The organism is Paenirhodobacter enshiensis (assembly GCF_000740785.1).
In the GTDB taxonomy this organism is placed as follows: Bacteria; Pseudomonadota; Alphaproteobacteria; order Rhodobacterales; family Rhodobacteraceae; genus Rhodobacter; species Rhodobacter enshiensis.
The window spans coordinates 1-56629 of the sequence record NZ_JFZB01000010.1 but is presented as its reverse complement, the minus strand read 5'-3'; the positions used below and the strand labels follow the sequence as shown (position 1 = coordinate 56629).

At 66.2% G+C, this 56629-nt stretch carries 53 protein-coding genes and 1 tRNA gene (1 of these 54 cut by a window edge); 26 read left to right on the top strand and 28 right to left on the bottom strand.

Translation table 11 applies throughout. The features are described 5' to 3' along the window. Positions 1 to 1905: the 5' portion of a penicillin acylase family protein gene (locus tag CG50_RS07845; RefSeq protein ID WP_036636822.1), read on the bottom strand. The gene continues 555 nt to the left of window position 1, outside the view; the window shows 1905 of its 2460 coding nt (coding positions 1-1905); the start codon lies at positions 1903 to 1905; the stop codon falls past the left edge of the window. 107 nt (positions 1906 to 2012) lie between these two features. Here CG50_RS07845 and CG50_RS07840 point away from each other — a divergent pair, with 107 nt between their 5' ends. Further along, complete coding sequence (locus CG50_RS07840; RefSeq protein WP_036636820.1) at positions 2013 to 2897, top strand: NAD(P)-dependent oxidoreductase; 885 nt, start codon at positions 2013 to 2015, stop codon at positions 2895 to 2897. A gap of 57 nt (positions 2898 to 2954) precedes the next feature. Here CG50_RS07840 and CG50_RS07835 read toward each other — a convergent pair whose 3' ends face one another. The 4 genes from CG50_RS07835 to hpxO form a co-directional block, all read right to left on the bottom strand. After that, positions 2955 to 3992 (bottom strand): zinc-dependent alcohol dehydrogenase family protein, encoded by a 1038-nt coding sequence (locus CG50_RS07835; RefSeq protein WP_036636818.1) that lies wholly within the window; start codon positions 3990 to 3992, stop codon positions 2955 to 2957. A gap of 128 nt (positions 3993 to 4120) precedes the next feature. Continuing rightward, on the bottom strand, positions 4121 to 5983 hold the full coding sequence (locus CG50_RS07830) for a sigma-54-dependent Fis family transcriptional regulator (protein ID WP_161785393.1): 1863 nt from the start codon (positions 5981 to 5983) through the stop codon (positions 4121 to 4123). Positions 5984 to 6581: 598 nt separating this feature from the next. Continuing rightward, positions 6582 to 6656 (bottom strand) — tRNA-Thr (locus CG50_RS07825). A 113-nt stretch (positions 6657 to 6769) separates the two neighbouring features. Beyond that, the gene (gene hpxO, locus CG50_RS07820) at positions 6770 to 7927 is read right to left on the bottom strand and encodes an FAD-dependent urate hydroxylase HpxO (RefSeq protein ID WP_036636816.1); all 1158 of its coding nucleotides are present in this window, start codon (positions 7925 to 7927) and stop codon (positions 6770 to 6772) included. A gap of 211 nt (positions 7928 to 8138) precedes the next feature. Between hpxO and CG50_RS07815 the strand changes: the two genes are divergently transcribed. From CG50_RS07815 to CG50_RS07780, 8 genes are all read left to right on the top strand, one after another. Beyond that, positions 8139 to 9203: a lipoyl protein ligase domain-containing protein gene (locus CG50_RS07815; RefSeq protein WP_036636813.1), complete on the top strand. Its 1065-nt coding sequence runs from the start codon at positions 8139 to 8141 to the stop codon at positions 9201 to 9203. Positions 9204 to 9425: 222 nt separating this feature from the next. Further along, the gene (mprF, locus tag CG50_RS07810; protein ID WP_036636811.1) at positions 9426 to 12023 is read left to right on the top strand and encodes a bifunctional lysylphosphatidylglycerol flippase/synthetase MprF; all 2598 of its coding nucleotides are present in this window, start codon (positions 9426 to 9428) and stop codon (positions 12021 to 12023) included. Then, a complete protein-coding gene (locus CG50_RS07805; RefSeq protein ID WP_152559466.1) occupies positions 12020 to 13537 on the top strand; it encodes an AcvB/VirJ family lysyl-phosphatidylglycerol hydrolase in 1518 nt (505 codons plus the stop codon). The genes mprF and CG50_RS07805 overlap by 4 nt, the downstream gene beginning before the upstream one ends. Positions 13538 to 13735: 198 nt before the next feature. Next, positions 13736 to 14740 (top strand): class 1 fructose-bisphosphatase, encoded by a 1005-nt coding sequence (locus tag CG50_RS07800; RefSeq protein ID WP_051909710.1) that lies wholly within the window; start codon positions 13736 to 13738, stop codon positions 14738 to 14740. A gap of 2 nt (positions 14741 to 14742) precedes the next feature. After that, a complete protein-coding gene (gene rpe / locus CG50_RS07795; RefSeq protein WP_036636809.1) occupies positions 14743 to 15432 on the top strand; it encodes a ribulose-phosphate 3-epimerase in 690 nt (229 codons plus the stop codon). Further along, positions 15433 to 16104: a phosphoglycolate phosphatase gene (gene gph, locus CG50_RS07790; RefSeq protein ID WP_036636807.1), complete on the top strand. Its 672-nt coding sequence runs from the start codon at positions 15433 to 15435 to the stop codon at positions 16102 to 16104. A gap of 79 nt (positions 16105 to 16183) precedes the next feature. Next, positions 16184 to 16621 (top strand): TIGR01244 family sulfur transferase, encoded by a 438-nt coding sequence (locus CG50_RS07785; protein WP_036636806.1) that lies wholly within the window; start codon positions 16184 to 16186, stop codon positions 16619 to 16621. A 92-nt stretch (positions 16622 to 16713) separates the two neighbouring features. Next, entirely contained in the window at positions 16714 to 17505 is a 792-nt protein-coding gene (locus CG50_RS07780; RefSeq protein ID WP_051909709.1) for a helix-turn-helix transcriptional regulator, read from the top strand. A gap of 416 nt (positions 17506 to 17921) precedes the next feature. On the opposite strand, the gene tsf is transcribed toward CG50_RS07780, so the two are convergent. After that, on the bottom strand, positions 17922 to 18827 hold the full coding sequence (gene tsf, locus CG50_RS07775) for a translation elongation factor Ts (protein ID WP_036636805.1): 906 nt from the start codon (positions 18825 to 18827) through the stop codon (positions 17922 to 17924). A 108-nt stretch (positions 18828 to 18935) separates the two neighbouring features. Further along, positions 18936 to 19691 carry a 30S ribosomal protein S2 gene (gene rpsB, locus CG50_RS07770; RefSeq protein ID WP_036636803.1) on the bottom strand — a complete coding sequence of 252 codons (756 nt, stop codon included), beginning with the start codon at positions 19689 to 19691 and terminating at the stop codon, positions 18936 to 18938. A gap of 435 nt (positions 19692 to 20126) precedes the next feature. Between rpsB and CG50_RS07765 the strand changes: the two genes are divergently transcribed. From CG50_RS07765 to CG50_RS16530, 4 genes are all read left to right on the top strand, one after another. Continuing rightward, the gene (locus tag CG50_RS07765; RefSeq protein ID WP_036636801.1) at positions 20127 to 21026 is read left to right on the top strand and encodes a PfkB family carbohydrate kinase; all 900 of its coding nucleotides are present in this window, start codon (positions 20127 to 20129) and stop codon (positions 21024 to 21026) included. Continuing rightward, positions 21023 to 21940 carry a pseudouridine-5'-phosphate glycosidase gene (locus CG50_RS07760; protein ID WP_036636800.1) on the top strand — a complete coding sequence of 306 codons (918 nt, stop codon included), beginning with the start codon at positions 21023 to 21025 and terminating at the stop codon, positions 21938 to 21940. Before CG50_RS07765 ends, CG50_RS07760 begins: the two co-directional genes overlap by 4 nt. A gap of 291 nt (positions 21941 to 22231) precedes the next feature. Continuing rightward, positions 22232 to 24076 carry an extracellular solute-binding protein gene (locus tag CG50_RS07755; protein ID WP_081880341.1) on the top strand — a complete coding sequence of 615 codons (1845 nt, stop codon included), beginning with the start codon at positions 22232 to 22234 and terminating at the stop codon, positions 24074 to 24076. After that, on the top strand, positions 24073 to 24189 hold the full coding sequence (locus CG50_RS16530) for a lipoprotein (protein ID WP_081880340.1): 117 nt from the start codon (positions 24073 to 24075) through the stop codon (positions 24187 to 24189). Before CG50_RS07755 ends, CG50_RS16530 begins: the two co-directional genes overlap by 4 nt. An 83-nt stretch (positions 24190 to 24272) precedes the next feature. Here CG50_RS16530 and aroB read toward each other — a convergent pair whose 3' ends face one another. Next, the gene (aroB, locus tag CG50_RS07750; protein WP_036636876.1) at positions 24273 to 25385 is read right to left on the bottom strand and encodes a 3-dehydroquinate synthase; all 1113 of its coding nucleotides are present in this window, start codon (positions 25383 to 25385) and stop codon (positions 24273 to 24275) included. A gap of 1 nt (position 25386) precedes the next feature. Continuing rightward, on the bottom strand, positions 25387 to 26031 hold the full coding sequence (locus tag CG50_RS07745; protein WP_081880339.1) for a shikimate kinase: 645 nt from the start codon (positions 26029 to 26031) through the stop codon (positions 25387 to 25389). A 209-nt stretch (positions 26032 to 26240) separates the two neighbouring features. Between CG50_RS07745 and CG50_RS17225 the strand changes: the two genes are divergently transcribed. From CG50_RS17225 to CG50_RS07690, 12 genes are all read left to right on the top strand, one after another. Next, entirely contained in the window at positions 26241 to 26390 is a 150-nt protein-coding gene (locus tag CG50_RS17225; protein ID WP_169743349.1) for a hypothetical protein, read from the top strand. A gap of 157 nt (positions 26391 to 26547) precedes the next feature. Continuing rightward, the gene (locus tag CG50_RS07740; RefSeq protein ID WP_051909708.1) at positions 26548 to 28092 is read left to right on the top strand and encodes a hypothetical protein; all 1545 of its coding nucleotides are present in this window, start codon (positions 26548 to 26550) and stop codon (positions 28090 to 28092) included. Beyond that, positions 28089 to 29144, top strand: a complete 1056-nt coding sequence (locus CG50_RS07735; protein ID WP_081880338.1) for a site-specific tyrosine recombinase XerD — start codon at positions 28089 to 28091, stop codon at positions 29142 to 29144. The genes CG50_RS07740 and CG50_RS07735 overlap by 4 nt, the downstream gene beginning before the upstream one ends. 63 nt (positions 29145 to 29207) lie before the next feature. Then, positions 29208 to 30542, top strand: a complete 1335-nt coding sequence (locus CG50_RS07730; RefSeq protein WP_036636870.1) for an HlyC/CorC family transporter — start codon at positions 29208 to 29210, stop codon at positions 30540 to 30542. A gap of 20 nt (positions 30543 to 30562) precedes the next feature. Beyond that, a complete protein-coding gene (locus CG50_RS07725; protein WP_036636796.1) occupies positions 30563 to 31567 on the top strand; it encodes a glucokinase in 1005 nt (334 codons plus the stop codon). Positions 31568 to 31615: 48 nt separating this feature from the next. After that, positions 31616 to 31972, top strand: a complete 357-nt coding sequence (locus CG50_RS07720) for an STAS domain-containing protein (RefSeq protein ID WP_081880337.1) — start codon at positions 31616 to 31618, stop codon at positions 31970 to 31972. Next, the gene (locus CG50_RS07715) at positions 31969 to 32346 is read left to right on the top strand and encodes a response regulator (protein ID WP_036636792.1); all 378 of its coding nucleotides are present in this window, start codon (positions 31969 to 31971) and stop codon (positions 32344 to 32346) included. Before CG50_RS07720 ends, CG50_RS07715 begins: the two co-directional genes overlap by 4 nt. Then, a complete protein-coding gene (locus tag CG50_RS07710) occupies positions 32343 to 34484 on the top strand; it encodes a chemotaxis protein CheA (protein ID WP_036636791.1) in 2142 nt (713 codons plus the stop codon). The genes CG50_RS07715 and CG50_RS07710 overlap by 4 nt, the downstream gene beginning before the upstream one ends. A gap of 11 nt (positions 34485 to 34495) precedes the next feature. Continuing rightward, positions 34496 to 34969: a chemotaxis protein CheW gene (locus tag CG50_RS07705; protein WP_036636790.1), complete on the top strand. Its 474-nt coding sequence runs from the start codon at positions 34496 to 34498 to the stop codon at positions 34967 to 34969. Further along, positions 34966 to 35832 carry a CheR family methyltransferase gene (locus tag CG50_RS07700; protein WP_051909707.1) on the top strand — a complete coding sequence of 289 codons (867 nt, stop codon included), beginning with the start codon at positions 34966 to 34968 and terminating at the stop codon, positions 35830 to 35832. The genes CG50_RS07705 and CG50_RS07700 overlap by 4 nt, the downstream gene beginning before the upstream one ends. Continuing rightward, on the top strand, positions 35832 to 36218 hold the full coding sequence (locus tag CG50_RS07695) for a response regulator (protein ID WP_036636789.1): 387 nt from the start codon (positions 35832 to 35834) through the stop codon (positions 36216 to 36218). Before CG50_RS07700 ends, CG50_RS07695 begins: the two co-directional genes overlap by 1 nt. After that, positions 36218 to 36574 carry a hypothetical protein gene (locus CG50_RS07690; RefSeq protein ID WP_036636788.1) on the top strand — a complete coding sequence of 119 codons (357 nt, stop codon included), beginning with the start codon at positions 36218 to 36220 and terminating at the stop codon, positions 36572 to 36574. The genes CG50_RS07695 and CG50_RS07690 overlap by 1 nt, the downstream gene beginning before the upstream one ends. A gap of 263 nt (positions 36575 to 36837) precedes the next feature. Here CG50_RS07690 and CG50_RS07685 read toward each other — a convergent pair whose 3' ends face one another. From CG50_RS07685 to CG50_RS07595, 19 genes are all read right to left on the bottom strand, one after another. Continuing rightward, positions 36838 to 38463 (bottom strand): ribonuclease J, encoded by a 1626-nt coding sequence (locus CG50_RS07685; RefSeq protein WP_081880344.1) that lies wholly within the window; start codon positions 38461 to 38463, stop codon positions 36838 to 36840. Between the two features lie 47 nt (positions 38464 to 38510). Further along, entirely contained in the window at positions 38511 to 39287 is a 777-nt protein-coding gene (locus tag CG50_RS07680; protein WP_036636784.1) for a type III pantothenate kinase, read from the bottom strand. A gap of 9 nt (positions 39288 to 39296) precedes the next feature. Next, positions 39297 to 40058 carry a biotin--[acetyl-CoA-carboxylase] ligase gene (locus CG50_RS07675; protein WP_036636782.1) on the bottom strand — a complete coding sequence of 254 codons (762 nt, stop codon included), beginning with the start codon at positions 40056 to 40058 and terminating at the stop codon, positions 39297 to 39299. Beyond that, the gene (gene nuoN / locus CG50_RS07670) at positions 40048 to 41487 is read right to left on the bottom strand and encodes an NADH-quinone oxidoreductase subunit NuoN (RefSeq protein WP_036636774.1); all 1440 of its coding nucleotides are present in this window, start codon (positions 41485 to 41487) and stop codon (positions 40048 to 40050) included. Before nuoN ends, CG50_RS07675 begins: the two co-directional genes overlap by 11 nt. A 13-nt stretch (positions 41488 to 41500) precedes the next feature. Next, positions 41501 to 43024, bottom strand: a complete 1524-nt coding sequence (locus CG50_RS07665) for an NADH-quinone oxidoreductase subunit M (RefSeq protein WP_036636772.1) — start codon at positions 43022 to 43024, stop codon at positions 41501 to 41503. Further along, positions 43024 to 45003, bottom strand: a complete 1980-nt coding sequence (nuoL, locus tag CG50_RS07660) for an NADH-quinone oxidoreductase subunit L (protein ID WP_036636770.1) — start codon at positions 45001 to 45003, stop codon at positions 43024 to 43026. The genes CG50_RS07665 and nuoL overlap by 1 nt, the downstream gene beginning before the upstream one ends. A 6-nt stretch (positions 45004 to 45009) precedes the next feature. Continuing rightward, positions 45010 to 45315, bottom strand: coding sequence for an NADH-quinone oxidoreductase subunit NuoK (nuoK, locus tag CG50_RS07655; protein ID WP_036636769.1), 306 nt, complete (start codon positions 45313 to 45315; stop codon positions 45010 to 45012). A 46-nt stretch (positions 45316 to 45361) separates the two neighbouring features. Continuing rightward, entirely contained in the window at positions 45362 to 45964 is a 603-nt protein-coding gene (locus CG50_RS07650) for an NADH-quinone oxidoreductase subunit J (RefSeq protein WP_036636767.1), read from the bottom strand. A 64-nt stretch (positions 45965 to 46028) separates the two neighbouring features. Beyond that, the gene (nuoI, locus tag CG50_RS07645; protein WP_036636765.1) at positions 46029 to 46520 is read right to left on the bottom strand and encodes an NADH-quinone oxidoreductase subunit NuoI; all 492 of its coding nucleotides are present in this window, start codon (positions 46518 to 46520) and stop codon (positions 46029 to 46031) included. A gap of 17 nt (positions 46521 to 46537) precedes the next feature. Beyond that, a complete protein-coding gene (gene nuoH / locus CG50_RS07640) occupies positions 46538 to 47575 on the bottom strand; it encodes an NADH-quinone oxidoreductase subunit NuoH (protein WP_036636763.1) in 1038 nt (345 codons plus the stop codon). 78 nt (positions 47576 to 47653) lie between these two features. Then, the gene (locus CG50_RS07635; protein ID WP_051909703.1) at positions 47654 to 48073 is read right to left on the bottom strand and encodes a hypothetical protein; all 420 of its coding nucleotides are present in this window, start codon (positions 48071 to 48073) and stop codon (positions 47654 to 47656) included. A 4-nt stretch (positions 48074 to 48077) separates the two neighbouring features. Then, positions 48078 to 50102 (bottom strand): NADH-quinone oxidoreductase subunit NuoG, encoded by a 2025-nt coding sequence (nuoG, locus tag CG50_RS07630; protein WP_036636761.1) that lies wholly within the window; start codon positions 50100 to 50102, stop codon positions 48078 to 48080. Between the two features lie 47 nt (positions 50103 to 50149). Further along, a complete protein-coding gene (locus tag CG50_RS07625; protein WP_152559465.1) occupies positions 50150 to 50446 on the bottom strand; it encodes a hypothetical protein in 297 nt (98 codons plus the stop codon). Beyond that, complete coding sequence (gene nuoF / locus CG50_RS07620) at positions 50443 to 51738, bottom strand: NADH-quinone oxidoreductase subunit NuoF (RefSeq protein ID WP_036636757.1); 1296 nt, start codon at positions 51736 to 51738, stop codon at positions 50443 to 50445. Before nuoF ends, CG50_RS07625 begins: the two co-directional genes overlap by 4 nt. A gap of 54 nt (positions 51739 to 51792) precedes the next feature. Beyond that, positions 51793 to 52662, bottom strand: coding sequence for an NADH-quinone oxidoreductase subunit NuoE (gene nuoE / locus CG50_RS07615; protein ID WP_081880336.1), 870 nt, complete (start codon positions 52660 to 52662; stop codon positions 51793 to 51795). After that, positions 52662 to 53897, bottom strand: coding sequence for an NADH-quinone oxidoreductase subunit D (locus tag CG50_RS07610; RefSeq protein ID WP_036636755.1), 1236 nt, complete (start codon positions 53895 to 53897; stop codon positions 52662 to 52664). The genes nuoE and CG50_RS07610 overlap by 1 nt, the downstream gene beginning before the upstream one ends. Positions 53898 to 53951: 54 nt before the next feature. Continuing rightward, positions 53952 to 54551, bottom strand: a complete 600-nt coding sequence (locus tag CG50_RS07605) for an NADH-quinone oxidoreductase subunit C (RefSeq protein WP_036636753.1) — start codon at positions 54549 to 54551, stop codon at positions 53952 to 53954. Positions 54552 to 54563: 12 nt separating this feature from the next. After that, entirely contained in the window at positions 54564 to 55097 is a 534-nt protein-coding gene (locus CG50_RS07600; RefSeq protein WP_211248582.1) for a NuoB/complex I 20 kDa subunit family protein, read from the bottom strand. Next, positions 55088 to 55453 carry an NADH-quinone oxidoreductase subunit A gene (locus CG50_RS07595; protein WP_036636751.1) on the bottom strand — a complete coding sequence of 122 codons (366 nt, stop codon included), beginning with the start codon at positions 55451 to 55453 and terminating at the stop codon, positions 55088 to 55090. Before CG50_RS07595 ends, CG50_RS07600 begins: the two co-directional genes overlap by 10 nt. 460 nt (positions 55454 to 55913) lie before the next feature. Here CG50_RS07595 and CG50_RS07590 point away from each other — a divergent pair, with 460 nt between their 5' ends. Next, positions 55914 to 56525 carry an OmpW/AlkL family protein gene (locus tag CG50_RS07590; RefSeq protein ID WP_036636749.1) on the top strand — a complete coding sequence of 204 codons (612 nt, stop codon included), beginning with the start codon at positions 55914 to 55916 and terminating at the stop codon, positions 56523 to 56525. Positions 56526 to 56629: the final 104 nt, after the last annotated feature.

The window sequence follows — 56629 nt, the reverse complement described above, 5'->3', positions numbered from 1 at the left end:
GAACTCGGAAGCGAGCGGGCCCAGCTCATCGCGGATGATGCGGTTTTGCAGAGCCTTCATCCAGGCGGCGTAGATCAGCGGCTCGGGCAGATGCTCGTTCATGTCGCCGTCCCAGGCCGCCAGCAGCCCGAGCGCCTGCTGACGCATTCTTTCGGGCGTGCCCTCGGGCGCCGGGGCGCCGGTATACCACAGATCCTTGCCCACCAGCGGCAACAGGCTGCGTGCGGCCTGGCTGACCGTATCGAGCTGGATCGACATGAAACTTTCGCGCGAATGCACCTCGCGCTCGCCCATCAGGCGCGACAGGCGCTGGATGCGCTGACTGTCGCCCCAGTCATAGCTGACATGGCCCGGGAAGCTGCGGTTGACCGTCATCGCGTCGGTCGCCATCGCCACGCCGTCTTGCGGCGACAGATCGCGCGGCGTGTCGTCATAGGGCAGGGTGCCCTGCCAGCGGTCCTCGGGCAGCCAGCCGGGCGAGGGCATCCGCCCGAAGGTCACGTTGCGCGGATCGCGGCGCGGGATCGCGCCCATGGTGACGCGCCCGACACTCTTCTGATCGCCGAGCACCACATCCATCGCCGGCGCGACCCAGCCCGCGCCCGCCTTCACCGCGGCGTCGATGCTGCCCGCCTGCATCAGCGCCCGCATCGCGCTGAGCGTGGTGTCGCTCTCCGACAGTGCTGTCCAGCTGAGCGACATCACCGCCCCCGGAGGCGTCACCGCCGCCAGGTTGAAATGGCTCGGCGGCAGGACGGGGCCGTTGTCGCTCCAGCGCAGGGTGATGGTGACGGGCTGGGCATCCTTGACCTCGATGATGGTGCGGCGGGTCTCGAACGGCTTCCAGCCGCCCGGCGTGCGGTATTGCGTCGGGTCCGAGGGGTTCAGCTCCTCGACATGCAGATCCTGATCGTCGACATAAGCGGGCGCGATGCCCCAGCCGAAAGTCTCGCTCCGGCCGGTGAGGATGAAGGGAATGCCCGGGATGGTGGCACCGATCACGCCGCCCGATTTCAGCTGCAGCCGCGCCAGATACCACCACGACGGCGTGGTGAACCCCATCTGCGGATCGTTCGCCAGAAGCGTGCCCCCGGCGGCCGAGCGACGGGCGGCGGCGGCAAAGGCATTCGCCCGGGCGGTCAGAGCCGGCGACGGAAAGGGGGACATCGGGGCCTCGGTATCCTCGATGGTCATCTGCTTCGGCACGGTCGGGAAGATCGCGCCATACTCGGGCCCCTTCGGCACGCTCTGGCCGGGCATGTCGGGCAGAATGTCATTCACCCAGCCCTGACCGAGCAGCGAGATTCGCGCGCGCAGCACCTCGTTTTGCAGCGCCGGAGAGCTTTCGGCGGCCAGGAGCTTCTGGATCGCGATCGAATCCGCCGGCGTCCAGTAAGCGATGGGAGCATCGAACACGAAGAACTCGGGCGCACCGCGGCCAAGAGCCTTGCTGTTCACCTGCTCGATCCAGGCATTGACGCCGCGGGCATAGGCCTCGAGAGCGGCGCGGGTGGGCGCGTCCTGTGCCGCCACCGATTTCACGGCCGCACCGTAAAGATCGAGGCGGCGCATCAGCTCGTCGGTGCGCAGCGTGCTCGCGCCGAACACCTCGCTCAGCCGGCCCTGCACGGTGCGGCGCAGCACCGTCATCTGCCACAGCCGGTCCTGCGCATGGGCAAGGCCGAGGGCGAAATAGGCGTCCTCGTCATTCGCGCCGAAGATATGCGGCACATCCTCGGTCGAGCGCACGATCTCGACCGGGGCAGAGATACCGCCGACGCTATAGGTGGCGTTGTAATCGGGCAGCGAGCGGGCCGCGAAATACCAGATCGCCACTCCGGCGAGCACGATCAGCGCGAGAAGACCGGCGATCAGGCGAACCAGCCATCGAAACAGGGTGAACATGCGGGATCGGTCTCGGCTGCGGTTGACGGAACGGGCAGGGGCGTTAGTAAGTCAGCCGGGACAGATGATCAACGCGCGTTTTCCGGCGCGCCATCAGGAGAACGTGCATGGCGAAGGTGGCTTTTCTGGGATTGGGCGTGATGGGGTTTCCGATGGCGGGCCATCTGGCGGGGGCGGGCCATGCGGTGACGGTCTACAACCGCAACCCGGCGAAGGCCGCCGCCTGGGTCGGGAAATTCGGCCCCCGGTTCGGCGCGACCAGCGCCCCCACCCCCGCCGAAGCCGCTGCGGGATGCGATTTCGTGATGGCCTGCGTCGGCAATGACGACGATCTGCGCGCCGTCTGCACCGGCCCCGGCGGCGCCTTTTCCGGCATGGCACCGGGCGCGGTCTTCGTCGATCACACCACCGTCTCGGCCCGGGTCTCGCGCGAGCTGGCCGGTGTGGCCGCGGCGCAGGGGCTCGGCTATGTCGACGCACCGGTCTCGGGCGGTCAGGCCGGGGCGGAGAGCGGCGCGCTCAGCGTGATGTGCGGCGGCTCCGAAGCCGATTACGCCCGCGCCGAGCCGGTGATCGCCGCCTATGCCAAGGCCTGCCGTCGGATGGGCGATGTCGGCGCCGGCCAGCTGACCAAGATGTGCAACCAGATCGCCATCGCCGGCGTGGTTCAGGGGCTGGCCGAGTCGCTGCATTTCGCCGAGAAGGCCGGGCTCGCGATTCCCGAGGTCGTGGCCGCGATCAGCCAGGGCGCGGCGGGCTCGTGGCAGATGTCGAACCGTGCCGGGACGATGGCGGAGGGGAAATACGATTTCGGCTTCGCGGTCGACTGGATGCGCAAGGATCTGGGGATCTGTCTGGCAACGGCCGACGACACCGGCGCGAGCCTGCCGCTGACCGCGCTGGTCGATCAGTTCTACAAGGAAGTCCAGGCGATGGGCGGGCACCGCTGGGATACCTCGGCGCTGATCGCGCGGTTGCGCAAGCTGGGCTGAGGGGAAGGGATACCCCGGCCGAGATCCGGCCGGGGCTGTTGTGTGCGGGTGCCGGGCTCAGGCGCTCAGGATCACTTTCATCGCCTTCTCGCGCGCGGCGTTGCCGAACACCTCATAGGCGGCAAGCATCTCGTTCAGCCCGAAGCGGTGGGTGACCAGCTTCGAGGGGTCGACCTTGCCGGTGCCCAGAGTTTTCAGCAGCATCGGCGTGGTATTGGTATTCACCAGCCCCATCGAAATGTTGATGTTCTTGATCCAGAGCTCTTCGATATGCAGCTCCACCGGCTTGCCGTGCACGCCGACATTGGCGATGCTGCCGCCGGCCGAGACGATCTTCTGGCAGGTATCGAAGGTCGCGGGCACGCCCACCGCCTCGATCGCCACATCGACGCCGAGGCCGCCGGTCATCTCCATGACCTTCGCCACGACATCCTCGGAGCCGACCTGAATCGTGTCGGTCGCGCCGAACTGCCGGGCCAGCGCGAGGCGCGCCGGGTCCATGTCGATCATCACGATGCGCGCGGGCGAATAGAACTGCGCGGTCAGCAGCACCGACATGCCCACCGGTCCCGCGCCCACGATCGCCACGGTGTCGCCCGGCTTGACACGGCCGTATTGCACCCCGATCTCGAAGCCGGTCGGCATGATGTCCGACAGCATCACCAGCGCCTCTTCATCGGCGCCCTCCGGGATCGGGTAGAGCGAGTTGTCGCCATGCGGGATGCGCACGTATTCGGCCTGCGTGCCGTCGATCAGATGGCCGAGGATCCAGCCGCCATCGTCGCAATGCGAGTAGAGCCCGCGCTTGCAGTTGGCGCATTTGCCGCAGGAGGTGACGCAGGAGATCAGCACCGCGTCGCCGGGCTTGAAGTTGGCAACTGCAGCGCCGACCTCTTCGACGATGCCCACGCCTTCGTGACCGAGCGTGCGCCCCGGGGTCACCGCCGGAACGTCGCCCTTGAGGATATGCAGATCGGTGCCGCAGATCGTGGTCTTGGTGATTTTCACGATCACGTCGGTGGGTTTCAGGATCGTCGGCTTGTCCTTCTCGATCCAGTCTTTCTGACCCGGACCTTGGTAAACCAGAGCTTTCATCGGAGCCTCCTCACTCGATTGAGACATGCAGTGTCGAACCACAGGATAGGGGCGGTCGGGGGCACTCGGGAAGGGCCGCGGCAGGGCGAAACCGTCCGATTTTCGGACAGCTCCCGCCCGTGCGCGGATCAGCGCCGCAGCCCATACTGACCGAGTTTCAGATACAGCGTCGAGCGCGCGATCCCGAGGGCGCGCGCCGCCCGGCTGAGATTTCCCTGCGCCTCCGCGACCGCCGCCAGAACCGCGGCTTTCTCATGCTCGTGCAGGCGGCTGCTGCCCGGCGCGGCAGCGGCACAGATCCGGGCGGGCAGGTCGGGCAGCTCGACGAGGCGGGCGGGGCCATCTGTCGTCTCCGGGGGCACCGCATCGAGCGCGCGGACCAGATCGCGCATTTCCCACAGATTTCCGGGCCAGTCATGCGCACAGAGCGCGCGCAGCGCCGCGGCGGAAAACCGCAGCGGTCTGGCCGGAGGTGGGGCGATCTGCCGGGCGAAGTGCCCCAGCAGCGCACCGATCTCGCCGCGTCGTTCGGCCAGACCGGGCAGACGGATCACCGCTCCCGCGCAACGCAGCTGCAATTCGCGCAGCAGCCGGCCCTGAGCTACGGCCTCGGCCAGCGGCACGGTGCTGAGCGCGATCAGCCGCACCGGCACGCTGCCGCCACGGGTCAGCCGCTCGAGCAGCTGAGCGAGCATCGGCTGGGCCTCCGCCGGGGTGCGGGCGGGCTCGGACAGGCACAGGGTTCCGCCCCGGTTCAGCAGGTGCAGCCCCTCCGGCGCGTCGCCGGCCGTGCCGTTCAATGCCTGGCGCAGCGTGTCGGAGTCCAGCGTGGCGCAATCGAGACGCACGAACGGGCGCAGCGCGCCGCTGACCCCGGCATGAAGCGCGCGGGCGAGGGTGGTCTTGCCGGTGCCCGCCGCGCCCTCCAGACACAGCGCGATCCCCCGGTCATGGAATTTCCGCGCCGTGGCGCACAATGGTGCCAGAACCGGGCTGGCCGCAGCGATCTGCCCGAGGGAAAGCGTTTCGTCTTCGGATTTTTGACCTTTTGACACGGCGGCTGTCAGAGCCGGGGCGGCCGGTCGTCTGTCGGTTTGCCTGACGGTCGCACCGGCGGCGGGCAGGGTCAGCACCAGCCCCGCCGGCTCTCCGGTCGCCGAGGTCAGCAGGTCGACATCGGCCCCGGGCAAAGCTGCCCGCAGACGTCCGGCCAGCACATCGCTGCGGCCGTCGCGCTGCTCGGCAAGCCGTGTCAGAGCGTCCTCTGACAGCTTCGAAGCCTGAAGGGTCCCCGCAAGCCCGGGGCTCGCCCAGACCCGATGGCCGAAACGGTCAAGCAGAACGCGCGCATCCTGTGCAGCGCAGGCCGGCAGGGACAGCGCCAGCTCGATCAGGGTCCGGTGCCGGTTGTGATCGGCCTCGCGCAATGTCGCCTCGATCTGCCAGCCCAAAGTCGTCGCCAGAGCGCCGGCCCCGCCGAAGGCCGCTCCGGGACGGCCCGAAATATCGACGACCCCGAGAAGCGCGCCGTCGGCCGGATCGCGCAATGGCACGGCCGCACAGGCCCAGTGCCGGATCGCCGGGCAGAAATGCTCATCCTGCAAGATGGTGACCGGCTGGCGCAGATGCAAAGCTGTCCCGATCGCATTGGTTCCAATGGAATTTTCATTCCAGCAACCGCCGGGCTGAAGATTGTTGCGCTCAGCCCGGCGCAGGACCGGAGCGGCGCCACCAGCCTCGATGACCACGCCCTCGGGATCGCAGATCAGAACCATGGCATCGCCGCCGTCGAACAGGCCGGCGGCGCGCTGCATCATGGCGCGCGCGGCGTGACGCAACCGGCCGGCACGATCAAGCGCCAGACTGAAGGCCTCGCGGCTGAGCTCCGGGGCCTGGGTGCGCAGATCGAGCCCGCCGGACGCCTGCGAGCGCAGCCACGACTGGCGCAGCATCTCCGGCCGGAAGCCGGAAGACTGGACATGGGAACCCAAGGCTGAACATCCGCACATGGGGGGTCTCCGCCGCTGAGGGATCGCGCTGCCGCCGGTCCGTCCGGCGCCGGTGCAGTGTTCCGGACAGGACCGGGATCTGTCAAGCCGAAGGCTGGCATCAGCCGGTTCGCCAGTGTGAGTTTGGGCGAACACCGGGCCTCGGGTCCGGAATATTATGACGATCCGGTAAAGGTGGCGCTCGGTTTGGTTACATAATACGCATTAACGGATAATCGTGGCAACCATCTGACTGGTGTCAGGAGACTGATAAAGTTGCCAGTCCAGGCCAGGAAGTTGCCATCGGAAGCACGATAATCCGCCATCGCGCTGCAAGCCCTGGTTTTCGCTTGATCTGCATTTCGGGCTGCCGCCGATCCTGCTCGGTGGAACGCGCGCGCCGGTCGCGACATTCGGCGATCTCTTTCGCCACTTGTCATTCAGTTTTCGGATCGTCGCCATCTTTACGCATGCGGCGAAATTCATGCGTAAACAGATGCGCATTTCTGACCGATACGCACGCGCGAAAGCCCCCAACGGGTGACACAAGTATTTGTATTTACGGGAATACACGCCAGCCGCAGACAGGGCTTTTCAAAGCTGGTGCCGGCGGAGGGATTTGAACCCCCGACCCTCGACTTACAAGATCGCCGCTCTACCACTGAGCTACGCCGGCAAGAGCCCCGCGAACGGGGCCTTCGTCTCGATACAGGGCACGGGGCAGCGGCGCAAGCCTCCGGAAGACCCGGGCACCCTGCCCCCCCGCACCCCCGGCCCCGGGACTCCGGCTCAGTCGAGGACATTGCCCTCGATCGAGGACAAAATGCCGTGCATGATGCGGCTGCCGTCCTCGTGGCGCAGTTCGTCATACCAGGCGGCGGTCGCGGCCGGATCGAGGGCGTGGGTAACCTCGCAACGCCGGCGCGCCTTCAGAACCAGACCCGCCGCACGCGTCGTGCGCTTCTTCTCGTAGCGTTTCAGCGCGTCCTCGATACCGAGGGTGTTGGTCTGCAAAGCAATCGCCAGCGCCACCGAATCCTCGAACGCCGCGCAGCCGCCCTGCCCGATGTCGGGCGTGGTGTTATGCGCCGCATCGCCCAGAAGCGCCACCCGGCCGCGGGTCCAGGTATGGAACGGCTCGATATCGAAGATCTCGACGCGGTTGGTGCGCTCGGGCTCGATCAGGTCAATCAGCCGCTGCACCGGATCGGCCCAGCCGGCGAAGGCCGCGCGCAGGGTCTCGCGCGTCGCGGCACGGTCGGCCGCAAGGCCCTCGGGCAGCGGCACGTCGAAGAAGAAGTAGAACCGCCCCCCCGCGACCGGCATCATCGAGACGCGCTTGCCTTCGCCCACGAAGGTCGTCCATTGCCGCGCGGGCGCAATGCTTTCGTCGATCGCGACGAGGCCGTTCCAGTTGACGTAACCCGCGTAACGGCGTGTGCTCTCGTGGCCGAGGACATAGGGGCGCACCACCGAATGCGCGCCATCCGCCCCGATCAGCAGATCGGCGGTGTCGCTCGATCCGTCCTCGAAATGCGCGGTGACCGTGGTGCCGTCATCCTCGAGCCCGACCAGCTTCGCGCCCAGGGTGACATCCTCGCGGCCGAACTCGACCATCAGCATGTCCTGAAGCTCGGCGCGGGCGACCGGATAGGGGCGCTGACCGGCCTGTTTCACCAGCGGGTCGAGCGAGAACTGACACATCGTCTCGCCGCTCAGCCCGTCGATATAGGCCATGTCCTCCATCATCCCGCCAAGCGCCGCCACCTGCCGTTCGAGGCCGAGATAGTTAAGGCATTTCACCCCGTTCGACCACACCGAGATCGCCGCGCCGACCGGGCGGATCTCGCGCACCTTCTCATAGACCCTGACCTCCCAGCCGATGCGCCTGAGCGCGATCCCCGCGCTCAGACCGCCCATGCCGGCACCGATGATGATGGCTTTCATGCCGCTTCCCCCGTCTGTCGTTCTTTTGGTTGCGCCGCGCTCCGGCCTGTGCGCGAAGCCGTGGCGATATCTGCACCTTCCGCCCAAGCCCGCTCAAAGTCCAGCCTGCCCGGCCCGACCGGCCATCATGCCGCGGGCTCCCCGCTCAAAGCTGTTGCCGCGCGCCCGCGGCACGGCTAGCACTCGCATCGAAGGACAGCGGAGGCGGGCGATGCACGGCGAATACAAGGTCCACGGTGGCAAGCTGGTGGTGGCGGATCTGGAGGTCCGCGACGGGCGACTGAGCGATGTGCGGATCTCGGGCGATTTCTTTCTCGAACCGCCCGAAGCGCTCGACGATCTGCGGGCCGCGCTGGAGGGGATGGACGCCGCGCTCGCGACCGCGCCCACCGGGGCCGAGGCGATGGTCGGCGCGATGCGCACCGCCCTGCGCCCCGGGGCGGCGCTGATCGGCTTCGGCGTCGAATCCGTCGCCATCGCGGTGCGCCGCGCGCTTGGCGTGGCGAAGGGCTGGCGCGATTTCGAATGGGAGATCCTGCCCGGCACTCCCGTCGCGCCGGCGATGCACCTCGCACTCGATGACGTTCTGGCGCGCGAGGTGGCCGCCGGCCTGCGCGCGCCGACGCTGCGGTTCTGGGAATGGGAGCGCCCGGCGATCATCATCGGCAATTTCCAGTCGCTGAAGAACGAGGTCGACATGGAAGCGGCGGAGCGCCTCGGCGTGACCGTGGTGCGCCGCGTCACCGGGGGCGGGGCGATGTTCGTCGAACCGGGCACGGCGATCACCTATTCGCTCTATGCCCCGGCCGAACTGGTCGACGGGCAGAGCTTTGCCGAATCCTACGCCTTCCTCGATGCCTGGGTGCTCAAGGCGCTGAACGCGATGGGGGTGGATGCGGTTTACAAGCCGCTCAACGACATCGCCAGTTCCAAAGGCAAGATCGGCGGAGCGGCACAGAAGCGCTACATGGGCGGCACGGTGCTGCATCACGTCACCATGGCCTATGACATGGATGCCGAAAAGATGACCCAGGTGTTGCGAATCGGGCGCGAGAAGATTTCGGACAAGGGCATCGCGAGCGCGGCAAAACGCGTCGATCCGGTGCGCAGCCAGACCGGCCTCGACCGGGCCGAGGTGATCCGGCGCATGACCGACACTTTCATCGACCTGCATGGCGGACGGATCGGAGCGCTGAGTGCAGACGAGATCGCCGCCGCCGAAACCCTTGCCGCGGGCAAGTTCTCGGACCCTGAATGGCTGCATCACGTGCCCTGACCGCCCTGCCCCGAACGCCCTGCACCGCCGGCCGCGGCCGCGACGCCCGGGGCCGGCGACAGGACTTGGGTAACCACCCGCCGCCTCAGCCCCTTGTCAGATCACGAACTGTCGTGTGAAGATGATGCAGTCGTGATTTGCCGTTTCCGGCCACCTCGCACAATGTCGCGCCAACCTCGTCGTGTCGCGGCGTTTTCCCCGTCCTCCTCTCTGCGAATTCCCATGAAAATCGTTTCCGAGACGGCAAGCTTCTGGCTGCGGCGCAACCGTAATACCCTTCTTGCGGTGCTGTCGTCGCTGGCCTTCGTGGCCGTGGCGATGGCGCTGACACGGATCACCCGCAACGTGCGCTATGACGACGTGCTGGCGGCCCTTTCCGCCACCCGCTGGCCAGATCTTCTGCTGGCGATCGCCTTCACCGCGATCAGCTTCGTGTTCCTGGTGCGCTACGATCTGAATGCGCTCGATCACATCGGGCACCGGCTGCCGCTCGGCCCGGTGGCGGCGGTGTCGTTCAGCGCCTATGCGGTCGGCAATACCGCCGGGTTCGGCGCGCTGTCGGGCGGCGCGATCCGGTTTCGCGGCTATGGCCGGCTCGGCCTCAGCGGCGAGGAAACTGCCCATGTCGTCGCCTTCATCACCATCGCCTTCGGCGTGGGATTGTCCGCACTGAGCGGGATCTCGCTGCTGTTCTTCGCCGATCAGGTGGCGGGTTTCACCGGCTATCACGCGAAGACGCTGCGCATCGGGGCGGTGGCGGTGCTGCTGGCGGTGCTGGCGGGGGTGCTGCTGGCCTGGCGCACGCGCGAACATCTCGAATCGGTCGAGGCCGGCGGCGCGATCGCCGCGAAGCTGCCGAGTCTGCGCGAGATTGCCATGCAGTTCCTGGTCACCGCGGGCGATGTGGCCGCGGCGGCAAGCGTGCTCTACGTGCTGCTGCCGCCCGACATCGGCATCGGCTGGCCGGCCTTCGCGACGCTCTACTGCATCGCCATCGGGCTCGGGGTGCTCAGCCACGTGCCGGCGGGCCTCGGCGTGTTCGAGGCGGTGATCCTCGGCGGGCTCGGCCCGACCGCACCGACCGATGCGGTGATCGGCTCGCTGGTGCTCTACCGGCTGATTTATCACGTGCTGCCCCTGCTGCTGGCGGTGCTGGCGCTCGCCGCGACGGAACTTCTCGAATACCGCGACACGGTGGCCGAAATCTGGACCCGGCCGCTTTCCGCCGCGGTCATCCCGCCGCTCCTGGCGATGCTGGCGCTGCTGTGCGGGGTGATGCTGGTGTTCTCGTCGGTGCTGCCGACGCCGCAAAGCAATCTCGACTGGCTGGCGGCGAACACCTTCGTGCCGATCCAGCTGCTGGAGGCGGCGCATTTCCTGTCCTCGATTCTCGGTCTGTTGCTTATCGTGGTGGCGCGCGGGCTGGTGAACCGGCTTGACGGTGCGTTCTGGGCCGGGCTGATCATCGCTGCGCTGGCGATGGTGCTGGCGATCCCGAAGGCCTTCGCCGCCTGGGAGGCCGCGGTGCTCGGCGTGCTGATCCTCGGGCTCGTTCTGAACCGGCGCAGCTTCTCGCGGCCGGCCTCATTGCTCGCCGAGCCGCTGACCACGGTCTGGATCGGAGCCATCGCGGTGATCCTGATCGCGGCGGTGACGATCCTGTTCTTCGTCTATCGCGATGTCGATTACAGCCGTGCGCTGTGGTGGCAGTTCGAGTTCTCGGACGAGGCGCCGCGCGGATTGCGCGCGATGCTGGGCGTGACGCTGGTCGCGGCGCTGATCGCCTTCGCCAGCCTGCTGCGCCCTGCCCGCGCCCACCCCGAGATCGCCACCGCCGAAGAGATCGCCCGCGCCATCGAGATCGCCCGCACCCAGGACGACAGCGCCGCGAATCTGGTGCGGATGGGCGACAAGAGCATCATGTTCTCCGAGGACGGGCGCGCCTTCCTGATGTATGGCGTTCAGGGTCGGTCCTGGATCAGCCTGTTCGGCCCGATCGGCGCTCCTGACGCGAAGCCGGAGCTGATCTGGCGCTTCGTCGAGGCCGCGCGCGCCGCTGGCGGGCGCGCGGCTTTCTATCAGGTCACCCCGGATCTGTTGCCGGCCTTCGCCGACGTCGGACTGCGGGCGCTGAAGCTCGGCGAGATGGCGCGCATTGATCTGAGCGCGATGGACCTGCAAACCAGCCGCTGGGGCGAGCCGCGCCGCGCACTGAACAAGGGCCTGCGCGAAGGGATGCGCCTCGAGGTGCTGGAGCCCGAGGCAGTGCCTGCGGTTCTCGACGCGTTGCAGGCGATCTCGGACACCTGGCTCGCACACCACGAAGTGCGCGAGAAGGGCTTCGCGCTTGGCCGGTTCGAGCGCGATTTCGTCGCCTCGCAGCCGGTCGCGGTGCTGCGCGCAAACGAGCGCATCGTCGCCTTCGCAACGCTGATGGTCACCGACACGCGCGAGGAAGCGACGGTCGATCTGATGCGCTTTGCCGACGATGCCCCGAAGGGCGCGATGGACTTTCTGTTCGTCAGCCTGTTCGTCGCGATGAAAGAGGCGGGCTATCGTCACTTCAACCTGGGGATGGCGCCCTTGTCGGGCTTTGCCACCCATGCCTCGGCGCCGGTGTGGAACCATGTCGGCCAGGCGATCTTCACCCATGGCGAGCGGTTCTACAACTTCAAGGGACTGCGTGCCTTCAAGGCCAAGTATAACCCCGACTGGGAGCCGCGCTACCTGGTCGTGGGCGGACAGATGTCACCCGTCTCCGCGCTCGTGGATGTCACGTTGCTCATCGGGGGCGGCCTCAAGGGAGTCGTCGGAAAATGAAATCCTCAGCCCTGGCCCTGCTTTGCGCATTGGTGCCGGCCCTGCCCGCGCTGGCGCAGGGCACACCCGAGCAAACGGCAGCGCCGGCCCAGGCCGCGGCTCCCGCCGGGAACAGCGCCACGGCAACCGGCGATCAGCCGGCAGCCGGGCAACCCGCCGCCGATCAGACCGGCGCGGCCGACGACGCCGATACCGTCGCCGCAACCGACCGGCCGCCGGCGAACTTCGATTCCGGCACCATCGTCGCGCCGCGGGTCTATCAGCCCGACGGCCAGCCCTCGGATGTGGTGTTCCTGATCTCGGACATCGCGGGATGGAGCGCGACCGACGAGACCGAAGCGCAGGCGCTGCAAAAGCGCGGCGTCGCGGTGATCGGCCTCGATCTGCCGTCCTATCTCGCGGGGCTCGAAAAGCACCCTGACGACGATACCTGCGCCTATGCGATCTCGGACATCGAGGAACTGTCGAAGCGGCTTCAGGCCGACAGCAACGGCGAATACCGCACGCCCATCATCGCCGGCACCGGCGAGGGCGCGGCGCTCGCCTTCTCCTACGGCTCGCAGATGCCGGCCTCGACGGTCGCGGGCATCGTCGCGGTGAACCCGGCCAAGGGCATCGTGCTGAAGGCGCCGCTGTGCACCGACGCCGCCTATCACGCCGAGGGCGACCATACCGTTTACGACTTCGTCAAGGGCGACATGAACATCGACATCGACGCGGTCTTCGCCAAGGGCGCCGACCCGGCCGCGCTCGCCTATACGAAGGACATGGCCAAGGCCTTCCCTCGTGTCACCGTCGAAACCTCGACCGCGGATCCGGCGAAGGCGCTTTCGTCCGCGATCGACGCCGAGATCGCCCGTGTCTCGAAAGCCGAGACGGAACCCCTGAACCTGCCGCTGACCGTGCTGCCGGTCGACAAGCCCGCGCTCGACACGCTGGCGGTGATCTATTCGGGCGACGGCGGCTGGCGCGACATCGACCGCGAGATCGGCAAGGCGCTGGTGGCCGAGAACATCCCCGTCGTCGGCTTCGATTCGCTGCGCTATTTCTGGAACGAGCGTGACCCGCAGGACGTGGCCGACGATCTGGTCAAGGTGATGAAGCATTACCAGAAGGCCTGGGGCGTGCGTCACGTGCTGCTGATCGGCTATTCCTTCGGCGCCGACATCCTGCCTGCGACCTACAACCTGTTGCCCGAGGCGCAGAAATCCTCGGTCTCGCAGCTGACCCTGCTCGGGCTGACGCATGAGCGCGATTACGTGATCCACGTCGATGGCTGGCTCGGCATGTCGAGCGGCAGCAAGAACGATCCGACCGATGACCTCGCCCAGATTCAGCCCACGCTGGTGCAGTGCCTTTACGGCGAGGGCGACGACGACGATGCCTGTCACAGCCTGCCGGCCGAAAAGGGCTATGAGCTGATCAAACTGGAAGGCGGTCACCATTTCGACGGCAATTATGCCGATCTGACGCGGCTGATTACCAAGGGGTTGCGCACCCGTCTGGGCAAGTAAGCCCGCCTTGCGAAACCGACAGGGGCCTGTCGCCGGGGGATCCGGCGGCAGGCCCTTGCCATATCGGGCCGTCCCCCCCGGCAAAGCATTGCGCCCCTGCCCCAAAAGACGCTATCAGCAGGGCGAAACACACCCGAGCGGCCCGACCCGCCGCCCGCGCCCGATCTGCCCGGCTTGGCCGGATTTGGAGGAACTGACATGGCTCTCGAACTCGACGGACTGTCGCTGACGCCCGAACTTGCCGATGTGATGCAGCGGCTGGCGAAGGTCGCGGCTGAGCTTCAGCACCGCATCGCGCGCAACGGCATCGACGGCGATCTGTCGGCCTCGCGCGGCGTGAACGCGGGCGGCGACGGGCAGAAGGCGCTCGACGTCATCGCCGACGAGGCCTATGCGGCCGAGCTGCGCGGCTCTGCCGTCGCCTTCTTCGCCTCGGAGGAAGAGGACGATTTCGCCACCTTCGGCCCGGTCGGCCCGAACAGCCTGGCGCTGGCGATGGACCCGCTCGACGGCTCGTCGAACATCGACGTCAACGCCTCCATCGGCACGATCTTCGCGATCTTCCCGGCCGCCGAGACGGCCGAGAAGAGCTTCCTGCGCAAGGGCTCTGACATCCTCGCCGGCGGCGTGGTGGTGTTCGGGCCGCAGTGCACGATGATCGTCACTTTCGGCGACGGCGTGTATCAGTTCACCCTCGACCCCGACAGCCGCGACTTCAAGGCGCTCGGCAAGATGAAGCCGCTGCCCGAGACGGTGAAGGAATTCGCCGTCAACGCCTCGAACGCGCGGCACTGGGACGAGGCCATCGCCGCCTATATCGCCGATCTGCAGGCCGGCGAGACCGGCCCGCGCGGGCGCAACTTCAACATGCGTTGGGTCGCGGCGCTGGCCGCCGATGCCGAGCGCATCCTGAAGCGCGGCGGCGTGTTCCTGTATCCGGGCGACCGGCGCAAGGGCTATGAGAAGGGCCGCCTGCGCTACCTCTACGAATGCGCCCCCATCGCCTTCATGATCGAGCAGTCGGGTGGTGCGGCCACCGACGGCGTGACCCGCATCCTCGATCTGACGCCCGAGGCGCTGCACGTCCACACCCCCTTCGTCTTCGGCGCCGCCCACGAAGTCGCCCGCATCGCAGCCTACCACAAGGACGCGAAGGCCGCCGGCGCCGCAGCTGACGACGCCTTCAAGGGGCCGAAGGCATGAGCATGACCTTCGACCGCCGCGTGAAGATCGCGCCCTCGATCCTCTCGGCCGATTTCGCCGACTTCGGTCGCGAGATCGAGGCGATCGAGGCGCAGGGCGCCGACTGGGTGCATGTCGACGTGATGGACGGGCATTTCGTGCCCAACCTGACCTTCGGGCCGCAGATGTGCCGTGCGATCCGTCCGCATGTGCGAACGGTCATGGACGTGCATCTGATGATCGCCCCGGTCGATCCCTATATCGACGCTTTCGCCGAGGCGGGGGCCGATGTGATCTCGGCCCATCTCGAAGCCGGTCCGCATATCCACCGCACGCTGCAGGCGATCCGCGGCGCGGGCTGCAAGGCGGGTCTGGCGATCAATCCGGGCACCGGGCTCGACGGGGTGGAATACCTGCTCGACATGATCGACCTCGTCTGCGTGATGACGGTCAACCCGGGCTTCGGCGGGCAGAAGTTCATCGAAAGCCAGGTCGCCAAGGTCAAGGCGCTGCGCGCGATGATCGGCGACCGCCCGATCCATATCGAGATCGACGGCGGCATGACGCCCGAGACCGCACCGCTGATGGCGGCGGCCGGGGCGGATGTGTTCGTCGCGGGGTCTGCGGTGTTCCGCGGCGGTTCGGTCGCGAAGCCCGAGGTCTATGGCGAGAACATCCGCGCCATCCGCGCCGCGGCCGAGGCGGCGCTCTGAATGGCCCGGCCGGTCGCGCTGATCTTCGATCTGGACGGGACGCTCGTCGATTCCGCGCCTGACATCCACGCGACCTCGAACCTCGCTCTGGCGGCCATCGGGCTGCCGGAGCTGCCTTTCGAGACGGTGCGCGGCTTCATCGGCGGCGGCGTGCCGCATCTGATCGGCGCGCTGCTGAGTGCCGTGGGCGAAGACCCCGACGGCCCGAAGCGCCGGCCGATGAGCCGCGCCTTCAACGACGCCTACGCCCATGCCGTCGATCTGACCGTGCTGTTTCCGCATGTCGCCGAGGTTCTGGCCGCGCTTCATGCCCAGGGCCACCCGATGGCGATCTGCACCAACAAACCGGTGGAACCCGCACGCGCGGTGCTCGATCACTTCGGGCTCGACGCGATGTTTCCGGTGGTGGTCGGCGGCGACAGTCTTCCGGTGCGCAAGCCAGATCCCGCGCCGCTGGTCCATGCGCTTGACGCACTCGGCGGCGGGCCGGTGCTTTATGTCGGCGACAGCGAGACCGACGCCGCGACCGCCCGGGCAGCGCGCCTGCCCTTCGCCCTGTTCACCGAGGGCTATCGCAAGACCCCGGTCGCCGACCTGAGCCCCGAAGTGGCCTTTTCGGATTATCGCGAGCTTGCGGGGCTCGTCTCGGCGCTGACGCCCGGCGGCGCTTGAACATCGGCGCCGTCCGCGCGATGGTTCGCGCGATTGAATTCCACCCCCTCCGGGGCTGACCAGACTGAGAGGCAAAGCCATGGATATCCGCCAGATCACGCCGGAGCTTTCCGTCGCACCCCAGATCGAACCCGAAGAGGTCGCGCAGCTTGCCGCCCTCGGGTTCAGGGCGCTGATCGACAACCGCCCCGATGCAGAGGCCGGACCAGAGCGTGACAGTGCCGCGATGGCCGAAGCCGCGAAGGCCGCGGGTCTCGCCTTCCGCTACATTCCCTACGAGCCCGGTCTTCTGACCGACGACCTCGCCGATGCGTTCGGGGCAGCGCTCTCGGAACTCGACGGCCCGGTGCTGGCCTATTGCCGCTCCGGCACACGGTCGTCGCACCTCTGGGCGATGACCGAGGCGGGCCGCCGCCCGATCGACGAGATCGTTCAGATGGCCGCCCATGCGGGCTATGACCACAGCGGTTTGCTGCCTGCCCTGCAGGCGCGCGCGGCACAACGCCGTCAGGCCTGAAAAGGCCGGACCACGGCCTTGATAGAACGACGTTGCGACCCGATCTGAACCTGTATCATAGTTGATAGGTCGACCGACGATTTCAGGGGAAAATGCTGGAATATCTCGAACGCGTGCTGTCCAGCGACGACATCGACCAGATCTGGTCATGTCATTGCGAAACCATGCGCCATTACGGTTTCGACCGGCTGCTCTATGGGTTCGTGCCGTTTCGCACGCAGCTGCGCAAGTTCGACGAAAGCGATGCGCTGATTCTCAACAGCCACGACCCGCTCTATGTCGACCGGCTCGGAGAGCCGGACATCTTTGTCGCCAATCCGATTCTGCACTGGTTGGAGAGCCACGAGGGGCCGCTGCTGTGGTCGCAGCTGAACGAATGGGCCTCGGCGGGGCTGCTGTCGCAAAGCGGGCGGCGCGTGCTGGAGGTGAAACATCAGCTCGGCGCCACGGCGGGGCTGACCATCAGCTTCGGCGGCCTGTCAAAGCGGGCGCTGGCCTGGATCAGCCTGTGCGCGATGCCGGGGCTGAGCCAGGCCGATGTTGACCGGATCTGGGACCGAAACCGCCAGGAGCTGACGGTGCTCAATGCCGTCACGCATCTGAAGATCACCAGCCTGCCTTTCCCGTCCTCGGTCACGCAACTGACCGTGCGTCAGCGTGAGGTCCTGGAATGGGTCGCCGATGGCAAGACGATTGCCGATATCGCCGAGCTGATGGGCCTGACCACGGCCACGGTAGAAAAGCATCTGCGTCTAGCTCGCGAGACGATGCGCGTCGATACTACGGTTCAGGCTACGGTGAAGGCGCTGCTGCAAAAGCGGCTGTTCTATCCCGTCGTCCCCGTCAGGGCCGGCACGCCGTCCCGCCAGCCCCCCCGCGGCTGAACGGACGCGGATCGCGGAATGGAATGCGGGCAAAGGCCTGCCCTTCGCAAAAGGTAGGGAAATCCTTACTCGCCAAGCGCCGCCATCGCGATCATCATGATCAATGTTCCGTGAATGGTGGCTTTGGCCAGGAACAGGGGCGAAAGTCGAGGATTGGTCCGGCGGACGTCTCACTCCGGGGAACCGGTCCGGCCCGGGGGAGCTATTTCGCTCCCCGGGGCCGATCTTATTTCGCTCTGGCGCTGTCCGTCACATCTTGCCCGATGTTGTGGCACCGCGAGAATCCTCCACGCCCCACCCGGTCTCCGTGTTATCCGCCGATCCGAACCGGAACGACGCGAATCGGCGGCCTGCAAACGAAAACGCCGCATCCCGAAAGATGCGGCGCCTGTTCGTCGAAGACGGGATCGGATGGATCAGTTGCCGCCGGCCATGGTCTTGGCGACCTCGGCAGCGAAATCCTCTTCCTTCTTCTCGATGCCTTCGCCCACGGCAACGCGCGCGTAGGCGATGACTTCGACACCGGCCTGCTTCGCAGCTTCGGCGACGGTGATGTCGGGGTTGATGACGAACTTCTGGTTCAGAAGCGTCACTTCCTCGAGGAACTTGCGCATCCGGCCCGGGATGATGTTGTTGTGGATCACCTGCTCGGGCTTCGGCTTCGCCGAGCTGGCGTTCTCTTCCAGAGCCTTCGCGGTCTGCACTTCCAGCTCGTGCTGGACGACCGCCGGATCGAGCGCGGCCTCGTTCAGAGCGAGCGGCGCGGTGGCGGCGATGTGCATGGCGATCTGCTTGCCGATGCCCGACTCGTCCTTGCCCTTCAGCGCGACCAGAACGCCGATGCGGCCCATGTCGGTGGCCGAGGCGTTGTGGACGTAGGAGACGACCACATCGCCCTCGACCTTCTGCATCCGGCGCAGGGTCATGTTCTCGCCGATAACGGCAATCGCGTTGGTCAGCGCGTCGGCAACGGTCTTGCCTTCGAGCGAGGCGGCCTTCAGGCCTTCCACGTCAGCGGCGTCGAGCGCAGCCTTGGCGACACCGGCGACCAGCTTCTGGAAGTCGGCGTTCTTCGCGACGAAGTCGGTTTCCGAGTTCAGCTCGACCGCGACGCCCTTGCCGCCGTCGACGGCGACGCCGACGAGGCCCTCGGCCGCCACGCGGTCGGCCTTCTTCGCGGCCTTCGCGAGGCCCTTGGTGCGCAGCCAGTCGACCGCGGCATCCATGTTGCCATCGGTCTCGGTCAGAGCCTTCTTCGCGTCCATCATGCCTGCGCCGGTGCTTTCGCGCAGTTCCTTCACCATAGCAGCGGTGATCGCCATAGCGGCCTCCTGAAATCTGGGATGTTTCGGCGCGAGTTCAATCACGCCACAATGTCAGTCAAATGACATGAGGGGCCTCGCGTCGCCGCGGGGCCCCGGATCGGGCGATCAGGCCTCGACTTCTTCCTCGACCGGAGCCTCTTCGAGGGCACCGAGATCGACGCCGGCAGCGCCCATCTGGGCGGTCATGCCGTCGAGAGCCGCACGGCTCACGAGGTCGCAGTAGAGCGAGATGGCGCGCGCGGCGTCATCGTTGCCCGGGATCACATAGTCAACGCCCTTGGGCGAGCAGTTGGTGTCGACGACGGCCACGACCGGGATGCCGAGCTTCTTGGCTTCCTGGATGGCGAGGTCTTCTTTACCCACGTCGATCACGAACAGCAGGTCCGGCAGGCCGCCCATTTCGCGGATACCGCCGAGCGACGCCTGCAGCTTGACCTGCTCGCGTTCCATGTGGAGACGCTCTTTCTTGGTCAGGCCTTCGGCGCCGGCCGCGAGGACCTCGTCGATGTTCTTCAGGCGCTGGATCGACTGCGAGACGGTCTTCCAGTTGGTGAGCGTGCCACCGAGCCAGCGGTGGTTCATGTAATACTGGGCGCATTTCTCGGCGGCATCGGCGACGGCCTTCGAGGCCTGACGCTTGGTGCCGACGAACAGCACGCGGCCGTTCTTGGCGACGGTGTCACGGATGACCTGCAGAGCCTGGTCCAGCATCGGGACGGTCTGGGTCAGGTCGATGATGTGGATGCCGTTCCGCTCGCCGTAGATGAACTCGCCCATGCGGGGGTTCCAACGCTGCGTCTGGTGACCGTAGTGAACGCCAGCTTCGAGCAGCTGACGCATGGTGAATTCGGGAAGCGCCATGTCTTGTCCTTTCCGGTTTGCGCCTTGGCGGAGGATCAGGGATCTCTCCCAACCGGTGGACCTGTCGGGGATGTCTCCCCCGAAGGCCCGCCTCCGCCTGTGAAGTGGCTGCCGTATAGCGGGGGCGATGGGGGTTGGCAAGGGTGGATGAGCGGGATTTCAGGCGCGAAGGCGCAGGAAATCAAGGCCCGAAGATCTGGCCCGAAGATCTGGGAAGGCGGGGGCGCTGCCCCCTCTTGGCCTGTCGGCCAATTCACCCCCGGGATATTTGGGGCAAAGCGAAAGGGAAAGGGCCTCTCGCGCAGACGTGCGTCGGGGCGCGCCGAAGGCCGCGCGGCAGGGGTTTGCACCGGGCGGGGGTTTGCGCTAGACCGGCGCCTCGCTCCGGCGTTCGGGGCGCGAAAGTCGTGAACGTTTTCGGAAGGATCATCGCGGATGGCAGCGGATATTCTGTGCATCGGCTCGGTCCTGTGGGACATCATCGGGCGCTCGCCGGTGAACATGCAGCTCGGGGCCGACGTGCCGGGGCGGATCACCCGCCTGCCGGGAGGCGTCGCGATGAACATCGCGATGACGCTGACCCGCTTCGGGCTGCGCCCGGCGGTGCTGAGCGCCATCGGCCGCGATCCGGCGGGCGACGAGCTGGTCAATGCCGCCGCGCTGATGGGGATCGACTGCGACTGTCTTTACCGCTCGGACGACCTGCCGACGGATCGCTACATGGCCGTCGAGGCCGCCAACGGGCTGATCGCGGCGATCGCGGACGCGCATTCCCTCGAAGCGGCGGGCGACAAGATCCTGCGTCCGCTTGCGGACGGGCGGCTTGGCTCCGCCGCGGAGCCGTGGTCGGGGCCGGTCGCGCTCGACGGCAATCTGACCGAGGCGCTGATCGCCGAGATCGCGCGCTCGCCCCTGTTCGCGGCCGCCGATCTGCGCGTCGCGCCGGCGAGCCCGGGCAAGGCCGAACGGCTGATCCCGCTGCTCGGCCATCCGCGGGTGACGTTCTATGTGAACCTCGAAGAAGCCGGGATCATCTGCCAGCGCCGGTTTGACGATGCCGTCGCCGCGGCCGAAGGGATGCTCGCGCGCGGCGCGAAGCGCGTTCTGGTCACCGATGGCGGCCGCGCGGCCGCCTGCGGCGCGACCGGCCTGCCCGGCCCCGCGGTTCTGTCCCTCGCCCCGCCCGCCGTCATGGTCACCCGCGTGACCGGCGCCGGAGACACGTTCATGGCGGCCCATGTCGTGGCCGAGCGTCAGGGCGCCGACCGCGCCACGGCGCTCGAACAGGCCATCGCCGCCGCAGCCCGCTACGTTTCAGGAGATATCGCCTCATGACACCCGTGACCGCCCCCCTCGCCTTCGCGCCCGAAGTGCGCGCCGCCCTCGATGCCGGAAAGCCCGTCGTCGCACTCGAATCGACGATCATCACCCATGGGATGCCCTTCCCGAGCAATGTCGAGACCGCCCGCCGCGTCGAGGCCGAGATCCGCGCCCATGGCGCCGTGCCCGCCACCATCGCGGTGTTCGGCGGCCAGATCCACATCGGCCTGACCGGCGAGGAGCTGGATGCCCTCGCCAGGGCGAAGGACGTGATGAAGGTCAGCCGCGCCGATCTGGCGGTCTGCCTCGCCAAGGGCGCCTGGGGTGCCACCACGGTCGCGGCGACGATGATCTGCGCCGATCTCGCGGGGATCAAGGTCTTTGCCACCGGCGGCATCGGCGGCGTGCACCGCGGTGCCGAGACGAGCTTCGACATCTCGGCCGATCTGGCGGAACTTGGCATCACCCCGGTGACGGTGGTCGCGGCGGGCGCGAAGGCGATCCTCGATCTGCCGAAGACGCTCGAGGTGCTGGAGACCGATGGCGTGCCGGTCATCGCCTACGGTCAGGACGAGTTCCCGGCGTTCTGGTCGCGCAGCTCGGGGCTGAAGGCGCCGCTGCGGATGGACAGCGCGGCCGAGATCGCCCGCGCCCAGACTATGCGCCGCGCGCTCGGACTGTCGGGCGGGCAGCTCGTCGCGAACCCGGTCCCGGTTGAGGCCGAAATCCCGCATGAGGTGATCGACCCGGTGATCGAGCAGGCGCTGGCCGAGGCCGCGGCGCAGCATATCCACGCCAAGGAAGTCACGCCCTTCCTGCTCGCGCGGATCTTCGAGCTGACCGAAGGCCGCTCGCTCGAGACGAATATCGCGCTGGTGCTGAACAATGCCCGGCTGGCTGCGGCCATCGCCGCCGAACTCGCCGCCTGAGACGAAAGCGCGACCGCTCTGCCCGGCCTGTGGTGCCGGACAGAGCACACCCGATGCAAGGCCGCTGCGGGCTTGCACATTTCCCGGATTTTCCAAGCCTGAAAAGAAAAAGACGCCCGCGCAAGGCGGGCGTCAAGTCATGAGGCAGGTTTCATACAGGCAAGAAACCTATCGAGCAGTGAGCCCTTTATAAGCCGAGACCCGCCCGCATCCAAGGGAAAAGTTTGCGCATGCTCTCCCTGAACGGTAGCCTCGCGACATAACAACGACAAACCGGGCAGGACGGAACGAATGAACTGGCGGCACTTCGGCTGCGCCCTCGTGGCGCTCGCGCTGGCATTTTGCCCAAGGCTTGCTGGTGCAGACACGACCGGCTCGGGCATGGATGCGGCACTCGGTCCGGCGGCGGGAATCGCGATGTATGGGCTGCCCGCCCTGCCCGCGGACTTCGATCACCTGCCCTATGCCAATCCTCAGGCGCCGAAGGGAGGCACCATCCGGTTCGGCGAATCGGGGCGGTTCGATTCGCTCAACCCCTGGATCCTCGCCGGACGGCCGGCACAGGGCATCGCGAATTACGTCGCCGAATCGCTGATGGCGCGCTCGATCGACGAGCCGTTCACGCTTTACGGGCTGCTCGCCGAAAGCGTCGAGACCGCGCCCGACCGCTCATGGGTCGAATTCACCCTGCGACCCGAGGCGCGGTTCTCGGACGGCAATCCGGTGACGGTCGATGACGTGATCTGGTCCTATCGCACGCTCGGCACGCTCGGCCATCCGCGCTATCAGAACGTCTGGCGCAAGGTGAAGGAGATCGCGCAGACCGGCCCGCGCAGCCTGCGCATCACCTTCACCGAACCCGACCGCGAGCTGCCGCTGATCATGGGGATGCGGCCCGTCCTCGAACGCGCGCAATGGCAGGGCAAGGATTTCGCCAATGACACCCGCACCGTGCCGGTGGGATCGGGCCCCTATGTCGTCGACCGGGTCGAGACCGGCCGGTTCATCACCCTGAAGCGCAACCCGAACTGGTGGGGCAAGGATCTGCCGGTCAACCGCGGCCGATACAATTTCGACACCATGCGGTGGGATTACTTCGGCGATCCCAATACCGCCTTCGAGGCGTTCAAGGCCGGCGATATCGACGTCTGGCGCGAGGGCTCGGCCGCGAAATGGGCACGCGATTACGATTTCCCCGCGGTGCGCCGCGGCGAGGTGGTGCTCGACGAGATCCCGCATCACCGGCCCTCGGGAATCTCGGGGCTGGTGATGAACACGCGGCTTTCCGTCTTCGCCGACTGGCGCGTGCGCGAGGCGATGATTGACGCTTACAATTTCAGGTTCATTTCCAATACGTTGAACGCCGGAGCTGAACCACGGATCACGTCCTATTTCGCGAATTCCGATCTGGCGATGCGGCCGGGGCCGGCGACGGGCAAGGTGGCGGCGCTGCTCGCTCCCTATGCTGCCGGTCTGCCGCCCGGAACGCTGTCGGGCTACAGCCTGCCCGAGACCTCGGACAAGATGCTCGACCGCCCCGGGCTGCGCCATGCGGCCGGGCTTCTGGAACAGGCGGGCTGGAACGTCGATGACGAAGGCGTTTTGCGCAACGCGAAGGGCCAGCCCTTCACCTTCGAGATCTTGCTGAAACAGGGTGCGGCCGATGTGCAGTCGAATGTCGACATCTATCTGCAATCGCTCGCCCGGCTCGGCATCCGGCCCACGGTGACCCGGGTCGACGATGCGCAATACCAGATGCGGGTGACCAATTACGACTATGGCATGACCTGGATGATGATCGCGCTCTCGCTCAGCCCCGGCAACGAGCAGATGCTCTACTGGGGCGCGAAGGGCGTGACGGATCCGGGCAGCCGCAACCTGATGGGGATGAACAGCCCCGCCGCCGAGGCGATGGTTCACGCCATGCTCGACGCCCGCGACCCCGAGGATTTCACCGCCGCGGTGCGCGCGCTCGACCGCATTCTGACCGCGGGACGCTACGTGATTCCAAGCTGGTATCCGCCGGAAACCCATGTCGCACACATCCGTGAACTTCACTTTCCGAAGCGGATCCCCTTATATGGAGACTGGCCGGGCTTTCTGCCCGAGACCTGGTGGTATGAGGCAGAGCAATGAAAAACATCATCCTTCTCGCCGCCATCATGGCGGCACTGGCCGGTTGCAATACCGTGGCAGGCGTGGGCGACGACATTTCGGGCGCGGCCCGCACCGTTCAGGGCTGGTTCTGAACTTTCGGTGAAAGCGAACACGTATCGGGGCCGGTTTCCAGCGCGGAAACCGGCCCCGGATGTTTTGCGGACAGTGGGCCTTCTCAGGCCCGGCGGGTCTCCAGCGCATCTTCGAGCAGCCGCTTCAGCACGTCACGCGGCACGTCCGAGGTGACGAAAGCCTCGCCGATCCCGCGCGCCAGGATGAAGCGCATCTTGCCGTCGAGCACCTTCTTGTCCTGCGCCATCAGCGCGATCAGACCGTCTGCATCGGGCAACGGCCCGTCGATGTCGGCAAGGTCGGTCTTCATCCCCATCGCCTTCAGATGCGCGCGCACCCGGCTCGGCGCTTCCTGCGAGCACAGCCCGAGGCGCTGACTGAGCTCGAACGCCAGCGCACAGCCGATCGCCACACCCTCACCATGCAGCAGCCGCGCGCCGTAGCCCGTCGCCGATTCCAGCGCGTGGCAGAAGGTGTGGCCGAGGTTCAGAAGGGCGCGTTCCCCCTCTTCGGTCTCGTCACGGGCGACGATCCCGGCCTTCATCTCGACCGAGCGGCGCACCGCCTTCAGCCGCGCCGCCGTGTCGCCCGCCGCAAGCGCCGGGCCGTTCGCCTCCAGCCAGTCGAAGAACTGCGCGTCGCCCAGCAGGCCGTATTTCACCACCTCGCCATAACCCGCGATGAAATCGCGCGCGGTCAGCGTGCCCAGAAGGTCGATGTCGGCGAGCACCAGCGAGGGCTGATGGAACGCGCCGATCAGGTTCTTGCCCTGCGCGGTGTTGATCCCGGTCTTGCCGCCGACCGAGCTGTCGACCTGCGCCAGAAGCGTCGTCGGGATCTGCACGAAGCGCACGCCGCGGCGCAGGATCGCCGCCGCGAAGCCCGCCAGATCGCCGATCACCCCGCCGCCGAAGGCTATGACGATATCCTTGCGCTCGACCTTCTGCTCCAGCAGCCAGCCGCAGGCGCGTTCGAGCTGCGCCCAGCATTTCGTGCCCTCGCCCGGCGGCAGCGCCAGCGCGCTCATCTCGATGTCGCCAAGGCCCGCGCGCAACTCTTCGAGATGCAGCCCCGCGACGGTCTCGTCGGTGATCACCCGCACCCGCGGCCGGTGCAGCAAAGGCGCGATCTCGGTCCCTGCCTGAGCGATCAGCCCCGGCCCCATCCGCACCTCGTAGGAGCGTTCGCCCAGGTCCACCTTGACCGTCTCACGCATCTCAGTCTCGCGCATCTCGCGCCTCCTCGTCCATGTCGCCATGCGCCCGAAGCGCGGCGATCACCTTTTGCGCCATCCCCTCGACCGTCAGCCCGGGCGCTGAGCCCACCTCCAGATCGGCCAGCGCATAGAGCGGCTCGCGCTCGGCCAGAAGCGCGGCCAGCGTGCCTTTCGGGTCGGCCGTGCGCAGCAACGGCCGCGTCGTCTTGTGCCGCACCCGGTTCCACAGCACCTCGACATCGGCCTGCAGCCAGACCGAGACGCCGTGCCGCGCGATCAGGTCGCGGTTGGTCGCGTTCATGAAGGCCCCGCCGCCGGTCGAGATGACTGCGGGCTCCGCCCCCATCAGCCGGCCCAGAACCTCGGTCTCGCGGGCGCGGAAGAACGCCTCGCCGTCGCGGGCGAAGATCTCGGGGATTTCCATCTGGGCGGCGCGCACGATCTCGTCGTCGCTGTCGCGAAACGGCACACCCAACATCCGCGCCAGCACCGTGCCGACGGCGGTCTTGCCCGCTCCCATCATCCCCACGAGAACGACCGGACGCAGCAGCCGCGCGCGGGCGCCCGTCTTGTCCGCTGTCCGCTCCGCGGGGGTCCCGCCCGAAGTCCTCCGGGCGGCGGGCCGTGCCCGTTCCTTCGCCTTCAACGCCGTGCTCCGTCGTTCCGGCAGGGGTGGGCCGGCGTGCTGCGGCCACTTCCCTTGCGCAATCGTGATCTTTATCTCCCTGAATGGCGTGAACTTCCGGGAAATGCCATATATAATTCTCGCAAGCGTGCGCCCGCTGCGGGATGAGCCCGGAGCTGTGCTGTCACGCACTGACTTTAACGACAAGAACGAAAGTTCGGGACGGATTCATGGGGCGCATCATTGTGCAAATCATCGTGGCCATTCTGGTTCTGGGGCTGCTCGGGATCATCGGCTACGCCTATTTCGGCGACCTGACGCCGGTGCAGAGCGAACAGCGCCAGAGCATCACCCTGCCCGGAGGAACGAGTGGGAACTGATCCCGCCCCGGATCTGGAACGACGAAGCCGCCCGACTCGGTCTCGCCTGATCGCGGCGTGCCGGGAACGGGTGCGCCCGGCCGGCTGCACGCTGGCCGTGGCAGCGACCCTCGCGGCCGTTCCTCCGGGCGCCGGATCCGCACGGGCCGAGGAACCGATGTCGGCCATCGACTGGCTGTCGTCCTCGGTCGGGCCATCTTCGGGGGGGGAGTCTGCGGCCGGGTCTGCGGCACCGCGACCGGGATCGGTGCAGATCCTCGGACGGGCCTCTTCGGCGGTGCTGCCGCCGGTGCCGGGCGAAACCCCGGTCACCCCGGTTATCCGCACCGAGACGATCAGCGAAATCTCTCTCGATCATCCGCCGCCCAATGCGGTCGGTCTGGTGTCGGCACCGCGCACCGGGGTGCCCATCGACTTCTGGGGCGCCACACCCGAGGCAGACCTTGCCGCCTCGGTCCGCAAGGAGCGTCTCGACACCCTGCCCGCGATCCAGTCCTTCCTGATGCAGATCCTGCTCGCCGAGCTGGAGCCGCCGCAGACCCCCTCGCCCGAGGGGCGCGACGTCCTGTTCCTCGCCCGTATCGACCGGCTTCTTGACATGGGTGCGCTCGATCAGGCGGTGGCGCTGCTCGATCAGGCGGATCCGGACGACCCCGAGGTGTTCCGTCGCCGCTTCGATGTAGCGCTGCTTCAGGGCCGCGAGGATGGCGCGTGCCGGATCATGACCGAGACCCCCGCCGTCACCCCCTCCTTCCCGGCGCGGATCTTTTGCCTCGCGCGGCGCGGCGACTGGCCGGCGGCGGCGCTGTCGCTCGACACCGGGCGCGCGCTCGGCCAGATCGACCCGGAAATGGCAGAGCTGCTGGCGCGCTTCCTCGATCCCGAGCTGACCGAGGACAGCCCCGAGCTGCCGCCGCCCGCGCGCCCGACGCCGCTGGTGTTTCGCATGATGGAGGCGATCGGCCAGCCGATTTCCACATCCACCCTGCCCGTCGCCTTTGCTCAGGCGGATCTCGAGGCGAACCATGGCCGCAAGGCCGAGATCGAGGCGGCCGAGCGGCTGACGCGCTCGGGCGTGCTCGATCCGAACCGGCTTCTGGGGCTTTACACCGGGCAGCGCGCCTCGGCCTCGGGCGGCGTGTGGGACCGGGTGACGCTGGTCAGCGCGTTCGACAAGGCGCTGAGTGCGGGCAATGCCGCGCGCGTCAGTCAGCTGTTGCCGGCGCTGTGGGACGAGATGCAGGCGCAGGAGCTGGAACCCGCGATGGCGGCGATGTTCGCCGAGCGGTTGCGCGGGGTCGCGCTCGATGACGATGCGGCGGCGATCGCGTTCCGGCTCGGGCTGCTGACACCCGATTTCGCAGCCGTGGCCGGGGCGCACACTCCGGCCGATGCCGACGAGGCGCTGCTGATCGGCATCGCGCAAGGCGATACCTCGGCCCATCCGGCACAGGACCGGATGGGGCTGATGCTGAAGACGGTGTTCGATGCCCGCCCGAAAGCGATCCCGGCCCGCTATGCCGGGCTTTTGCCCGACAAGCTGGGCGAGGCGGTGCTCGATGCCATCGACGATGTGACCGAGGGGGCACGCGGCGATCTGCGTCGCGTCGGCGACGGGCTTATGCTGTTGCGCGCGACCGGGTTCGAGACCGTGGCACGGCGCGCCGCTCTGGAACTCGTGGTGCTGGAGCGCAACGGATGACCGCCGCCGACGAGACCGCCCCCCGCAAGACGGCAGATGACACGACTGCGGCCCGCACGCCCCCCCCCGAAGACCGCGCGGCCCCGCCGGATTCACGCTGGATTCCGGCCTTTCTCGAAGCCCAGTCGGCCGAGGCCGGGGCGGCGCGAAATACCGTCGAAAGTTACGGCCGCGATCTGAACGATTTCCTGTCCTTCACCACCGGGCGCGGACTGGGCTTTCTGACCCTCGGGCGCGATGCGGTGGAGGATTACCTGACCCGCTGCGAGGCCGAGGGACTTGCCCGTGCCACCCGCGCGCGGCGGCTGTCCGCGATCCGGCAACTGTTTCGCTTCGCCTATGAAGAGGGCTGGCGCGAGGACAATCCGACGCTTGCCATCCACGGCCCCGCCAAGGCGCAGCGCCTGCCGAAGACGCTGAGCGTCGAGGAGGTGAGCCGCCTTCTGGACGCCGCCTGCGATCAGGGGGCGTCCCTGCCCGAGCAGATCCGCAACCGCTGCCTGATGGAGATGCTTTACGCCACCGGAATGCGGGTGAGCGAGCTCGTGTCGCTGCCGGTGCAGGCGGTGCGCGGCAACCCCGAGATGGTGCTGGTGCGCGGCAAGGGCAGCAAGGAGCGGATGGTGCCGCTCTCCGCCCCGGCGCGCGAGGCGCTTGGCGCATGGCTGAAGCTGCGCGACGCGGCCGAGGAAGAGGCGCGACTGAGCCGGCGCGCGCCGCCCTCGCGTTTCCTGTTCCCCTCGCCGGCGAAGGACGGCCACCTGACGCGGCAGATGTTCCACGGCCTCGTCAAGGATATCGCGGTCGCGGCCGGGATCAGCCCGTCGCGGGTGACGCCGCATGTGCTGCGCCATGCCTTCGCGACCCATCTTCTGGCCGGCGGGGCCGATCTGCGGGTGATCCAGACACTTCTGGGCCATGCCGATCTGTCCTCGACCGAGATCTACACCCATGTCCTCGACGAGCGGCTGAAGGACCTGGTGCTGCGTCACCATCCGCTCGCGCGGCCGGATAACCTGCCCGGACAACCCGCCCCGGGACGCCGGGACTGACTGAGACTTGATTGGCGCGGGCTTCGCGCCGTAACCTTGAACGGATTTCATTTTGTGACCGAGATGGACAGTCCTATTCCCGCGTTCCTCGACCTGTCGTTCTGGCTGACCGCCGGGGCAATCGTGCTGCTGCTGGCGCTGTCAGCGTTTTTTTCCGGATCGGAGACCGCACTGACCGCCGCGAGCCGAGCGAAGCTGCGCTCGGGCGCCGACAAGGGCGAACCGGGCGCGGATGCCGCGCTGCGGGTGACAGAGGACAGCGAGAAGCTGATCGGGGCGATCCTGCTTGGCAACAATGTGGCGAATATCCTGTCGGCATCGCTCGCGACGGCGCTGTTCACGCGGATATTCGGCTCGGGCGGCGTCGCGCTCGCGACACTGGTGATGACGGTGCTGGTGCTGATCTTCGCCGAGGTGCTGCCGAAGACCTGGGCGATCTCGGCGCCCGAGCATGTGGCGACGCGGGTGGCGCGGCCGGTGCGCGGACTGCTGGTGATCCTGTCGCCGGTGGTGTCCGTGGTGCGGCTGATCGTGCGCGGCATCCTGCGGCTGTTCGGCCAGCGAATCGACGCCGATCAGCAGATGTTCTCGGTGCGCGACGAGATCGCCGGGGCGCTGTCGCTCGGCTCGGCCGAGGGGGTGGTCGACAAGGAGGACCGCGACCGGCTTCTGGGCGCGCTCGACCTCGACGACCGCACGGTCGAGGAAATCATGCTGCATCGCAGCCAGATCGAGATGCTCGATGCCGACATGGCGCCCGATGCGCTGCTGACGGCGGTGCTGACCTCGCCGCACACGCGCCTGCCGCTTTACCGCGGCGAGCGCGAGAATGTCGTGGGCGTGATCCATGCCAAGGATCTGTTGCGCGCGGTCGAGAAGTTCCTGCGCGAGGGCGACGGCAAGCTCGATTCCGTCTCCGATCTCGACGTCATGAAAGTGGCGATGAAGCCCTATTTCATCCCCGAGACCACGCCGCTGAACGAGCAGATGCGCGAGTTTCTGAAACGGCGGATGCACTTCGCGCTGGTGGTCGACGAATACGGCGATCTGAAGGGGTTGCTGACGCTCGAGGATATCATCGAGGAAATCGTCGGCGACATCAGCGACGAGATGGACCTGAAGACCGAACGCCAGATCCGCCCCACCGATTCGGGCGATTACATCGTCGATGGCGCGACCACGATCCGCGACCTGAACCGGGAACTCGACTGGGGCCTGCCCGACGAGGAGGCGAACACCGTCGCCGGTCTGGTCATCAGCGAGGCCCAGACCATCCCCGAGGTCGGTCAGGTGTTCTCGTTCTACGGCTTCCGCTTCGAGGTGCTGGAGCGCAAGGACAACCGCATCGCGCGGCTGCGCATCCGCCCCGAACTCGGCGACGAGACCCCGACCCCCTGACCTTCTGACCGGAGCCCGCCATGCCTCTTGCTGCCCCCTCCGATGCCGCACTGACGCTGCTTGCCGACATCGGCGGCACCAACACCCGCGTGGCTCTGGCCGATGGCGCGGTGCTGCGCCCGGACACGATCCGGCGTTACGCGAATGCCGGGCACGCCGCGCTGTGGCCGATCCTCGCCGAGTATCTGACCGCCGGCGGCTCCCCCCGGATCGGGCGCGCCTGCATCTGCGCTGCGGGGCCGGTAAGTGCGGGCAAGGTCACGCTGACCAATCTGGCCTGGGAGATTTCGGAAGCCGAGCTCGCGGCCCGCACCGGCGTGAGAGATGCCGCCGTTCTGAACGATCTGGCAGCGCAGGGGCACGCTCTCGATGCGCTGGCGCCCGGGGCACTGCGCCCGGTCCTGCCCGGCCAGCCCGTGTCCGCGCCCGATGCCACGCGTCTGGTGATCGGCATCGGCACCGGGTTCAACGCCGCCCCGGTGCACCGGATCGGCCGCGGCTGCTTCGTTCCCGCGTCGGAGGCCGGCCACGTCACCCTGCCCGTCACCGATGCCGAAACCCTGCGCCTGCACGATTTCATCGCGCGCCGCAGCGGGTTCGCCGATGTCGAGGAAGTGCTCTCGGGCCGTGGCGTCGCGCTGTGCCATGCCTTCGTCTGCGCCGAGGCGGGACGCGGAACGCCGCTCGATCCGGCGGGGGTGCTCGCGGGGATCGGGGCGGGCGATCCGCTGGCCGAGGCGGCGGGGCGGCTTTTCGTGCGCGTTCTGGCCACGGTAACGGGCGATCTGGCGCTGACCCATCTGCCGCATGGTGGCATTCATCTGATCGGCGGCGTGGCCCGCGCGATCGCGCCCTGGCTCGGCCGGTTCGGCTTCGCGACCGCCTTCCACGCCCGTGGCCGGTTCGCGGCCCTAGTCCGCGACTTCCCTATCTGCGTCGTCGAAGACGATTATGCCGCGCTTGCAGGCTGTGCAATCTATCTAGACCGGCTGTGCAAAGACCGTCCGGCGTCAAGCCAAAATTAACAACCCGCAGCTAATCCTGTTCCTGTTCGGCAGGGAAAGGAGAGCAGCGTGGTCAGGGCTAAACGACAGGAACCGGCACAGCAGCCGGATCTGAAAACGCAGATAGAAGACGCACAAGCGCGGGACGGCGCTTCGGAAGCCGTGGTCCTGCCGGAGCGTCTGGATTTCTCGACAGTCACCCGGGTCGCCGGCGATCTGCGCCGGGTGACGGGTCCGGACATCGTGATCGACGCCGGAGGGGTGGCGCATCTCGGAGCACTCGGCGCGCAACTTCTGCTTGCCGCACGGGCCAGCGCCAAGGCCCGGGGGGGGCGGCTGATCCTGTCGCCGGCCTCGGACGCCTTCGTGCGCGCGCTTCACGATCTCGGCCTGTCGGAGCGGCTGGAGACAGGGTATCGCGCATGAGCCTCTCCGTCCTTGCCGTCGATGACAGCCGCACCATCCGCGATATGCTGGGCCTCGCGCTCGGTTCCGCCGGGATCGAGGTCCACCTCGCCGAAGACGGCATCGCCGGGCTGGAGGCACTCGAAGGGCTGACGCCCGATGCGATCATCTCTGACATCAACATGCCGCGCCTCGACGGCTTCGGCTTCATTGAGGCGGTGCGCAGGCTGGAACGGTTCCGCGCGACGCCGATTCTGGTGCTGACGACGGAGGCGGCACCGGAATTGCGCGCCAGGGCCCGCGCCGCCGGAGCCACCGGATGGATCGTGAAACCGTTCGACCCGCCGAAACTGGTCCGCGCACTGCATATGGTTGCAGGACAGGAGGACGCATGAGCGATCCGATGGCCGAAATCCGCGAGGGGTTCTTCGCCGAGTGCGAAGAATTGCTCGAAAGCCTTCAGGACGGGCTGCAAACCCTGTCAGAAAGCGCCGCACCGGATGCCGAGGCGGTGAATGTCACCTTCCGCGCCGTGCATTCGATCAAGGGCGGTGCCGGGGCTTTCGGCCTTGATACACTCGTGGGTTTTGCCCATCGCTACGAAAGCGTTCTGGATCTTCTGCGGTCCGGCAAGCTCGATCTGGATCCCGCATTGATGCGGTTGCTGTTTCGCGCAGCCGATCTGCTGCAAGACCATGTGCGTGCAGCCCATGAGGATGATCCCACCGTGCCCGAAGGCAGCGCCGACTGCCTCGAGGCGCTTGATGCGCTGGCCGGGGCGGATCCCGCGGAACCAGAGCCGGAAGTGACGGACTTTCAGCCTTTGGTCCTGTCTTTTGGCGACTTCGGGTCGGAAGAAAGCAGCGCAGCGCTCCCCTCCTTCATGGTTCTCGACTCGACATCTCTGGCTGACTGGGAGGTGCGCTTTCATCCCCGGACCGAGCTGTATCGCTCGGCGAACGAGCCGCTTTATCTGCTGCGCACGCTGACAGATCTCGGCGCGACAGAAATCGTCTGCGACGGCGATATCCCCCCGCTCGAAGATCTGACCGAAGACAGTGCCGAAATCTGCTGGCGCATCGTTATGCCGGGCCATCTGTCCGAAACCGAGATCCGCGAGGTCTTCGATTTCGTCGACGGTCTGTGCGATCTGACAATCGCACCGCTTCCTCTGGCCGAGGTCGAGGAGAACTCGGAACCGCCTGCTCCCTGGCCTCCGGTTCCGGCACCGCCCCCGACGGGCGAGCAGACAAAGGACGCCCCACCCGCGCCGGCCGGCCCGAAGCCAGAGTCCGCACCGGGCGAGCCGCCCCCCGCGCGCGAAGCCCACGGCGAAGCTGCCGCCACGGTCCGGGTGAACCTCGATCGGATCGACCGGCTGGTGAATCTGGTGGGGGAACTGGTCATCACCCAGGCCATGCTTGCCCAAAGCGTCGCCGAGGCCGGGCTGCAACCCAACGCATCGCTGCGCAGCGGTCTCGATTCCTTCACCCTGCTGACCCGCGAGATTCAGGACAGCGTGATGATGATCCGCGCCCAGCCGGTCAAACCACTGTTCCAGCGCATGGCCCGGATCGTCCGCGAGGCTGCCGCGGCAACCGGAAAGGACGTGCAACTCCGTCCGCTTGGCGAAACCACCGAAGTCGACAAGACTGTGATCGAACGGCTGTCCGACCCGCTTACTCACATGATCCGAAACGCCGTTGACCATGGCATCGAACCGCCGGAGAAGCGTATCGAGGCCGGAAAAACCCGAACCGGAACGATCACGCTCTCGGCCCGCCATCGTGCCGGCCGACTGGAAATAGAGCTTTCCGACGACGGCGGAGGCATCAACAGAAAGCGTGTTCTCGAAACCGCCATCGCCCGCGGCCTGGTGCCGGCAGATGCTCCTCTCGGCGATGCAGAGATCGACAATCTGTTGTTCTTGCCGGGATTTTCCACCGCGAAATCGGTCTCGGCCCTGTCGGGTCGTGGCGTCGGAATGGACGTCGTTCGCTCGGCCATCCATGCTCTCGGCGGGCGCGTCGCGATCCGATCCGAATTTGGAAAAGGTACGGTTTTCACCATCTCCTTGCCGCTCACTCTGGCCGTTCTCGACGGAATGGTCATATCGGTGGCGGGAGAAACGCTGGTCGTGCCGCTGTCCTCGATCCTTGAAACTGCAGCCATGCGCCCCGACGACGTGCGCACCGTTGCCGGATCGACCCCGGTTCTGCAGCTTCGCGGCAGTTTCGTCCCGCTTTGCGATCTGGGAGCAGAAATGGGCTATCACGCACAGCGCCCGGTGGTCCGGGACGGAACGGTTCTGGTCACGGCACTCGAAAATGGCAACCGCGCCGCCCTGATCGTAGACGAGATCGTCGAACAGCGTCAGGTCGTCATCAAGGGCCTGGGCGATAGCTATGGGCGCATTCCTGGCGTTGCAGCCGCCACAATCCTTGGCGACGGTCGCATCGCTCTCATCCTGGATCCGGCGGACCTTGTTCGCAACATGACGCGCGCCGGCCGCGCGCAGCCCCTGGCGGTATAGGACAGACGCAGATGACTCAGCAAAACTCCGTTCAAAAACATCACGGTGCCGAGATTGAACTGCTGTCGTTCCGTCTCGGGGAAGATGAATACTGCGTCGGCATCATGTCGGTGCGGGAAATCCGGGGCTGGACCAGACCGACGCCGCTGCCCCATGCTCCGCCTCATCTGCGCGGGGTGATCAATCTGCGCGGAACCGTCCTGCCGGTAGTCGATCTGTCGCTACGGCTGGGAATGGATCCGGTCGGCGGTGATGCCCGCAATGTCATCATCGTCGTTCAGATCAATGGACATGCGGTCGGGCTCTTGGTCCATGCCGTTTCCGACATCCTCGCGCTGGAATCCGACGATCTGCAGCCGCCTCCTGAGACGGCCGGTAGCGATGGTGCCCGCTTCATCTCCGCCCTCGCAATCGTCGACGAGCGCATGGTGCGTATCCTTAACCTCGAGGCAGTCCTGCCCGATCTGACCGTCGAGGCCGCATGACACAGACCGGACATCCCCGAACCGAACTGGCGCATATCGACGCTGACGACGTGGCTCAGATTGCCCGACTGCTGCGCGAACATACCGGAATCAAGGTGTTGCCGGCTCAGGCCTCGATGCTGCAGTCCCGTCTCGGGCGGCGGCTTCGCGGCCTCGGCATGAAACAGTTCCACGATTACGTGGCCTATGTCACCTCGCGGCAAGGCGAGGGAGAATTGCGCGAGATGATCTCGGCGCTGACCACCAATGTCACCAACTTCTTCCGCGAGAAGCATCACTTCGACCAGCTCAGCGCCGAGGTTTTGCCTCCGCTGATCGAACGTGCCCGACAGGGCGCCCGCATCCGGTTATGGTCGGCGGCCTGTTCCAGCGGGCAGGAACCCTATTCGATGGCAATGTGTCTGCTCGATCTTCTTCCGGATGCCAAATCGCTCGATATTCGCGTTCTCGGAACGGATATCGACGTGCAGATGCTGCAAATCGCCCGGGAGGGCATCTACAGCGCAGAGCATATCGAGAACATGTCTCCTGAGATGCGCAACCGCTATTTCCAGCGCCGGCCGGACGGGTTCCACATCTCGACAGCGCTGCGCGACATCGTGACCTTCCGCGAACTGAACCTGCATCAGGAATGGCCGATGCGCGGACGGTTCGATGCCATCATGTGCCGCAACGTCGCCATCTATTTCGATCTCGAGGCGCAAGGCAGACTCTGGCGCCGCCTCGAGCGCGCTCTGGCACCGGAAGGCTGGCTCTTCCTCGGCCATTCGGAGCGCATTCCGTCCGAGATCCCCACCGCCCTGCGCTCGGCCGGGGTGACCGCCTACCACCTGCCCGGTGCATCCCAGACCAGGAGCCTCTGATGTCGATCAAGGATCAACTGAAAATCCTCGTCGTTGACGACATGTCGACCAGCCGTGGCCTTGTCAGCCAGGCCCTCGAAGCGATCGGAATCGGCAAGGTCGGCTATGCCGATGACGGCAACAGCGCACTCAAGCATATGCAGAGCGACCCGGCGCATCTGGTGATTTCGGACTTCAACATGCCGGGAATGAACGGGCTGGAGCTTTTGCGCGCGCTGCGGACCAATGCCGCGACGCGCTCGGTCGGGTTCATCCTGATCACGGGCAAAGCCACTCAGGATCTGATCGACACAGGGCGGAGTTTGGGCATGAACAACTTTCTGAAGAAGCCGTTCACCCAGCAGGAGTTCCGTGCCTGCCTCGAAGCCGTCGTCGGGCGGCTGTGATGGCGGACGATCCGGGGATCGGCCCCGTGGTCCTGCGGATTTCGGAAATGCTGGAGCGCAGCGTGGCTCTGCTGAAGCAGGTGGAATCGACGCTGGTCCTGCCCGGAAACGGTATGGTGTGTGCCCCGCAATCGGAGCGGATCCGCGCGATGCAGCATCTGGACAGAGTTGAGCAGGTTCTGCGCGACTGCACTGTCCTGCTGGGAACCCTCGGAGCCGCGATCCCCGACCTGCCCGCGCCGGACGGTCTGATGCGTGGAGTTCAGCTGCAGGAGATGCGTGATTTCATAAGAATTCCATCGTCTCCGGTGGCCCCGCCGGCAGACCCCGCAGACGGAGAAATTCACTGGCTGTGAGGAGGGGCCGAATGCACAGACTATCTCTGCGCCGGATCAAAGGCGCCCGGCCCGACAGCGAGACGGAAACGGACGGTCTCCGGATCTGAGTACCCCGGTTGGCTTCGGAACAAACCGGCGCTGAACGCTTGCGGCCTGCGCCGAAAAGGGCAGCCGTGCTGCCACGAAGCGGGCCGGGCAGGATCACCCCGCCCTGCCCCTGTCGCTATACCGATCGGGCCGATGCGGGCGAGCCGCGTCGAACAAACGGTCCCGACGACGGCTCAGTCAGCCATCAGCCGCGAAACGACGATCGTCACCTCGGGCTTCTTGCCGACCTCTTCCATCGCCACCTGGCGCGCAATGCGGCGCATCGCCTCGTCCATCTTCGGATCCGAAGCTACCACCTTGTCGGGCGCGTTCTCCAGGAACTCGGCCAGCTCGTCCTCGATCTTGTCAGCAAGGGCGGCACCGCTGCGCCCGGTCTCGGGCAGGCCCATCATCTCCACCCAGGCATCGCCAAGCGGCTGATCGTCCTCGTCGATGATCGTGGTGATCAGGATATGGCCGTTCAGCGCCATGCGGATGCGGTCGCGCACCACGCCGTCCATCGCGCCGATCAGCACCGAGCCGTCAAGGTAGGTCCGCCCTGCCTCGATATATTCGGCGATCGAGGGCGCGTTGCCGGTGATGTCGATCATCGTGCCATTCACCGCGACGATCGAGGCCAGCCCCTTCTCGGCGCCGATGCGGGCATGTTCGCGCAGGTGGCGATGTTCGCCATGCATCGGGATCAGGATCTTCGGCTTCAGCAGATCATGCACCGCCTCCAGGTCCGGCCGGTTCGCATGGCCCGACGCGTGATACTGCCCGTTGTGATCCTCGACCACATCGACGCCCATCTCGGAGAACGCGTTGATGATGCGGATCACGCCGCGCTCGTTGCCCGGAATGACGCGCGACGAGAACAGGAAGGTGTCGCCCGCCTTCATCTCGAGGCCCAGATACCGGCCCCGGCTCAGCTGCGCGGTGGCCGCGCGGCGTTCGCCCTGCGAGCCGGTGACGATCAGCATCAGGTTCTCGCGCGGGCATTCCGCAGCTTCCTCGGCCGAGATCGTGCCCGGCATCCCCGTCAGCACGGCTGTTTCCGTCGCCGCCGTCACCATCTTCTTCATCGCGCGGCCGAGCAGACAGACCGAGCGGCCCGCGGCCTTCGCGGCCTCGGTCAGCGTCTTAACGCGCGCGACGTTCGAGGCGAAGGTGGTCGCGACCACCATGCCCTTGCGCCCGGCGATCAGCTCGCGCAGCGGCTCGACCAGCGTCGCCTCGGACTTGCCGGGATTGGGAGAGAACACGTTGGTGGAATCGCAGGTCAGAACCTTGACGCCATCGCCTTCGTTGGCGATCTGGTGCCACAGCTCGGCATCGAAGGGCTCGCCGACCACCGGATTGCCGTCGAGCTTGAAGTCGCCCGAATGCACGATCCGGCCGGCCGGCGTGTCGATCACCAGGGCCGAGCTTTCGGGGATCGAGTGGCTCAGCGGCACGAACTGCACCTTGAAGGGGCCCGCCTCGATCACCTCGGGGCGCGGGCGCACGATGCGCAGGCAATCGCTGGCGATGCCGGCCTCTTCCAGCTTCATCTGGCCGATCCGGCCGGTGAAGCGGCGGGCATAGACCGGCTTCTTCAGCTTCGGCCACAGATGCGGCAAGGCGCCGATGTGGTCTTCATGGGCATGGGTGATGAAGATCGCCTCGATGCGGTCGGCGTTCTTCTCGAGCCAGCTCAGATCGGCCATGATGAGATCGACGCCGGGCGTCGAGTCCATGTCCGGGAAGGTGACGCCGAGGTCGATCGCGATCAGTCGTTCCTTTCCCTTGGGTCCGTAGCCGTAGACATAGGCATTCATGCCGATCTCGCCGGCGCCTCCGAGAGGAAGATAGATCAGTCGGTCGCTCACGCGGTCAGCCTCTTGTTGTAATCGTTGATGAGCCGTAGCCCATGTATGGTAAGGTCTTCCTCGACCTTGTCAAAAAGATCGAAGCCCTGGTCGAACAGCGGCGCGAGGCCCCCGGTGGCGATGACACGCATGGCGCGGTCGCGCTCTCGCCGGATCTGGCGCACGATGCCTTCGACAAGGCCAATATAGCCCCAGTAGACCCCAGACTGGATACAGGCAACCGTGTTCGTGCCGATCACCCGTTCGGGAAGGGTCACATCCACATGCGGCAGGGCGGCGGCGGCCATGTGCAGCGCTTCTAGCGACAGGTTCACGCCGGGCGCGATCACGCCGCCGATATAGGCGCCGTCGGTGTCGACCACGTCGAAGGTGGTCGCCGTGCCGAAGTCGACGACGATCAGATCGCCGCCGTGACGGTCATAGCCCGCGACGGTGTTCACCAGCCGGTCGGGGCCGACGCTCACCCCCTGCTCGACGCGCGGCGCGACCGGCAGCTCGCAGCCCGGCTTGCCGACGACCAGCGGGCGGCAGTCGTAATAGCGCCCGCACAACACGCGCAGGTTGAACACCACCCGCGGCACGGTCGAGGAAATGATCGCCTCGCTGATGTCGGCATGGATGCCCTGCAGGTTCATCAGCGTGGACAGCCAGACGAAATACTCGTCCGCCGTGCGGCGATGATCGGTGGCGATGCGCCAGGTGGACAGGAATTTCTCGCCGTTCCAGATCGAGAACACCGTGTTGGTATTGCCGCAGTCGATGCACAGAAGCATGTCGCCTCCTCAGAAGAACACGTCGGCCGCGGCGATGGGCAGCGGCCCGCCGGCGGTGCGCAGGATCATCGCGCCGGTGGCGTCGATGGTCTCGAAGATGCCCTCATGAACCTCATGGCCGGTGCGGGCGACAACCTTCTCGCCAAGCCGTGCGGCGCGTGCCAGCCAGGCCTCGCGCACCGGAGCGAAGCCCTCGCGTTCGAGGTTTCCGGCATGGCGCGCGAAAGCGGCGGCGAGCGGGGTCAGAAATTCCTCGGGCGTGACGCGGATCCCGGTCTCGCCGAGCAGGCTGACCGGGCGCAGCGCACCGGGTTCGACCGCGTCGGCACCCGGCGCCTCGACCAGATTGACCCCGATGCCGACGGCGAGATGCGACACACGTTGCCCCGTCGTCACGCTTTCGAGCAGGATCCCCGCCACCTTGCCGCCGTTCAGCAGCACGTCGTTCGGCCATTTGATCGACAGCCGCGCCGCAGGGCCGGCAACGCGGGAGAGCGCCTCATCAAGGGCCAGTGCCGCGACGAAGGAATACAGTGCGGCCGTCGCCGGCGGAACACCCGGTTTGAACAGCAGCGTGGCGGCGAAATTACCAGCAGGCATCCGCCAGGCCCGACCGCGCCGGCCATGGGCCGCGGTCTGCTCATGCGCCAGAATCCACGCAGGCCCCGCAAGCTGCGGAGCCAGACGGGCCGCTTCGGCCATCGTGCTGTCGGTAGTGCCGAGGACGTGGCGCGCCACGCCCTCGGGCCAGATCGTCGGGTCAGTGGACAAGGGCCGCCGCCGCCATCTGCGCCCCGGTATCGAGGCCCATCAGATCGAAGGCGCCGAGCAGCACCACCGCCGCACTGCCCATCATCAGCGCCCATTGCGCCATCGGCATCCGGGTATCCAGAAGGTCGCCCTCCTTGCCGAAATACATGTAGTAGACGATGCGCAGATAGTAGAACGCCGCGATCACCGAGGCGATCACCCCCATCACCGCCGCCCAGGCGTAACCGCCCTCGATCGCCGACTTCAGCACCACGAACTTGGCGAAGAAGCCCAGCATCGGCGGCACGCCGGCAAGCGAGAAGAACAGCACCAGAAGCGCCACCGACTTCAGCGGCTGATGGCGGGCGAACATGTTCATCGTGGCGATGTCGGTGACGGGCTGGCCGTCACGCTCCATCGACAGGATGAAGGCAAAGACGCCGATGTTCATCACGACATAGATCGACATGTATTCGAGCGTCGCCTGAACGCCATTGGCATCGGCCGCGAGCAGCCCCAGCATCGCGAAGCCCATGTGGGTGATCGACGAATAGGCCATCAGGCGCTTGATGTTGCGCTGCGCGATACCGCCGATGGCACCGACGAGCATCGACAGGATGGCGATGACCGCGATGACCTGCGTCCAGTCGGCAGTGACCTGCCCGAAGGCACCGAACATCAGCCGCGCGATCAGCGCCATCGCCGCGACCTTCGGGGCCGTCGCGAAGAACGCCGTCACCGGGGTGGGCGAACCTTCATAGACATCGGGCGTCCACATGTGGAACGGCACCGCCGAGATCTTGAAGGCCAGACCGGCGAGCATGAAGATCATGCCAAACAACAGGCCCACCGGCAGATGCCCGGAGACGACGACGGTGATGATATCCTCGAACCGGGTGGACCCCGCGAAGCCGTAGACCAGCGAGGCACCGTAAAGCAGGATCCCCGAGGCCAGCGAGCCGAGAACGAAATACTTCAAGCCGGCTTCCGACGACTTCGAGGAGTCACGGCGCAGCGCGGCGACCACGTAAAGCGCGAGCGACATCAGCTCGAGCCCCATGTAAAGCGCCATCAGATCGCCGGCCGAGACCATCATCATCATGCCGATCACGCACAGCGTCACCAGCACCGGGAACTCGAAGCGCAGCAGCCCGCGCCGTTCCATGTAATCGACGCTGATCGCCAGCACGCCCGCCGCCGAGAACAGCGCCAGCGCCTTGACGAAGCGCGCGAAGGCGTCGTCGATGAACATGCCGCCGAAGGCGGTCTCGCCGCCCGGAACGCCGAAGCCGATCCAGACGCCGAACACCACATAAACCCCGACCGTCACCCAGGTCAGCGTCCGGGCCACCTTGTCCTGTCCGGCCAGCACGCCGAACACCAGGCTGCCCATCGCGAACAGCGCCAGCAGGAATTCGGGCACGATCGTGGAGAAATCCGCGGAAGTCATTGTTGGTTCCCCCTCACTGCCCCGCCACGGCGGACAGGCTGGCATGATAGTTGCTCACCAGCTCGGCCACGGTCGGGCTGATGATGTCGGTGGCGATCGCGGGATAGAGGCCCAGAAGCAGCGTCACCGCGATCAGCGGATACAGCATCGCCTTTTCCCGCAGATCGAGGTCGAGCACCGTCTTCAGCGCCTCCTTGACCATCGGGCCGGTGAACACGCGGGCGAACAGCCACAGGCTGTAGGCCGCCGACAGGATCACGCCCGTCGTCGCCACCATCGCGACCCAGGTGTGCGCCTGGAAGGCGCCGGTCAGCGTCAGGAACTCGCCCACGAAGCCCGGCGTGCCCGGCAGCGCGATATTGGCCATGGTGAAGAACAGGAACACCCCGGCATAGACCGGCATCCGCTTCTGCAATCCGCCGAAGGCCGAAATCTCGCGGGTGTGCATCCGGTCGTAGATCACGCCGACACCGAGGAACAGCGCCGAAGAGGTGAAGCCGTGCCCGATCATCTGGAAGATCGCGCCGTCGATACCCTGCTGGTTGAAGGTGAAGATACCCATCGTGACATAGCCCATGTGGGCGATCGACGAATAGGCGATCAGCTTCTTCATGTCGGTCTGCATCAGCGCGACGAGCGAGGCCCAGACGATCGAGATGACCGACAGCCACAGCACGATCTCGGACATCATCTCGGAGCCCACCGGGAACATCGGCAGCGAGAAGCGCAGGAAGCCGTAGCCGCCGACCTTCAGCAGAATGGCCGCGAGGTCGACCGAGCCCGCCGTCGGCGCCTGAACGTGGGCGTCGGGCAGCCAGGTGTGGACCGGCCACATCGGGATCTTGACCGCGAAGGACAGGAAGAAGGCGAGGAACAGCAGCGTCTGCACGCCACCCGGCACCGGAATGCCCAGCACCGTCATCGCATCGGTCGAGAACTGATGATTCATCAGTGCCGGAATGTCGGTGGTGCCGCCCTCGATATACATCGCGGCGAGGCCGACCAGCATCAGCACCGAACCCGCGAAGGTATAGAGGAAGAACTTGAACGTCGCATAGACCCGGTTCGGCCCGCCCCAGACACCGATGATCAGGAACATCGGGATCAGCGAGGCCTCGAAGAACACGTAGAACAGCACGATGTCGAGCGCGGTGAACGTGCCCAGCATCAGCCCTTCCAGCACCAGGAAGGCGGTCATGTATTCCTTGACGCGGCGGTCGTTCTTCCAGGCCGACAGGATGGTGATCGGCATCAGGAAGGTGATCAGCATCACGAACAGCACCGAGATACCGTCGACGCCGACCTTGTAATGCAGACCGAAGATCCAGTCCTTGTCCTCGACGAACTGGAAGCCGGTCTTTGCCGGATCGTAGCCGAAGAACAGGAACAGCGAGATCAGGAAGGTCGCCGAGGTCGCCGTCAGCGCGAACCAGCGCGCGTTGCGCCGGGTCTCGTCGGTGCCCCTGCGCATCACCAGCGCGAGGATCGCCGCCGCCACCAGCGGCGTGAAGGTGATGATGGAAAGCAGGTTCTGCATCAGTGCGACCCTCCGGTCAGGACGACCCAGATCATGAGCCCGACGATGCCGATGACCATCGCGAAGGCGTAGTGGAAGAGATAGCCGGACTGAACCCGGCTGCCGAAGCGCGCGAGCGCGGGCACGATGCCGAAGGCGATGCCGTTGATCGCGCCGTCGATGGTATCCTCGTCGCCGCGCTTCCACAGCCACTGGCCGATCCGCTTCGACGTCCTGGTGAAGAGCACGTCATAAAGCTCGTCGAAATACCACTTGTTGAGCAGGAACCGATACAGTCCCGGCAGCGCCGTCGCGAGCTTGCGCGGCATCGCGGGGCTGGTGACGTAGAACACGAAGGCCACGGCGAAACCGAGCACCATCGCGACGAAGGGCGCCACCTTGACCCAGACCGGCGCGTGATGCGCGGCCTCGAGGACCTCCTTGCCGCCCAGCATGAAGATCGAGCCCGTGCCGCTCGTCTCGCCCATGTTGAAATAGGCAGCGATGCCGGCTTCGGAGCCGAAGAAGTCGCCTTGCCATACCATGCCGGCGAAGACCGCGCCCACCGCCAGCACCATCAGCGGCACCAGCATGACCATCGGGCTTTCCTTGGCGTGCGAGACCGCCTCACCACGCGCGGTGCCGAAGAAGGTCAGGAACATCAGCCGCCAGGAGTAGAAGGCGGTGAAGGCGGCCGCGATGACCAGCAGCCAGAAGGCGTAGGTGTAACCCGAGCCGAAGGCGCTCTCGACGATGGCGTCCTTCGACAGGAAGCCCGCGAAACCGATCTGGGTCAGCGGAATGCCGACACCGGTGATCGCCAGCGTGCCGATCATCATCGCCCAGAAGGTGACGGGGATCTTGCTGCGCAGACCGCCGTAATTGCGCAGATCCTGTTCGTGATGCGTCGCGGTGATGACCGAGCCGGCGCCCAGGAACAGCATCGCCTTGAAGAAGGCGTGGGTCAGCAGGTGGAACATCGCCGCCGAGTAGATGCCCGAGCCCGCGGCCACGAACATGTAACCGAGCTGCGAACAGGTCGAATAGGCGATGACGCGCTTGATGTCGTTCTGCACCAGACCCACGGTCGCGGCGAAGAAGGCGGTCAGCGCGCCGATGAAGATGATGAAGGCGCGCGTCGCGTCGGCGTATTCATAGAGCGGCGACATGCGCGAGACGAGGAACACGCCCGCCGTGACCATGGTCGCGGCGTGGATCAGCGCCGAGACCGGCGTCGGGCCTTCCATCGCGTCCGGCAGCCAGGTGTGCAGCAGCAGCTGCGCCGACTTGCCCATCGCGCCGATGAACAGCAGGAAGCCGATGAGGTTCGCGGCATTCCAGTCGACGCCCAGGAAGTGCAGCGGCTTGTCGGCGAGCGTCGGCGCCACGGCGAAGATATCGTCGAACCACACCGAACCCGTCGCGACGTAAAGCGCGAACACCCCGAGCAGGAAGCCGAAATCGCCGACCCGGTTGACCACGAAGGCCTTGATCGAAGCCGCCGAGGCCGAGGGTTTCTTGAAGTAGAAGCCGATCAGCAGATAGGAGGCGAGGCCCACGCCCTCCCAGCCGAAGAACATCTGCACCAGGTTGTCGGCGGTGACCAGCGACAGCATCATGAAGGTGAAGAGCGACAGATAGGCGAAGAAGCGCGCCTTGTAAGGCTCGTCGGCGTCGAACTCGGGATCGTGGGCCATGTAGCCCCAGCTGTAGAGGTGCACCAGCGCCGAGACCGTCGTCACCACGATCAGCATGATCGCGGTCAGCCGGTCGAGCCGGATGCCCCACCCGGCCTTCAGCGCGCCCGAGTCGATGAAGCGCGCGATCTCGACATGCTGGGTCACCCCGTCGAAGCCGAGATAGGCGATCCAGCTCAGCGCACAGGCGAGGAACAAAAGCCCCGTCGCGACAGCCATCGCGCCCTTCTCGCCGATCGCGCGCCAGAACAGCCCGGCCACGACCGCGCCGACAAGCGGCGCAAGAACAATGATCGTTTCCATGCCGGCTTATCCCTTCATCACGTTGACGTCTTCGACCGCGATGGTCGCGCGGTTGCGGAAGAACACCACGAGGATCGCCAGACCGATCGCCGATTCAGCGGCGGCCACCGTCAGCACCAGCATGGTGAACACCTGCCCCACCAGATCCCCCGACAGCGCCGAGAACGCCACCAGATTGATATTGGCCGCCAGCAGCATCAGTTCGATCGACATCAGGATGATGATGACGTTCTTGCGGTTCACGAAGATGCCGAAGATGCCGATCACGAACAGGATCGCCCCGACCGCCAGATAATGCTCTATTCCAATCATCGTTGTCCCTCCGGGTTCCGCCCAGATTTCCGTTGCGCGCGGCCCATCACAGCCCCTGCCCCGGTTTCACGTCCACGAGTTCAAGCGTCTTGGCCGGATCGCGGTGCATCTGACGCATCACGTTCTGGCGCTTCACGTCCGTGCGGTGGCGCAGCGTCAGCAAGATCGCCCCGATCATCGACACCAGCAGCACAAGCGCGGCCGACTGGAACAGGTAGATGTATTTGTCATAAAGCACGAGGCCGATGGCCGCGGTGTTCTGCACCCCCTCGGGGATCGGCGAGCCGTGCAGTGCCGCCGCACCCGGCGCCTCGTGCCAGGCGGCAATGCCGACGCCCAGAAGCACCAGCAAGATCACCGCGAACAGCCCGCCCACCGGCGCATATTCGACGAACCGCCCGCGCAGCGCGTTAAAGTCGATGTCGAGCATCATCACCACGAACAGGAACAGCACCGCGACCGCGCCGACATAGACGATGATCAGCAGCATCGCGACGAATTCCGCCCCGATCAGCACGAACAGCCCCGAGGCCGAGAGGAAGGTCAGGATCAGCCACAGCACCGAATGCACGGGGTTGCGCGACATCACCACCATGAGCCCCGCGACCACCGCCACAAGGGCGAAGAGGTAGAATGCAAAGACCGTCATCTGTCGTCTCCTGCAAGGCGGCGCGGTGCCGGCCTCGTTCCGTTAGTCCCGTTCATCGCCCGCCTCACCGATACGGAGCGTCGAGCTCGAGGTTGCGGGCGATCTCGCTCTCCCACCGGGCGCCGTTGTCGAGAAGCTTCTCCTTGTCGTAGAACAGCTCCTCGCGGGTCTCGGTGGCGAATTCGAAATTCGGCCCCTCGACGATGGCATCCACCGGGCAGGCTTCCTGACAGAAACCGCAGTAGATACACTTCGTCATGTCGATGTCATAGCGCGTCGTGCGCCGCGAGCCGTCGGCGCGGGGTTCCGCGTCGATGGTGATCGCCTGTGCCGGGCAGATCGCCTCGCACAGCTTGCACGCGATGCAGCGTTCCTCGCCGTTCGGATAACGGCGCAGCGCATGTTCGCCGCGGAACCGGGGCGACAGCGGCCCCTTTTCGTGCGGATAGTTCAGCGTGACCTTGGGTGCGAAGAAGTAGCGCATCCCGATGCCGAACCCTTTGATGAAATCCCACAGGACGAAGTATTTCGCCGCGCGTGCGTAATCGAAAGCCATCTCGGACCTCCCCCCACTCAGCTGCCCATCGTCCAGCGGGCCCAGAAGGCGCCGAAGACTTCAAATTTCGCCAGGAACGCCACCAGCACCACCCAGCCGAGCGACAGCGGCAGGAACACCTTCCAGCCGACCCGCATCAACTGGTCGTAGCGGTAGCGCGGCACGATCGCCTTCACCATCGAGAAGATGAAGAACATCACCGCCATCTTCGCGATCAGCCACCACACCCCGTCCGGAAGTCCCGGGATCGGGCTGAGCCAGCCGCCGAAGAACAGCAGCGAGATCAGCGCGCACATCAGCACCACGGCCATCAGCTCGCCGATCATGAACAGCAGGAACGGGGTCGAGCTGTATTCGACCTGATAGCCGGCGACGAGTTCCGATTCCGCCTCGGGCAGATCGAAGGGCGGACGGTTGGTCTCGGCCAGCGCCGAGATGAAGAACAGCACCACCATCGGCAGATGCGGCAGCCAATACCAGCCGAGGAAGCCGAAGCCGGTCTTCTGCGCCTCGACGATCTGGCCGAAGTTCATCGAGCCGGTCGAGATGATGACGCCGATGATGATCAGACCGATCGAGACCTCGTAGCTGACCATCTGCGCCGCAGAGCGCAGCGAGCCGAGGAACGGATATTTCGAGTTCGACGCCCAACCGCCCATGATCACGCCGTAGACCTCGAGCGAGGACACCGCGAAGATATAGAGGATCGCGACGTTGATGTCCGAGATCACCCAGCCCTCGTTGAACGGGATCACCGCCCAGGCGATGACCGGCAGCACGAAGGACAGCATCGGCGCGAGGAAATACACCGGCTTGTCGGCACCGGCCGGCACGATGATTTCCTTGACGATATACTTGATGAAGTCGGCGAAGCTCTGCAGCAGGCCGAAGGGGCCGACCACGTTCGGCCCGCGCCGCATCTGCACCGCCGCCCAGACCTTGCGGTCGGCATACATCAGAAAGGCCAGAGCCACGAGAATGCACACCGTGACCAGCAGGCACTGCCCGAGGATCAGCAGGAATGTGCCAAATGGTGTTGCCAGAAACTCAGCCATGTCGTCCCTCTGACCGCTTCAGTCCGCGCCGGGTTTCGTCCCGGCCCCAAGTCTTCGTTTTGCCCGTTCCGCTGCCCGTCATACCGTCGGGATCCCCCCCGCCCGGCACGCGCTCAGCGTCGGTTCCGCCGCGATCACACGTCGCCCCTCGGGGCGGTCGCGCGACAGCAGATAGGCCGCGTTGCCGCGCAGCATCCGCCCGGACCGGTCCAGCAGCACCCTCACCGGGCGTGCATAGCCGAAGCCGCGGATCTGCGCGTATTGCGCCACGGCGCAATCGGCATAGGCATTCATCGCCGCCGCATCGGCACCGCCGCCGATCGCCAGCCTGAATTCGACGAGATCGTCCTGCAGCATATGCGTTTCGATCCCTTCATAGCTCAGGTCCGGCGCCTTCTTCGCCGCCGCGCCCTGTGTCGTCTCAGCGGCCGAGGCACAGCCGCCCTGCCCGGCCATCAGGCCAGCCAGCAGGACCGCGCTGAGCATCGTCCGCCCCATCGCCTCACTCCGCCGCGACGGCGGGCTTCGCCGCCCGCGCCTTGGCCTGAGCCGAGCACTCCGCCATCACCACCGAGGCCCGGGCAATCGGGTTGGTCAGGTAATAGTCGGAAATCGCGTGCCGGAAGCCGGCCTCGGCCATGTCGATCAGATCGAGCGGCCGCCATTCCACCGCCGCGACCGCGTCGAGCGCGCCCATATGCGGCACCGCGGCGATCAGCGCCTTGCGCAGGCCCGCCAGATCGTTCCACGGCAGCACCTGACCGACCTCGGCCGAGAGTGCACGCAGGATCGCCCAGTTCTCCTTCGCCTCGCCCGGCGGGAAAGCGGCGCGGAACGCGCGCTGAACCCGGCCCTCGGTGTTGACGAAGAGGCCGTTTTCCTCGGTATAGGCGGCGGCCGGCAGGATCACGTCGGCGCGCATCGCACCGCGGTCGCCGTGGCTGCCCTGATAGATCACGAAGGGCCCGCCCTCGGAACGCGGCTTGATGTCGATCTCGTCGGCACCGAGGTTGAAGATCGTCTGCACGCCGGCGACGGCGGCCTCGAGGCCCCCTTCGGTCACCGCGCCGACATCCATCGCGCCGACGCGGGACGCAGCCGTGTGCAGCACCAGGAACTTGCCGCCCATCTTGCCGGCAAGCGCCATCGCATGGGCGAGAACCGCGGTGCCGTCGGCTTCCGTGATCGCGCCCTGCCCGACGATGACCACCGTCCCCTCGACGGGTTCGGCCGCAGCGACCAGCGCCTTCAGCGCCGCCCGATCAGCGCCGGCCGAGGTGTAGTCATAGGTCAGATCCGCATCCGGGCCGACCACGGTCACCGTGGCGCCGTTCAGCCAGGCCTTGCGGATGCGCGCGTTCAGCACCGGCGCCTCGTTGCGCGGGTTGGTGCCGATCAGCACGATACGCTTCGCCGTGTCGAGATCGGCGATCGCAGCCGTGCCGACATAGGCCGAGCGGTTGCCCGCCGGCAGACGCGCGCCATCGGTGCGGCACTCGACCGAACCGCCGAGGCTCTCGATCATCCGCTTCAGGCTGAACGCCGCCTCGACCGGGGCGAGATCGCCGACGAGGCCGAGAACCTTCGTCCCCTTCAGCGCCGCCGCAGCAGTGCCGAGCGCCTCGGACCAGCTCGCCTTGCGCAGCTTGCCGTTCTCGCGAACGTAAGGCACGTCAAGACGCTGACGGCGCAGACCGTCCCAGATGAAGCGGCCCTTGTCGGACAGCCATTCCTCGTTCACCGCATCGTTGTTCAGCGGCATGATGCGCTTCACTTCGCGGCCCTTGGTGTCGACCCGGATCGCGGAACCGAGCGCATCCATCACGTCGATGCTTTCGGTCTTGCTCAGCTCCCACGGGCGGGCGGTGAAGGCATAGGGCTTCGAAGTCAGCGCGCCCACCGGGCACAGGTCGATGATGTTGCCCTGCAGATTGCTGTCGAGCGTCTGGCCGAGATACGAGGTCACCTCGGCATCCTCGCCGCGGCCGGTCTGGCCCATCTGGCTGACGCCGGCGACTTCGGTGGTGAAGCGCACGCAGCGGGTGCAGCTGATGCAGCGCGTCATCTTGGTCGCGACCAGCGGCCCGAGGTTGACGTCCGAACGCGAGCGCTTTTCCTCGCGGTAGCGGCTGAAATCGACGCCATAGGCCATCGCCTGGTCCTGCAGGTCGCATTCGCCGCCCTGATCGCAGATCGGGCAGTCGAGCGGGTGGTTGATGAGCAGGAACTCCATCACCCCTTCGCGCGCCTTCTTCACCATCGGCGTGTTGGTCTTGATGACCGGCGGCGCACCGTCCGGGCCGGGGCGCAGATCCTTGATCTGCATGGCGCAGGACGCGGTGGGCTTCGGCGGACCGCCCTGCACCTCGACGAGGCACATGCGGCAGTTGCCGGCGACCGAAAGCCGCTCGTGATAGCAGAAGCGCGGAACCTCGATCCCGGCCTGCTCACAGGCCTGCAGGATCGTCAGGTTGGGATCGACCTCGATCTCGGCGCCGTTGATCAGGACTTTACGCAGGTTCGGCATGGTTCAGATCCGTTCGTTCTTCTGCGGGTTCATTGACGGCTGCACACTCATTGGCAGCCGCCCACGAAGATCCAGGCACCGCCCTGGAAGCGGTCGTTGGGCGAGGTCTTCACCCCGGCCGGGCACAGCTTCTCGGCGGCCTGACGCGCCTCGGCGCCGTCCGAATTGGTGAACATCGGCGCGTTGCGCGTCACGATCACCGAACCGTCGGCGCCATGCGCCATGCTGTAGCCCTGGAACACGTCGGGCGGCGACGGGGGCACCAGATGGCCCTCTTTGTTCACGCCGCCGCAGGACGCCAGCGTGGCGAGGATCAGCACCGCAGTTGCAATACGAGTCATCATTCCGCTGCCATCGCCCCCATGCGTCCGCTCTTGCGAGCCTTGATCCGGTCTTCGATTTCCTCGCGGAAGTTGCGCACCAGCGCCTGGATCGGCCAGGCCGCCGCATCGCCGAGCGCGCAGATCGTGTGCCCCTCGACCTGCTTGGTGACGTTCACCAGCATGTCGATTTCCTCAAGCTCCGCCTCGCCGGTCACGATGCGCTCCATGATGCGCATCATCCAGCCGGTGCCCTCGCGGCAGGGCGTGCACTGGCCGCAGCTCTCGTGCTTGAAGAACTTCGCCAGACGCCAGACCGCCTTCACCACATCGGTCGACTGATCCATCACCAGGATGCAGGCCGTGCCGAACGACGATTTGACCGCCTTCATGCCGTCGAAATCCATGATCGCGTCTTCGCACTGCTCGGCCGTCAGGATCGGACAGGAGGCGCCGCCCGGAATGACCGCCTTCAGGTTCTGCCAGCCGCCGCGCACGCCGCCGCCGTAATATTCGATCAGATCCTTGAGCGGCATCCCCATGGATTCCTCGAACACGCAGGGCGTGTTGACATGGCCCGAGACCGCGAACAGCTTCACGCCGGTGTTGTTCGGCCGTCCGAACGAGGCATACCAGCTGCCGCCGCGGCGCAGGATCGTCGGCACCACCGCGATGGATTCGCAGTTGTTCACCGTCGTCGGGCAACCGTAGATGCCCGCGCCCGCCGGGAACGGCGGCTTCATGCGCGGCATCCCCTTCTTGCCTTCGAGCGATTCCAGAAGCGCGGTTTCCTCGCCGCAGATATAGGCGCCGGCGCCGTGATGCAGATAGACGTCGAAGGCATAGCCCGAGCCGCAGGCGTCGGGGCCGAGGAAGCCGGCCTCATAGGCCTCGTCGATCGCCTGCTGCAGGGCCTCGCGCTCGCGGATGTATTCGCCGCGGATATAGAGATAGGCGGCCTCCGCCCCCATCGCGAAACCGGCGAGAAGCGCACCCTCCACCAGATGGTGCGGGTCGTGGCGCATGATCTCGCGGTCCTTGCAGGTGCCGGGCTCCGACTCGTCGCAGTTGATCGCCAGGAAGAACGGCCGCCCGTCCGAGGCCTTCGGCATGAAGGTCCATTTCAGCCCCGTCGGGAAGCCCGCGCCGCCACGGCCGCGCAGACCCGAGGTCTTCATCTCGTTGATGATCCAGTCACGGCCCTTGAGGATGATCTCCTTCGTGCCGTCCCAGGAGCCACGCATCATCGCCCCCTTCAGCGAGCGGTCATGCTGGCCGTAGAGGTTGGTGAAAATCCGGTCCTGATCCTTGAGCATCTCGTTATCCTCTCTCGTGCCGGGCCTCGGCCCCGCCACACCCCGAAACCGGGATCAGTAATCGTTGGTCTTCGACTGCGTTGCATCGGCGGCAAGACGGGCTTCGGCGGCCTCGCGGATCGCCTTCTGCGCCTCGGCCTGCTGCACGGCCGACAAGGGACGCGGCGCGGCGGGGGCCTGATCGGCGCCCTGCACACCCACGGCCCGGCGCTGGCCCGACACCATCCACGGCGTGCGCAGTTCGACCTCGGTGCCGTCGATGCGCTTGAGCGTATCGTTCAGCGACAGCGCCCGCGCGACCGAGGCGTTGTGCGCCTCCGCCTCGCCCACGGTTTCGAGCAGAACCTTCTGGCCCTCGACCGGCTCCGACGAGAAGCGACCGACGCGCGAGCCCGGCACCGGCACCTTGCCGGCGAGGATCTCGTCGATCAGCGTCTCCAGGCTCTCGGGCGAGAGGTCCTCGTAATTGTCCTTGCCGATCTGCGCCATCGGTGCGTTCGAGCAGGCGCCGAGGCACTCGACCTCTTCCCAGCTCAGCTTGCCATCGGCCGAGAGCTGGAACGGCTCCGGCGCGATGCGGCGCTTGCACACCTCGATCAGATCGTCCGAGCCGCGCACCATGCAAGGCGTCGTGCCGCAGATCTGCAGATGCGCGACAGAGCCCACCGGGGCGAGCTGGAACATGAAGTAGAAGGTCGCCACTTCCAGCGCACGCATGTAGGGCATCCCGAGGAAATCGGCGACATATTCGATCGCCGGGCGGCTGAGCCAGCCCTCCTGCTCCTGCGCGCGCCACAGCAGCGGAATGATCGCCGAAGCCTGCCGGCCGACGGGATATTTGGTGATCTGCGCCTTCGCCCACTCGAGGTTCGCCGGGGTGAACTCGAAGCTGGCGGGCTGGTCAGGATGCAGGCGGCGGAGCATTAGCGGTCGATCTCCCCGAAGACGATGTCGAGCGTGCCGATGATCGCGGCGACGTCGGCCAGCAGATAGCCGCGCGCGCATTCATCGAGCGATTGCAGATGGGCATAGGCGGGCGAGCGCAGCTTGACCCGGTAGGGTTTGTTGCTGCCATCCGACACCAGATAGACGCCGAATTCGCCCTTAGGCGCCTCGATGGCGGTATAGACCTCGCCGGCCGGGACATGGACGCCCTCGGAATACAGCTTGAAGTGATGGATCAGGCTTTCCATCGAGGTCTTCATGTCGGCGCGCCGCGGCGGCGACACCTTGCCGCGCGCCATGACGTCGCCCGGCGTTTTGCGAAGCATATCACAGGCTTGCAGGATGATCTTCGTGCTCTCCCGCATCTCGGCCATGCGCACGAGATAGCGGTCGTAGCAATCGCCGTTCTTGCCGGTGCAGACCTTGAAGTCGAATTCGTCATAACACTCGTAGGGCTGCGAGCGCCGCAGATCCCAGGCGAGGCCCGAGCCGCGCACCATCACGCCGGAATAACCCCAGCGGAGGATGTCCTCCTCGGTGATGGTGAAGATGTCGACGTTGCGCTGCTTGAAGATGCGGTTCTCGTTCAGCAGCGTCTCGATGTCGTCGAGCCGCTTCGGGAACTTGTGCGCCCAGGCCTCGATGTCGTCGATCAGATCGGGCGGCAGATCCTGATGCACCCCGCCCGGCCGGAAGTAGTTGGCATGGAGACGCGCACCGCAGGCCCGCTCGTAGAAGATCATCAGGCTTTCGCGCTCTTCATAGCCCCACAGCGGCGGGGTCAGCGCGCCCACGTCCATCGCCTGCGAGGTCACCGCGAGCAGATGGTTCAGGATCCGGCCGATCTCGGAATAGAGCACGCGGATGATCGAGGCGCGCTTCGGGATCACCGTGCCGGTCAGCTTCTCGATCGCCAGGCACCAGGCATGTTCCATGTTCATCGGAGACACGTAGTCCAGCCGGTCGAAATACGGCAGGTTCTGCAGATAGGTGCGGCTTTCCATCAGCTTCTCGGTGCCGCGGTGCAACAACCCGACATGCGGATCGACACGCTCGACGATCTCGCCGTCGAGTTCGAGCACGAGACGCAAAACACCATGCGCCGCAGGGTGTTGCGGGCCGAAGTTGATGTTGAAGTTGCGAATCTTCTGCTCGCCCGTCAGGAGGTCCTGCGAGCCGTCGTCGTAATGGTTCTGCCGGATATCGCCGTCCATGGGTAAACCTTTCAGATCTGCGGAACCCGGGCCTTTCGCGGCCCGGACCGAGCCTCAGCCCGCCTTCTCGTCGCCGGGCAGAACGTATTTCGACCCTTCCCAGGGCGACAGGAAATCGAACTGACGATACTCCTGCACAAGCTTGATCGGCTCGTAGACGCAGCGCTTCTGCACCTCGTCGTAACGCAGCTCGACATAGCCCGAGGTCGGGAAATCCTTGCGCAGCGGATGGCCGCGGAAGCCGTAATCGGTCAGCAGGCGGCGCAGATCCGGGTGACCCGAGAAGATCACGCCGAACATGTCGAACACCTCGCGCTCGTACCAGCTCGCGCCCGCGAACACCGAGGTGACCGAGGGCACCATCTCGTCCTCGCGCACGGCGGCCTTCACGCGGATGCGCTGATTGCGCCACATCGACAGGAAGTTCCACACGATGTCGAACCGCGCCGGCCGGGTCGGCCAGTCGATCGCGGTGATGTCGAGCAGCGTCGAGAACCGGCAGTTGGTGTCGTCGCGCAGGAATTCGACGAATTCCGGCATCGCCGAGGCCTGCACCGTCACGGTCAGCTGATCGAAGGCGATCTCGGTCGACAGCACGTCGGCGGCACGGCGGCGCGCGATGTGGTCGGCCAGTTCCTTCAGGGCTTCGGTCATCTCGGCCTCCTCTCAGCGCACCAGCGTGCCGGTGCGGCGGATCTTGCGTTGCAGCTGCAAGATACCATAAAGCAGCGCCTCCGCCGAGGGCGGACAGCCCGGCACGTAGATGTCGACCGGAACGATCCGGTCGCAGCCGCGCAGCACGGAATAACTGTAATGGTAATAGCCCCCGCCATTGGCGCAGGACCCCATCGAGATCACGTAGCGCGGCTCGGGCATCTGGTCGTAGACCTTGCGCAGCGCCGGCGCCATCTTGTTGGTCACGGTGCCGGCGACGATCATCACGTCCGACTGACGCGGCGAGGCGCGCGGCGCGGTGCCGAAGCGTTCGAGGTCATAGCGCGGCATCGAGGCCTGGATCATCTCGACCGCGCAGCAGGCCAGACCGAAGGTCATCCAGTGCAGCGAGCCGTTGCGCGCCCAGTTGATCAGATCCTCGGTCGAGGTCAGCAGGAAGCCCTTGTCGGTCAGCTCGCGGCTCAGAGCCTGCGTCGCGACCTCGCGGTCCGCTCCCGCAGTATTGGCAGAGGTCATCACGCCCATTCCAGCGCCCCCTTCTTCCATTCGTAGATGAAGCCGACCGTCAGCACACCCAAGAAGGCCATCATCGACCAGAACGCCGTCATGCTGATCTGACCGAAGGATACCGCCCAGGGAAACAGGAACGCCACTTCGAGGTCGAAGATGATGAACAGGATCGACACCAGATAGAAGCGCACGTCGAACTTCATGCGGGCATCGTCGAAGGCGTTGAACCCGCATTCATAGGCCGACACCTTCTCGGGGTCGGGGTTGCGCACGGCGAACACCACGGCCGACAGGACCAGCACGATACCCAGCACGATGGCGAGGCCGAGAAAGATGAGGATGGGAAGATATTCGCGTAGCAGCTCGTGCACGGTTCTGGCTCCCTCGATGCGCGACCTATCGTCGCGCCGGTTCCGGCTGACCGAGCTTTAGCCCCGGCCCGTTCCCGGGTCAACCGAGAGACTATCCCGGGGCCGCGGAAAACACCACCGGCGTCGCGACGTCACCCGGACATATCGGAACTTTCCGATGAATCGCACCCCCTTAAAATACAAAGACAATGTAGCATTTATGAAGATCAGGCACCGGCCAATCTCGACAAATTCACTCGGCGAACCTCTGAGGCCGACGCGGGCAGCTCAGCCCGAAGTGCGGCAGCCGGCAGCCGGCCCTGTCCTGTAGCCGGCCGGCGCGGAACGATCCGGCGGCAGGCCGCGCCGGCTGCGTCAAATTGTCCACACGCCCCGTCACGAAAGCTTGATTTGGGTCAAGGTCGGGGGGGGCAATCGGGAGACATTGGCGCCCGTAGGTCTCAAACGAAGGACAAGACTGATGAGAAACCTCATTCTCGCCGCGATCGCCGGCCTGAGCCTGATCCCCGGTGCCGTCGCGGCGCAGGACGCGGGCACCTTCACCCTGGGCATCGGCCTGGGCAACGTCGTGCCGAAGGACAACAACGGCACGCTGGCTGGCGTGTTCAAGAGCTCGGTCGGCGAGAACGTTCAGCCGACGTTCACCCTCGAATACTTCGTCTATCGCAATGTCGGCATCGAGGTTCTGGCCGCCACCCCGTTCAAGCACAACGTGCGGCTGAACGGTGCCAAGGCTGCCGAAGTGACCGAGCTGCCGCCCACCGTCTCGCTGCAGTACCACTTCGACAACGGCCAGCAGATCGTTCCCTTCGTCGGCGCGGGCGTGAACTACACCGCCGTGCTGAAAGAGAAGGAAGTCGGACCGCTCGCCGGGACCGACCTTGATCTGAGCAACAGCTGGGGCCTCGCCGCTCACGCCGGTGTCGACGTCAAGGTCAACGAGACCAACGCCGTGCGTTTCGACGTGCGCTATATCGACATCAACCTCGACGCGCGGCTGAACGGCGCAGACATCGGCACCGCCAAGGTCGACCCGATGGTCTGGGGCGTGTCGTGGATTCACCGCTTCTGATCGCGACCGTTTCGCGATCCGTCAGGGGGCGCCCTTCGGGGCGCCCCTGCTTTTTCTTGTCGTGCCTTTCTGTCGGTCGCCCCCCACGCCCCCCCCCCCCCCCC

What these genes read in the sequence shown, in the direction of transcription:
- CG50_RS07840 (WP_036636820.1), top strand. Translation starts at nt 2,013, where the DNA reads ATGGCGAAGGTGGCTTTTCTGGGATTGGGCGTGATGGGGTTTCCGATG.
- CG50_RS07835 (WP_036636818.1), bottom strand. Translation starts at nt 3,992, where the DNA reads ATGAAAGCTCTGGTTTACCAAGGTCCGGGTCAGAAAGACTGGATCGAG.
- hpxO (WP_036636816.1), bottom strand. Translation starts at nt 7,927, where the DNA reads ATGAAAGCCATCATCATCGGTGCCGGCATGGGCGGTCTGAGCGCGGGG.
- CG50_RS07815 (WP_036636813.1), top strand. Translation starts at nt 8,139, where the DNA reads ATGCACGGCGAATACAAGGTCCACGGTGGCAAGCTGGTGGTGGCGGAT.
- mprF (WP_036636811.1), top strand. Translation starts at nt 9,426, where the DNA reads ATGAAAATCGTTTCCGAGACGGCAAGCTTCTGGCTGCGGCGCAACCGT.
- CG50_RS07805 (WP_152559466.1), top strand. Translation starts at nt 12,020, where the DNA reads ATGAAATCCTCAGCCCTGGCCCTGCTTTGCGCATTGGTGCCGGCCCTG.
- CG50_RS07800 (WP_051909710.1), top strand. Translation starts at nt 13,736, where the DNA reads ATGGCTCTCGAACTCGACGGACTGTCGCTGACGCCCGAACTTGCCGAT.
- rpe (WP_036636809.1), top strand. Translation starts at nt 14,743, where the DNA reads ATGACCTTCGACCGCCGCGTGAAGATCGCGCCCTCGATCCTCTCGGCC.
- gph (WP_036636807.1), top strand. Translation starts at nt 15,433, where the DNA reads ATGGCCCGGCCGGTCGCGCTGATCTTCGATCTGGACGGGACGCTCGTC.
- CG50_RS07785 (WP_036636806.1), top strand. Translation starts at nt 16,184, where the DNA reads ATGGATATCCGCCAGATCACGCCGGAGCTTTCCGTCGCACCCCAGATC.
- CG50_RS07780 (WP_051909709.1), top strand. Translation starts at nt 16,714, where the DNA reads ATGCTGGAATATCTCGAACGCGTGCTGTCCAGCGACGACATCGACCAG.
- tsf (WP_036636805.1), bottom strand. Translation starts at nt 18,827, where the DNA reads ATGGCGATCACCGCTGCTATGGTGAAGGAACTGCGCGAAAGCACCGGC.
- rpsB (WP_036636803.1), bottom strand. Translation starts at nt 19,691, where the DNA reads ATGGCGCTTCCCGAATTCACCATGCGTCAGCTGCTCGAAGCTGGCGTT.
- CG50_RS07765 (WP_036636801.1), top strand. Translation starts at nt 20,127, where the DNA reads ATGGCAGCGGATATTCTGTGCATCGGCTCGGTCCTGTGGGACATCATC.
- CG50_RS07760 (WP_036636800.1), top strand. Translation starts at nt 21,023, where the DNA reads ATGACACCCGTGACCGCCCCCCTCGCCTTCGCGCCCGAAGTGCGCGCC.
- CG50_RS07755 (WP_081880341.1), top strand. Translation starts at nt 22,232, where the DNA reads ATGAACTGGCGGCACTTCGGCTGCGCCCTCGTGGCGCTCGCGCTGGCA.
- CG50_RS16530 (WP_081880340.1), top strand. Translation starts at nt 24,073, where the DNA reads ATGAAAAACATCATCCTTCTCGCCGCCATCATGGCGGCACTGGCCGGT.
- aroB (WP_036636876.1), bottom strand. Translation starts at nt 25,385, where the DNA reads ATGCGTGAGACGGTCAAGGTGGACCTGGGCGAACGCTCCTACGAGGTG.
- CG50_RS17225 (WP_169743349.1), top strand. Translation starts at nt 26,241, where the DNA reads ATGGGGCGCATCATTGTGCAAATCATCGTGGCCATTCTGGTTCTGGGG.
- CG50_RS07740 (WP_051909708.1), top strand. Translation starts at nt 26,548, where the DNA reads ATGTCGGCCATCGACTGGCTGTCGTCCTCGGTCGGGCCATCTTCGGGG.
- CG50_RS07735 (WP_081880338.1), top strand. Translation starts at nt 28,089, where the DNA reads ATGACCGCCGCCGACGAGACCGCCCCCCGCAAGACGGCAGATGACACG.
- CG50_RS07730 (WP_036636870.1), top strand. Translation starts at nt 29,208, where the DNA reads ATGGACAGTCCTATTCCCGCGTTCCTCGACCTGTCGTTCTGGCTGACC.
- CG50_RS07725 (WP_036636796.1), top strand. Translation starts at nt 30,563, where the DNA reads ATGCCTCTTGCTGCCCCCTCCGATGCCGCACTGACGCTGCTTGCCGAC.
- CG50_RS07715 (WP_036636792.1), top strand. Translation starts at nt 31,969, where the DNA reads ATGAGCCTCTCCGTCCTTGCCGTCGATGACAGCCGCACCATCCGCGAT.
- CG50_RS07710 (WP_036636791.1), top strand. Translation starts at nt 32,343, where the DNA reads ATGAGCGATCCGATGGCCGAAATCCGCGAGGGGTTCTTCGCCGAGTGC.
- CG50_RS07705 (WP_036636790.1), top strand. Translation starts at nt 34,496, where the DNA reads ATGACTCAGCAAAACTCCGTTCAAAAACATCACGGTGCCGAGATTGAA.
- CG50_RS07700 (WP_051909707.1), top strand. Translation starts at nt 34,966, where the DNA reads ATGACACAGACCGGACATCCCCGAACCGAACTGGCGCATATCGACGCT.
- CG50_RS07695 (WP_036636789.1), top strand. Translation starts at nt 35,832, where the DNA reads ATGTCGATCAAGGATCAACTGAAAATCCTCGTCGTTGACGACATGTCG.
- CG50_RS07690 (WP_036636788.1), top strand. Translation starts at nt 36,218, where the DNA reads ATGGCGGACGATCCGGGGATCGGCCCCGTGGTCCTGCGGATTTCGGAA.
- CG50_RS07685 (WP_081880344.1), bottom strand. Translation starts at nt 38,463, where the DNA reads ATGAATGCCTATGTCTACGGCTACGGACCCAAGGGAAAGGAACGACTG.
- CG50_RS07680 (WP_036636784.1), bottom strand. Translation starts at nt 39,287, where the DNA reads ATGCTTCTGTGCATCGACTGCGGCAATACCAACACGGTGTTCTCGATC.
- nuoN (WP_036636774.1), bottom strand. Translation starts at nt 41,487, where the DNA reads ATGACTTCCGCGGATTTCTCCACGATCGTGCCCGAATTCCTGCTGGCG.
- CG50_RS07665 (WP_036636772.1), bottom strand. Translation starts at nt 43,024, where the DNA reads ATGCAGAACCTGCTTTCCATCATCACCTTCACGCCGCTGGTGGCGGCG.
- nuoL (WP_036636770.1), bottom strand. Translation starts at nt 45,003, where the DNA reads ATGGAAACGATCATTGTTCTTGCGCCGCTTGTCGGCGCGGTCGTGGCC.
- nuoK (WP_036636769.1), bottom strand. Translation starts at nt 45,315, where the DNA reads ATGATTGGAATAGAGCATTATCTGGCGGTCGGGGCGATCCTGTTCGTG.
- CG50_RS07650 (WP_036636767.1), bottom strand. Translation starts at nt 45,964, where the DNA reads ATGACGGTCTTTGCATTCTACCTCTTCGCCCTTGTGGCGGTGGTCGCG.
- nuoI (WP_036636765.1), bottom strand. Translation starts at nt 46,520, where the DNA reads ATGGCTTTCGATTACGCACGCGCGGCGAAATACTTCGTCCTGTGGGAT.
- nuoH (WP_036636763.1), bottom strand. Translation starts at nt 47,575, where the DNA reads ATGGCTGAGTTTCTGGCAACACCATTTGGCACATTCCTGCTGATCCTC.
- CG50_RS07635 (WP_051909703.1), bottom strand. Translation starts at nt 48,073, where the DNA reads ATGGGGCGGACGATGCTCAGCGCGGTCCTGCTGGCTGGCCTGATGGCC.
- nuoG (WP_036636761.1), bottom strand. Translation starts at nt 50,102, where the DNA reads ATGCCGAACCTGCGTAAAGTCCTGATCAACGGCGCCGAGATCGAGGTC.
- CG50_RS07625 (WP_152559465.1), bottom strand. Translation starts at nt 50,446, where the DNA reads ATGATGACTCGTATTGCAACTGCGGTGCTGATCCTCGCCACGCTGGCG.
- nuoF (WP_036636757.1), bottom strand. Translation starts at nt 51,738, where the DNA reads ATGCTCAAGGATCAGGACCGGATTTTCACCAACCTCTACGGCCAGCAT.
- nuoE (WP_081880336.1), bottom strand. Translation starts at nt 52,662, where the DNA reads ATGCTCCGCCGCCTGCATCCTGACCAGCCCGCCAGCTTCGAGTTCACC.
- CG50_RS07610 (WP_036636755.1), bottom strand. Translation starts at nt 53,897, where the DNA reads ATGGACGGCGATATCCGGCAGAACCATTACGACGACGGCTCGCAGGAC.
- CG50_RS07605 (WP_036636753.1), bottom strand. Translation starts at nt 54,551, where the DNA reads ATGACCGAAGCCCTGAAGGAACTGGCCGACCACATCGCGCGCCGCCGT.
- CG50_RS07600 (WP_211248582.1), bottom strand. Translation starts at nt 55,097, where the DNA reads ATGGGCGTGATGACCTCTGCCAATACTGCGGGAGCGGACCGCGAGGTC.
- CG50_RS07590 (WP_036636749.1), top strand. Translation starts at nt 55,914, where the DNA reads ATGAGAAACCTCATTCTCGCCGCGATCGCCGGCCTGAGCCTGATCCCC.